This is a genomic window from Clostridium sp. TF11-13AC, from assembly GCF_003481065.1.
In the GTDB taxonomy this organism is placed as follows: Bacteria; Bacillota; Clostridia; order Lachnospirales; family Lachnospiraceae; genus Otoolea; species Otoolea fessa.
Map to the genome: position 1 here is coordinate 122,668 of NZ_QUKJ01000004.1, position 57,671 is coordinate 180,338.

General features: G+C 42.6%; 60 protein-coding genes and 2 pseudogenes (1 of these 62 running past the window's edge). 5 read left to right on the plus strand and 57 right to left on the minus strand.

Going from position 1 to position 57,671, the window contains the following annotated elements:
• Window positions 1-662: 662 nt before the first annotated feature.
• The 6 genes from DXD12_RS10285 to DXD12_RS10310 form a co-directional block, all read right to left on the minus strand.
• The gene (locus tag DXD12_RS10285; protein ID WP_117796101.1) at window positions 663-1,718 is read right to left on the minus strand and encodes an electron transfer flavoprotein subunit alpha/FixB family protein; all 1,056 of its coding nucleotides are present in this window, start codon (window positions 1,716-1,718) and stop codon (window positions 663-665) included.
• A 29-nt stretch (window positions 1,719-1,747) separates the two neighbouring features.
• Window positions 1,748-2,539, minus strand: a complete 792-nt coding sequence (locus DXD12_RS10290) for an electron transfer flavoprotein subunit beta/FixA family protein (RefSeq protein WP_118629344.1) — start codon at window positions 2,537-2,539, stop codon at window positions 1,748-1,750.
• Window positions 2,540-2,610: 71 nt separating this feature from the next.
• Window positions 2,611-3,762 carry an acyl-CoA dehydrogenase gene (locus DXD12_RS10295; RefSeq protein ID WP_118638305.1) on the minus strand — a complete coding sequence of 384 codons (1,152 nt, stop codon included), beginning with the start codon at window positions 3,760-3,762 and terminating at the stop codon, window positions 2,611-2,613.
• Window positions 3,763-3,892: 130 nt separating this feature from the next.
• Window positions 3,893-4,729 (minus strand): 3-hydroxyacyl-CoA dehydrogenase NAD-binding domain-containing protein, encoded by an 837-nt coding sequence (locus DXD12_RS10300; RefSeq protein WP_118638306.1) that lies wholly within the window; start codon window positions 4,727-4,729, stop codon window positions 3,893-3,895.
• A gap of 40 nt (window positions 4,730-4,769) precedes the next feature.
• Window positions 4,770-5,546, minus strand: a complete 777-nt coding sequence (locus tag DXD12_RS10305) for an enoyl-CoA hydratase-related protein (RefSeq protein WP_118638307.1) — start codon at window positions 5,544-5,546, stop codon at window positions 4,770-4,772.
• A 101-nt stretch (window positions 5,547-5,647) separates the two neighbouring features.
• Entirely contained in the window at window positions 5,648-6,829 is a 1,182-nt protein-coding gene (locus DXD12_RS10310) for an acetyl-CoA C-acetyltransferase (RefSeq protein ID WP_107001360.1), read from the minus strand.
• A gap of 505 nt (window positions 6,830-7,334) precedes the next feature.
• On the opposite strand from DXD12_RS10310, the gene DXD12_RS10315 reads away from it, so the two are divergent.
• Window positions 7,335-8,678: a butyryl-CoA:acetate CoA-transferase gene (locus tag DXD12_RS10315; RefSeq protein ID WP_107001359.1), complete on the plus strand. Its 1,344-nt coding sequence runs from the start codon at window positions 7,335-7,337 to the stop codon at window positions 8,676-8,678.
• A 220-nt stretch (window positions 8,679-8,898) separates the two neighbouring features.
• Here the strand turns inward: DXD12_RS10315 and DXD12_RS10320 are convergent, their stop codons facing one another.
• The 6 genes from DXD12_RS10320 to DXD12_RS10345 all read right to left on the minus strand — a co-directional run bounded on the left by DXD12_RS10320 (window position 8,899) and on the right by DXD12_RS10345 (window position 15,614).
• Complete coding sequence (locus DXD12_RS10320) at window positions 8,899-10,578, minus strand: DUF5722 domain-containing protein (protein WP_118638308.1); 1,680 nt, start codon at window positions 10,576-10,578, stop codon at window positions 8,899-8,901.
• A gap of 286 nt (window positions 10,579-10,864) precedes the next feature.
• Window positions 10,865-12,868 (minus strand): heavy metal translocating P-type ATPase, encoded by a 2,004-nt coding sequence (locus DXD12_RS10325; protein WP_118638309.1) that lies wholly within the window; start codon window positions 12,866-12,868, stop codon window positions 10,865-10,867.
• Window positions 12,869-13,036: 168 nt separating this feature from the next.
• A complete protein-coding gene (locus DXD12_RS10330; protein WP_022358590.1) occupies window positions 13,037-13,255 on the minus strand; it encodes a cation transporter in 219 nt (72 codons plus the stop codon).
• A gap of 127 nt (window positions 13,256-13,382) precedes the next feature.
• Window positions 13,383-13,742 (minus strand): metalloregulator ArsR/SmtB family transcription factor, encoded by a 360-nt coding sequence (locus DXD12_RS10335; protein WP_022358591.1) that lies wholly within the window; start codon window positions 13,740-13,742, stop codon window positions 13,383-13,385.
• 487 nt (window positions 13,743-14,229) lie between these two features.
• The gene (locus DXD12_RS10340; protein ID WP_107001356.1) at window positions 14,230-14,427 is read right to left on the minus strand and encodes a tautomerase family protein; all 198 of its coding nucleotides are present in this window, start codon (window positions 14,425-14,427) and stop codon (window positions 14,230-14,232) included.
• A gap of 17 nt (window positions 14,428-14,444) precedes the next feature.
• Complete coding sequence (locus tag DXD12_RS10345) at window positions 14,445-15,614, minus strand: iron-containing alcohol dehydrogenase (protein WP_107001505.1); 1,170 nt, start codon at window positions 15,612-15,614, stop codon at window positions 14,445-14,447.
• Window positions 15,615-16,330: 716 nt separating this feature from the next.
• On the opposite strand from DXD12_RS10345, the gene DXD12_RS10350 reads away from it, so the two are divergent.
• Window positions 16,331-16,597 carry a phosphopantetheine-binding protein gene (locus tag DXD12_RS10350; RefSeq protein ID WP_107001355.1) on the plus strand — a complete coding sequence of 89 codons (267 nt, stop codon included), beginning with the start codon at window positions 16,331-16,333 and terminating at the stop codon, window positions 16,595-16,597.
• Here DXD12_RS10350 and DXD12_RS10355 read toward each other — a convergent pair.
• The 12 genes and pseudogenes from DXD12_RS10355 to DXD12_RS10415 form a co-directional block, all read right to left on the minus strand.
• Window positions 16,594-16,818 (minus strand): annotated as a pseudogene (locus tag DXD12_RS10355) (SAM-dependent methyltransferase); the annotation flags it as partial. The gene DXD12_RS10350 and the pseudogene DXD12_RS10355 sit on opposite strands and share 4 nt — an antisense overlap.
• A 45-nt stretch (window positions 16,819-16,863) precedes the next feature.
• On the minus strand, window positions 16,864-17,331 hold the full coding sequence (locus tag DXD12_RS10360; RefSeq protein WP_107001353.1) for a low molecular weight protein-tyrosine-phosphatase: 468 nt from the start codon (window positions 17,329-17,331) through the stop codon (window positions 16,864-16,866).
• 171 nt (window positions 17,332-17,502) lie between these two features.
• Window positions 17,503-19,185: a hypothetical protein gene (locus DXD12_RS10365; protein WP_118638310.1), complete on the minus strand. Its 1,683-nt coding sequence runs from the start codon at window positions 19,183-19,185 to the stop codon at window positions 17,503-17,505.
• A 30-nt stretch (window positions 19,186-19,215) separates the two neighbouring features.
• A complete protein-coding gene (locus DXD12_RS10370) occupies window positions 19,216-20,295 on the minus strand; it encodes a hypothetical protein (RefSeq protein WP_243099938.1) in 1,080 nt (359 codons plus the stop codon).
• A 136-nt stretch (window positions 20,296-20,431) separates the two neighbouring features.
• Complete coding sequence (locus tag DXD12_RS10375) at window positions 20,432-21,031, minus strand: site-specific integrase (protein WP_243105379.1); 600 nt, start codon at window positions 21,029-21,031, stop codon at window positions 20,432-20,434.
• A gap of 59 nt (window positions 21,032-21,090) precedes the next feature.
• The gene (locus DXD12_RS10380) at window positions 21,091-22,095 is read right to left on the minus strand and encodes a PDDEXK nuclease domain-containing protein (RefSeq protein ID WP_333489841.1); all 1,005 of its coding nucleotides are present in this window, start codon (window positions 22,093-22,095) and stop codon (window positions 21,091-21,093) included.
• 110 nt (window positions 22,096-22,205) lie between these two features.
• Window positions 22,206-22,811 carry a type IV toxin-antitoxin system AbiEi family antitoxin domain-containing protein gene (locus DXD12_RS10385; RefSeq protein WP_118492465.1) on the minus strand — a complete coding sequence of 202 codons (606 nt, stop codon included), beginning with the start codon at window positions 22,809-22,811 and terminating at the stop codon, window positions 22,206-22,208.
• A gap of 262 nt (window positions 22,812-23,073) precedes the next feature.
• Window positions 23,074-23,283, minus strand: a pseudogene (locus DXD12_RS10390) (cell filamentation protein Fic); the annotation flags it as partial.
• Entirely contained in the window at window positions 23,282-24,895 is a 1,614-nt protein-coding gene (locus tag DXD12_RS10395; protein WP_118638312.1) for a recombinase family protein, read from the minus strand. The pseudogene DXD12_RS10390 and the gene DXD12_RS10395, both read right to left, overlap by 2 nt.
• Before the next feature lie 297 nt (window positions 24,896-25,192).
• The gene (locus DXD12_RS10400) at window positions 25,193-26,044 is read right to left on the minus strand and encodes a metallophosphoesterase (RefSeq protein ID WP_118638313.1); all 852 of its coding nucleotides are present in this window, start codon (window positions 26,042-26,044) and stop codon (window positions 25,193-25,195) included.
• Window positions 26,045-26,539: 495 nt separating this feature from the next.
• Window positions 26,540-26,776, minus strand: a complete 237-nt coding sequence (locus DXD12_RS10410) for a helix-turn-helix domain-containing protein (protein ID WP_005335589.1) — start codon at window positions 26,774-26,776, stop codon at window positions 26,540-26,542.
• Between the two features lie 2 nt (window positions 26,777-26,778).
• The gene (locus DXD12_RS10415; RefSeq protein WP_118638314.1) at window positions 26,779-27,195 is read right to left on the minus strand and encodes a sigma-70 family RNA polymerase sigma factor; all 417 of its coding nucleotides are present in this window, start codon (window positions 27,193-27,195) and stop codon (window positions 26,779-26,781) included.
• A 574-nt stretch (window positions 27,196-27,769) separates the two neighbouring features.
• Between DXD12_RS10415 and DXD12_RS10420 the strand changes: the two genes are divergently transcribed.
• Window positions 27,770-28,123 (plus strand): helix-turn-helix domain-containing protein, encoded by a 354-nt coding sequence (locus DXD12_RS10420; RefSeq protein ID WP_118638315.1) that lies wholly within the window; start codon window positions 27,770-27,772, stop codon window positions 28,121-28,123.
• Window positions 28,124-28,167: 44 nt separating this feature from the next.
• Here DXD12_RS10420 and DXD12_RS10425 read toward each other — a convergent pair whose 3' ends face one another.
• From DXD12_RS10425 to DXD12_RS15800, 32 genes are all read right to left on the minus strand, one after another.
• Window positions 28,168-28,404 (minus strand): hypothetical protein, encoded by a 237-nt coding sequence (locus DXD12_RS10425; RefSeq protein WP_118638316.1) that lies wholly within the window; start codon window positions 28,402-28,404, stop codon window positions 28,168-28,170.
• Window positions 28,405-28,425: 21 nt separating this feature from the next.
• Complete coding sequence (locus DXD12_RS10430) at window positions 28,426-30,288, minus strand: ABC transporter ATP-binding protein (protein WP_118638317.1); 1,863 nt, start codon at window positions 30,286-30,288, stop codon at window positions 28,426-28,428.
• Window positions 30,281-32,020, minus strand: a complete 1,740-nt coding sequence (locus DXD12_RS10435; RefSeq protein ID WP_118638318.1) for an ABC transporter ATP-binding protein — start codon at window positions 32,018-32,020, stop codon at window positions 30,281-30,283. The genes DXD12_RS10430 and DXD12_RS10435 overlap by 8 nt, the downstream gene beginning before the upstream one ends.
• 98 nt (window positions 32,021-32,118) lie before the next feature.
• On the minus strand, window positions 32,119-32,538 hold the full coding sequence (locus DXD12_RS10440; protein WP_118638319.1) for a MarR family winged helix-turn-helix transcriptional regulator: 420 nt from the start codon (window positions 32,536-32,538) through the stop codon (window positions 32,119-32,121).
• 136 nt (window positions 32,539-32,674) lie between these two features.
• On the minus strand, window positions 32,675-33,580 hold the full coding sequence (locus tag DXD12_RS10445; RefSeq protein WP_118638320.1) for a conjugal transfer protein: 906 nt from the start codon (window positions 33,578-33,580) through the stop codon (window positions 32,675-32,677).
• 15 nt (window positions 33,581-33,595) lie between these two features.
• On the minus strand, window positions 33,596-34,600 hold the full coding sequence (locus DXD12_RS10450; RefSeq protein WP_118638321.1) for a bifunctional lytic transglycosylase/C40 family peptidase: 1,005 nt from the start codon (window positions 34,598-34,600) through the stop codon (window positions 33,596-33,598).
• Complete coding sequence (locus tag DXD12_RS10455; protein WP_118638322.1) at window positions 34,597-36,711, minus strand: YtxH domain-containing protein; 2,115 nt, start codon at window positions 36,709-36,711, stop codon at window positions 34,597-34,599. The genes DXD12_RS10450 and DXD12_RS10455 overlap by 4 nt, the downstream gene beginning before the upstream one ends.
• 5 nt (window positions 36,712-36,716) lie before the next feature.
• Window positions 36,717-39,167 carry an ATP-binding protein gene (locus DXD12_RS10460; RefSeq protein WP_118638323.1) on the minus strand — a complete coding sequence of 817 codons (2,451 nt, stop codon included), beginning with the start codon at window positions 39,165-39,167 and terminating at the stop codon, window positions 36,717-36,719.
• Window positions 39,154-39,543, minus strand: coding sequence for a conjugal transfer protein (locus DXD12_RS10465; RefSeq protein ID WP_118638324.1), 390 nt, complete (start codon window positions 39,541-39,543; stop codon window positions 39,154-39,156). Before DXD12_RS10465 ends, DXD12_RS10460 begins: the two co-directional genes overlap by 14 nt.
• A gap of 123 nt (window positions 39,544-39,666) precedes the next feature.
• On the minus strand, window positions 39,667-40,164 hold the full coding sequence (locus DXD12_RS10470) for an antirestriction protein ArdA (protein ID WP_331470812.1): 498 nt from the start codon (window positions 40,162-40,164) through the stop codon (window positions 39,667-39,669).
• Between the two features lie 14 nt (window positions 40,165-40,178).
• Window positions 40,179-40,682 carry an antirestriction protein ArdA gene (locus DXD12_RS10475; RefSeq protein ID WP_118638326.1) on the minus strand — a complete coding sequence of 168 codons (504 nt, stop codon included), beginning with the start codon at window positions 40,680-40,682 and terminating at the stop codon, window positions 40,179-40,181.
• Window positions 40,655-40,897, minus strand: coding sequence for a hypothetical protein (locus tag DXD12_RS10480; protein ID WP_118638327.1), 243 nt, complete (start codon window positions 40,895-40,897; stop codon window positions 40,655-40,657). Before DXD12_RS10480 ends, DXD12_RS10475 begins: the two co-directional genes overlap by 28 nt.
• 65 nt (window positions 40,898-40,962) lie before the next feature.
• Window positions 40,963-41,421, minus strand: coding sequence for a hypothetical protein (locus DXD12_RS10485; RefSeq protein WP_118638328.1), 459 nt, complete (start codon window positions 41,419-41,421; stop codon window positions 40,963-40,965).
• Window positions 41,422-41,492: 71 nt separating this feature from the next.
• Window positions 41,493-41,714 (minus strand): hypothetical protein, encoded by a 222-nt coding sequence (locus DXD12_RS10490; protein ID WP_005363222.1) that lies wholly within the window; start codon window positions 41,712-41,714, stop codon window positions 41,493-41,495.
• A complete protein-coding gene (locus DXD12_RS10495) occupies window positions 41,714-41,845 on the minus strand; it encodes a DUF3789 domain-containing protein (RefSeq protein ID WP_118638329.1) in 132 nt (43 codons plus the stop codon). Before DXD12_RS10495 ends, DXD12_RS10490 begins: the two co-directional genes overlap by 1 nt.
• Window positions 41,846-41,849: 4 nt before the next feature.
• The gene (mobT, locus tag DXD12_RS10500; protein WP_243105383.1) at window positions 41,850-43,064 is read right to left on the minus strand and encodes a MobT family relaxase; all 1,215 of its coding nucleotides are present in this window, start codon (window positions 43,062-43,064) and stop codon (window positions 41,850-41,852) included.
• A 173-nt stretch (window positions 43,065-43,237) separates the two neighbouring features.
• Window positions 43,238-44,641, minus strand: coding sequence for an FtsK/SpoIIIE domain-containing protein (locus DXD12_RS10505; protein ID WP_118638331.1), 1,404 nt, complete (start codon window positions 44,639-44,641; stop codon window positions 43,238-43,240).
• 16 nt (window positions 44,642-44,657) lie between these two features.
• Window positions 44,658-45,050: a YdcP family protein gene (locus tag DXD12_RS10510; RefSeq protein ID WP_009203304.1), complete on the minus strand. Its 393-nt coding sequence runs from the start codon at window positions 45,048-45,050 to the stop codon at window positions 44,658-44,660.
• Between the two features lie 15 nt (window positions 45,051-45,065).
• The gene (locus tag DXD12_RS10515) at window positions 45,066-45,380 is read right to left on the minus strand and encodes a YdcP family protein (RefSeq protein WP_117739544.1); all 315 of its coding nucleotides are present in this window, start codon (window positions 45,378-45,380) and stop codon (window positions 45,066-45,068) included.
• 249 nt (window positions 45,381-45,629) lie between these two features.
• Entirely contained in the window at window positions 45,630-49,064 is a 3,435-nt protein-coding gene (locus DXD12_RS10520) for a VaFE repeat-containing surface-anchored protein (protein WP_118638332.1), read from the minus strand.
• A gap of 145 nt (window positions 49,065-49,209) precedes the next feature.
• A complete protein-coding gene (locus DXD12_RS10525) occupies window positions 49,210-49,935 on the minus strand; it encodes a Fic family protein (RefSeq protein ID WP_347561383.1) in 726 nt (241 codons plus the stop codon).
• Window positions 49,936-50,206: 271 nt separating this feature from the next.
• Entirely contained in the window at window positions 50,207-50,494 is a 288-nt protein-coding gene (locus DXD12_RS10530) for an ATP-binding domain-containing protein (protein ID WP_118492469.1), read from the minus strand.
• A gap of 2 nt (window positions 50,495-50,496) precedes the next feature.
• Complete coding sequence (locus DXD12_RS15365) at window positions 50,497-50,661, minus strand: hypothetical protein (RefSeq protein ID WP_182430852.1); 165 nt, start codon at window positions 50,659-50,661, stop codon at window positions 50,497-50,499.
• Window positions 50,661-50,924, minus strand: a complete 264-nt coding sequence (locus tag DXD12_RS10535) for a DNA-directed RNA polymerase subunit alpha C-terminal domain-containing protein (RefSeq protein ID WP_118492471.1) — start codon at window positions 50,922-50,924, stop codon at window positions 50,661-50,663. The genes DXD12_RS15365 and DXD12_RS10535 overlap by 1 nt, the downstream gene beginning before the upstream one ends.
• Window positions 50,925-50,944: 20 nt before the next feature.
• A complete protein-coding gene (locus DXD12_RS10540) occupies window positions 50,945-51,469 on the minus strand; it encodes an O-acetyl-ADP-ribose deacetylase (RefSeq protein ID WP_118492473.1) in 525 nt (174 codons plus the stop codon).
• Complete coding sequence (locus tag DXD12_RS10545; protein WP_118492475.1) at window positions 51,470-51,811, minus strand: arsenate reductase family protein; 342 nt, start codon at window positions 51,809-51,811, stop codon at window positions 51,470-51,472.
• A 1-nt stretch (window position 51,812) separates the two neighbouring features.
• Window positions 51,813-52,031: an aspartate dehydrogenase gene (locus tag DXD12_RS10550; protein WP_118492477.1), complete on the minus strand. Its 219-nt coding sequence runs from the start codon at window positions 52,029-52,031 to the stop codon at window positions 51,813-51,815.
• Entirely contained in the window at window positions 52,018-52,491 is a 474-nt protein-coding gene (locus tag DXD12_RS10555) for a YaiI/YqxD family protein (RefSeq protein ID WP_118492479.1), read from the minus strand. Before DXD12_RS10555 ends, DXD12_RS10550 begins: the two co-directional genes overlap by 14 nt.
• Before the next feature lie 24 nt (window positions 52,492-52,515).
• Window positions 52,516-52,926: a VOC family protein gene (locus DXD12_RS10560; RefSeq protein WP_337376326.1), complete on the minus strand. Its 411-nt coding sequence runs from the start codon at window positions 52,924-52,926 to the stop codon at window positions 52,516-52,518.
• Complete coding sequence (locus tag DXD12_RS10565) at window positions 52,884-53,264, minus strand: DUF4186 domain-containing protein (protein ID WP_118638333.1); 381 nt, start codon at window positions 53,262-53,264, stop codon at window positions 52,884-52,886. The genes DXD12_RS10560 and DXD12_RS10565 overlap by 43 nt, the downstream gene beginning before the upstream one ends.
• Before the next feature lie 157 nt (window positions 53,265-53,421).
• Window positions 53,422-53,592 carry a hypothetical protein gene (locus DXD12_RS10570; protein ID WP_243105380.1) on the minus strand — a complete coding sequence of 57 codons (171 nt, stop codon included), beginning with the start codon at window positions 53,590-53,592 and terminating at the stop codon, window positions 53,422-53,424.
• Window positions 53,593-53,633: 41 nt separating this feature from the next.
• The gene (locus DXD12_RS15800; protein ID WP_279221053.1) at window positions 53,634-53,768 is read right to left on the minus strand and encodes a hypothetical protein; all 135 of its coding nucleotides are present in this window, start codon (window positions 53,766-53,768) and stop codon (window positions 53,634-53,636) included.
• A gap of 110 nt (window positions 53,769-53,878) precedes the next feature.
• Between DXD12_RS15800 and DXD12_RS10575 the strand changes: the two genes are divergently transcribed.
• On the plus strand, window positions 53,879-54,097 hold the full coding sequence (locus DXD12_RS10575) for a LysR substrate-binding domain-containing protein (protein ID WP_279221054.1): 219 nt from the start codon (window positions 53,879-53,881) through the stop codon (window positions 54,095-54,097).
• 27 nt (window positions 54,098-54,124) lie between these two features.
• Here the strand turns inward: DXD12_RS10575 and DXD12_RS10580 are convergent, their stop codons facing one another.
• Window positions 54,125-56,971: a TetM/TetW/TetO/TetS family tetracycline resistance ribosomal protection protein gene (locus DXD12_RS10580; RefSeq protein ID WP_118638335.1), complete on the minus strand. Its 2,847-nt coding sequence runs from the start codon at window positions 56,969-56,971 to the stop codon at window positions 54,125-54,127.
• 355 nt (window positions 56,972-57,326) lie between these two features.
• Between DXD12_RS10580 and DXD12_RS10585 the strand changes: the two genes are divergently transcribed.
• A protein-coding gene (locus tag DXD12_RS10585; protein ID WP_118468501.1) for an MATE family efflux transporter crosses the window boundary here: on the plus strand, window positions 57,327-57,671 show its beginning. It continues 1,026 nt past the right edge of the window; 345 of the gene's 1,371 nt are visible here — the first part of the coding sequence; its start codon is at window positions 57,327-57,329; its stop codon lies beyond the right edge, outside the window.

The window sequence follows — 57,671 nt, forward strand, 5'->3', positions numbered from 1 at the left end:
CCTGTATTTGTTACTGTTCACGCATACGTGCCCAGTAACGGAATTTGCCGTGGCTTCGCATTTAAATACGGCAAATTCCTGCCTCCACCACGTTTTCTTACGGCACTTTCGGTTCCAAAAGTGCCTACCCGTAAACAGTAACCTGTATTTTCTTATATAGCAGATAAATCATATCTATATTCCAGATACTCTATTATACGGGCAATCCACCTTAATCTGTCAAGTGTTTTTGACCAAAATAAAGAATGTGCCTTGGCACATTCTCGCGCCGAGCGCGGTCGCTTGCGACATATTTCTGCTTCGCGCGAGTGCGCATCCTCGCGGAGCGTTTTTTGTTTCATAGGACGCAATTTCCTATGAAACAAAAAAACCCTGCCTCCCAGGTTCATCACCTCGGAAACAGGGTTCTCTTTACTCGCTGGCACGGGACTGCGGAGTACTGGGTGGATTCAAGTCGAACGTTCGTGAGACTTGGCGCGTGATTCTGGTCAGCGAAGCTGACATATTCCTATCAGAATCACTGCGCATCCTCGCGGAGCGTTTATCTCAGTCTTCTCGACTGAGATAAATCCGTCCAGCCGGCGCTGTCTCATATATTTATCAGAGAAAAACATACAAAACTCTACTGCTATATGCTAAGAAGATTTCTCTTCCTATTTTAATTAGTTGTTCTTAGCTGCTGCTTTAGCTTCTTTGATCTTCTCAGTCAGCATCGGAACGATCTTGTTTAAGTCACCTACTACGCCGTAGTCAGCAACATCGAAGATCGGAGCAGACTCATCTTTGTTGATAGCAACGATGATGTCAGACTCTTCCATACCTGCCAGATGCTGAATAGCACCGGAGATACCGATTGCAAAGTATACGTTCGGGCGAACAGTCTTACCTGTCTGACCTACCTGAAGATCCTTCGGCTTCCAGCCAGCATCTACAACTGCACGAGAGCAGCTTACGGTACCGCCGATAGCCTCTGCCAGATCATCCAGAATCTTGAAGTTCTCCGGGCTTCCTACGCCACGACCGCCGGATACAAGGATCTTAGCATCCATGATATCAACGGTGTTGGATACAGCCTTAACAACTTCCAGAATATCAACATATTTGTTGTTCTTTGTGAATCCCGGATTGAACTCAGTAACAACAGCTTTTTTGCCAGCTTCCTTCGGAGCCTTCTGCATAACACCCGGACGAACGGTTGCCATCTGCGGACGGAAATCCGGGCAAGCGATGGTAGCGATGGTGTTGCCGCCGAATGCCGGACGAGTCATAAGCAGCTGATTGTGCTTTGTCTCTCTACCCGGAACCGGATTCATCGGGAAATCACCGATATCAAGTTTTGTACAGTCTGCAGTCAGACCTGTATGGATTCTAGCGCAAACACGCGGACCAAGGTCACGACCGATTGCAGTAGCACCGATCAGGAAGATTTCCGGTTTGAACTCTTCGATAACAGATGCGATTGCATGTGTGTACGGCTCTGTACGGTACTCTTTTAACTCCGGATCGTCTACAACGATAACCTTGTCTGCACCGTACTCTGCTAACTGATCTGCAAGACCCTTAACGTCAGAACCAACTAAAACAGCGGTTACCTCTACTCCTAAATCTTTTGCTAATTCTTTACCTTTGCCAATCAGCTCAAAAGCGATATTGCTGATAACATTATCCACCTGCTGTGCAAAGACAAATACGCCCTTATATGCTTCTAAGTTGTTCATCTTATTCACCACTCTTTTCTATAAAATAATTAGATAATGTGTTTCTCTGCCAGTTTGCCAACGATATAATCTGCGGAAGCTGCCGGATCCAGTTCTACCTTCTCGCCAGCACCCTTTCTTACCTTATCGGAAGCTTTTGCGATCTGTGTCGGTGAACCCTTCAGACCGAGGTTGGAATCCTCAACCTCTTTCAGATCTTTTCTGCCCCAAACGGTAATCTCTTTTGCGTATGCATCGAAGATTCCGCCCGGAGTCATGTAACGCGGCTCGTTTAACTCTGCAAGAGCGGTTAAAAGACACGGAAGCTGTGCTTTTACTACGTGATATCTATCATCATACTGACGCTCAACTACGATGTATTTCTCAGCTTCGTTTACTTCACGGATGTTCTGAGCGTAGCTGATTACCGGAAGTCCAAGATGCTCGGAGATCTGCGGACCTACCTGAGCGGTATCGCCATCGATAGCCTGACGGCCAGTAATGATTAAGTCATAATCCAGGTTGCGAAGTGCGCCTGCGATTGTCTGGGAAGTAGCCCAGGTATCTGCACCACCAAGTACACGGTCAGTTACAAGAACACCATTGTCTGCGCCCATAGCCATAGCCTCGCGAAGAACCTCTTCAGCCTTCGGAAGACCCATAGTAACTACGGTAACTTCTGCACCATACTGATCTTTTAAGCGAAGCGCTGCCTCCAGACCTGCTTTATCATCTGGGTTCATGATTGCCAGCATTGCGCTTCTGTCAAGAGTACCATCCGGGTTAAATTTAACTCCGCCTTTGGTATCCGGAACCTGTTTTACACAAACTACAATTTTCACGGTATTTTCACTCCTTATTTTTTTCTTTTTTCTCTAGGACTGAGATTGTTCTGATTTCTCTGCAGACTGAATTATTTTAACAGATCAGCGGAGATAACCATTCTCTGAACCTCAGATGTACCCTCGTAGATCTCAGTGATCTTAGCATCACGCATCATACGCTCTACGTCGTACTCTCTCGTGTAGCCATAACCACCGTGAAGCTGTACAGCCTTGGTTGTAACTTCCATAGCAACCTCTGCTGCATACAGTTTAGCCATAGCTGCTTCTACAGAATAGGTTTTCTGTGTCTTCTTAGCAACGGCTGCTCTGTAAACAAGGAGCTGAGCTGCTTTAACTTTGGTAGCCATATCTGCCAGCTGGAACTGAGTGTTCTGGAACTGACCGATAGCACGACCAAACTGTTTTCTCTCTTTTACGTAATCAACAGTTCTCTCAAGAGCGCCCTCTGCAAGACCAAGTGCCTGGGAAGCGATACCGATACGTCCGCCATCCAGGGTATGCATAGCGATGTGGAAACCTTTGCCCTTCTGGCCAAGCAGGTTCTCTTTCGGGATACGGCAATCTGTGAAGATCAGCTCGTATGTAGCAGATCCACGGATACCCATCTTCTTCTCTTTGGTACCGAAGGTGAAGCCCGGAGTTCCTTTCTCTACGATAAATGCAGAGATCTCTTTTTTCTTTCTGCCCTTTACTTCAACAACGCCTGTTACAGCGATGATAACGTAAATGTCAGCCTCTTTACCATTGGTAATGAAAACTTTGGAGCCGTTTAATACCCACTCGTCGCCGTCTAATACAGCCTTGGTCTGCTGACCCTGAGCATCTGTACCAGCACCCGGCTCAGTAAGACCGAAAGCACCAAGCTTCTCGCCCTTAGCAAGCGGAACCAGGTATTTCTGTTTCTGCTCTTCAGTACCGAAGGTCTGGATCGGATCGCAGCACAGAGATGTGTGTGCAGATACGATAACGCCGGTAGTACCACAAACTTTGGAAAGCTCCTCAACGCACATAGCGTATGTTAACGGATCACAGCCCTGTCCGCCATACTCCTTCGGAACCGGGATGCCCATGAAGCCAAGCTTCTGCATCTTTTTAACGGTTCCCTCCGGGAAGTGCTCTGTCTCGTCAACTTCCTGTGCCAAAGGTTTTACTTCGTTCTCGGCGAAGTCATGGAATAACTTTCTCGCCATTTCATGCTCTTTACTTAATGTAAAATCCATGTGTCTATTCCTCCATCATTTTCTTATATACGCTTAAGAGGCGGCTTTAAGTGCCGCCCCGCTGCGGTTCTTAAAAATCTGGTACTCTATTATGTTTTCATCTGGTCAAGAAGCCAGACTTATGTACATATTAGTTGTACTTGTAGAAGCCCTCGCCAGACTTACGGCCAAGCTTGCCGCCGCGAACCATCTTTCTAAGAAGCGGCTGCGGACGGTACTTCGGATCACCCGTCTCAGACTGAAGTACTTCCATGATAGCCAGAACAACGTCCAGACCTACCAGGTCGCCCAGTTCAAGCGGTCCCATCGGATGGTTAGCACCCAGCTTCATAGCGGTATCGATACCCTCTACAGAAGCCTCGCCCTCAGCGTAGATACCGATAGCTTCGTTGATCATCGGGATGAGGATACGGTTTACTACGAAACCAGCGCCCTCTTCTACCTGTACCGGGATCTTGCCGATCTCTTCAGAGATCTTCTTAACTTTGTCAACAATCTCTGCCGGAGTGTTTAAGCCTGCGATAACCTCAACCAGCTTCATAACCGGAGCCGGGTTGAAGAAGTGCATACCGATAACCGGGCGGTCAAGACCTGCACCAATCTCTGTAATGGACAGAGAAGATGTATTGGTAGCAAATACGCAGTCTGCCTTGCAGATAGCGCCCAGCTCTTTGAAGGTCTGTTTTTTGATCTCCATGTTCTCGATTGCTGCCTCAACTACGAGATCGCAGTCGCTGCAGATAGTCTTAACGCCGGTATGGATTCTGGCAAGGATCTTGTCTGCATCCTCTTTTGCCATCTTTCCTTTTGCTACTCTCTTCTCAAAGTTCTTGGTAATTTTCAGTTTGCCGTTGGAAGCAAACTCTTCGTTAATATCACACAGGCATACTTCATATCCATCTACCTGGGCAAATGCCTGAGCGATTCCGGAACCCATGGTTCCTGCACCAATAATACCAACTTTCATGACAAATCCTCCTGAAATTATACAACTATAATTTAACTAACTATCTATTGTTAAACTGCTCCACTTTCCGTTTCTCAAGGAATGCTTGCATACCGTTCTTCTGATCTTCTGTCTCGAAGCATCCGCCAAACAGTTTTTCCTCGATCACGATAGCCTGATCCATATCAGTCTGAAGTCCGTCGTTCATCGCCTTCTTGCTGTTTCTGACAGCGATCGGAGCCATCTTTGCGATAGCGCCTGCCAGCTTCTTCGCAGCCGGCATCAGCTCTTCCTGTGTATAAACAGCATTTACAAGTCCGACACGGTATGCCTCGTCCGCTTTGATGTTGCGGGACGCAAATACCATCTCTTTTGCCTTGCCCGGTCCGATGAGACGTGCGAGTCTCTGTGTACCGCCGAAGCCTGGTGTGATACCAAGACCTACTTCAGGCTGTCCGAATAATGCATTGTCCGAGCAGATACGGATATCACAGCTCATGGCAAGCTCATTGCCGCCGCCGAGTGCGAAACCGTTTACTGCCGCGATAACCGGAATCGGGAAGGTTTCGATCTTGCGGAAAATATCGTTGCCGAATTTACCGAAGTGCTCGCCCTGCTCCTTGGTCATCACGCTCATAGCAGCGATGTCAGCACCAGCTACAAAAGATTTCTCTCCTGCGCCGGTCAGGATAATTGCACGAATTTCGGAAAGGTCTACTGCATCAAATGCAGCTTCAATATCCTTCAGCACATCCTCGTTTAACGCGTTCAGTGCCTTCGGACGATTAATAGTTATGACTGCGACGTGTCCGTCTACCTCATAGTCTACAAATCCCACTTCCAGTTCCTCCTAAAAAGCTCTTGAATTGAAATACGTAAAACCAGAAACAGCCGGAGCGCCGGGGATAAGCCCCGACGACTCCGGTTCTGCGTCAGAGATTAGTCTCTCTCAACGATCGTTGCGCAGCCCATGCCGCCACCGATACACAGAGTAGCCAGACCCTTCTTAGCGTCACGTTTCTGCATCTCGTATAACAGAGTTGTCAGGATACGGCAGCCAGATGCTCCTACCGGATGTCCGATAGCGATTGCACCGCCGTTTACGTTCAGGATGTCTTTGTTGAAGCCAAGGTCACGAGCTACAGCGATAGACTGAGCTGCGAATGCCTCGTTTGCCTCGATCAGATCGAAGTCTTCTACCTTCCAGCCTGTCTTCTTCAGAACTTTCTTGGTAGCTGCAACCGGTCCAATACCCATGATGCTCGGATCTACACCGCCCAGAGCGCCTGCTACCCATGTAGCCATCGGTTTGATACCCAGTTCTTTTGCTTTCTCTTCGCTCATAACAACTACAGCTGCTGCACCATCGTTGATGGAGGAAGCGTTACCAGCTGTTACACGTCCGTCTTTCTTGAATGCCGGACGAAGCTTGCCAAGAACCTCTACAGTGGAACCCGGACGCGGACCCTCATCGGTATCTACGATAACAGTCTCTTTTTTCTTCTTAACTTCGATCGGAACGATCTCGTCTTTGAAACGTCCAGCCTCGATAGCTGCGCAAGCCTTCTGCTGGCTAGCTGCTGCAAACTCATCGAGTTCTTCTCTTGTGATACCCCACTGATCGCAGATGTTCTCAGCGGTGATACCCATGTGGTAATCGTTGAATGCATCCCACAGAGCGTCATTTACCATGGTGTCGATCATGGTCGCATTGTTCATACGGTATCCGTAACGAGCCTTCATCAGAGCATACGGAGCTGCGGACATGTTCTCTGCACCACCAGCTACTACGATGTCAGCATCGCCTGCAAGGATCATATCTGCTGCTGCGTTTACAGCATTCAGACCAGAACCGCAAACCACGTTCAGGGTAACTGCCGGAACTTCTACCGGAAGACCAGCTTTCAGAGACATCTGACGTGCTACGTTCTGACCAAGGCCAGCCTGGATAACACATCCCATGTATACGTGATCAACCTGCTCCGGAGCAACGCCTGCTCTCTTCAGAGCCTCCTTGATAACTACGGCACCCATCTCAGCTGCTGGAACAGTACTGAGCTGGCCACCCATAGAACCTACTGCGGTACGGCATGCACTTGCAATTACGACTTTCTTAGACATTGAAAAAATCCTCCTTGAAAATGATCCACCACGTAAATAACACAACTGCAGTAAATAGTAAAATAGTGATAAATATGATAGTGTATTTGTATCTTAACACCCCACGCGGCTCCTGTCAAATAATTATCAATGGATTTATAAAGATTTAAGATTCTCATTTTTCCGCGTACAATCCACTTATTTCTACATCGTTTTGATCTCCTTTAGGCGGAATGCACAATTTTTTTCTTCCGTTTTCTCAATAAAAGTGGTCTTCTCTGGCATTATAACCAACATGGTATTTTGTTTGTGAATTAATAGACAAAGTCATTTCTTTTCTATTTACATACACTTATATCTGTAATTCATAAATATGAATATGTCGTCATTTTCCCCTATTTTGTCCTCCGCCTCTTTCGTTGACAAGGGGTAGTGGAGATGATACACTGATAAACAACGGGGGATGTCCGAATCACGCATTTGTACGGACTTCTTCATATTATTAAAAAGGACAAGGTGAATAAGTATGGATTACAAGAAACTGTATGCAGAAAAGCTGGTTTCCGCTGAAAAAGCTGCTTCCGTCGTTAAATCTGGCGACTGGGTTGACTATGGCTGGACCACCGGCACTCCGGTAGCAGTCGATGCTGCTATCGCAAAACGTCTTCCGGAACTGGAGAATGTAAACTTCCGCGGCGGTATCCTGATGTGGGTACCGGAGATCTTCAAGATCGAAAACCCGGCAGCTCATATGACCTGGAACTCCTGGCACATGAGCGGTATCGAGAGAAAGGCAATCGCACAGGGATTCAGCTTCTATGCTCCGATCCGTTATTCCGAGCTTCCGAGATACTATCGTGAGTCCGCAACCAAACCGGATGTAGCTGTATTCCAGGTCGCTCCGATGGATGAGCACGGTTATTTCAACTTCGGACCAAATGCTTCCCATATGGCAGCCTGCTGCGAGACTTCCAAGGTTGTCATCGTAGAGGTCAATGAAAATATGCCGGTCTGCCTCGGCGGATTTGAGAACGGCGTTCATATCTCCAACGTAGACATGATCGTAGAGGGCAGCAACCCGACCATCGCAGAGATGGGAGGCGCCGCAGCAGCGACTGATGTCGATGAAGCAGTTGCAAAACTGATCGTAGACGAGATCCCGGATGGTGCCTGCTTACAGTTAGGTATCGGCGGTATGCCGAACGCAGTTGGTTCCCTGATTGCGAAATCCGACTTAAAGGATCTGGGTGTTCACACCGAGATGTACGTTGACGCATTCGTTGATATTGCCGCAGCCGGCAAGATCACAGGCGCTCACAAAGCACTGGACAAAGGCCGTCAGGTATACGCATTCGGCGCTGGTACCAAGAAACTGTATGACTACTTAAACAACAACCCGGCCTGCATGAGTGCTCCGGTTGATTACACCAACGACGTCCGCACCATCGCAGCCCTGGACAACTTCATGTCCATCAACAACGCGGTTGACCTCGACCTCTTCGGTCAGGTAAATGCAGAGTCCGCAGGAATCAAGCACATCAGCGGTGCAGGCGGACAGCTTGACTTCGTTCTGGGCGCTTACCTGTCCAAGGGCGGAAAGAGCTTCATCTGCTGCTCCTCCACCTTCAAGAACAAGGCTGGCGAGCTGCAGTCCCGTATTCTCCCGACCTTAAATCAGGGTTCCATCGTAACCGATACACGTGCAAACCTGCACTACCTGGTAACCGAGTACGGTAAAGTAAACTTAAAGGGTCTTGCAACCTGGCAGAAATGCGAGGCTATCATCTCCGTTGCACATCCGCAGTTCCGCGATCAGCTGATTAAGGAAGCTGAGAAGATGCATATCTGGAGACAGAGCAATAAGATCTGATAAGAACTCAAGATCTGATAAAATCGGCAGGATTCGGAGACAAAATCCAGCAAACCATCTATGGTATCTGAGACTCCCGGTTCTCCGATACATCAGATACGTTTATTTTCTAAAAAAAGTGCTTTTCCTCTCAAGAAATTTTCTTCGAGAAGAAAGGCACTTTTTTATTTATACTTTTTTTCTTATAGTTTTTGTTCTACAAGTCTCTGTCTACCATCCGCTACTGTTCCAGAGACTTCCACCGGAAGTTCGGAATCACATCCGACCACTTATTAATTCCGATGATTGATTTTGCAAAATTCGAAGTTTCCAGCGTGTATCTCTTCTGATCAATGTCGTGGAAAACTCTCCAGAGCTTTCGATCCTTTACCGCTACAATCTCATTGCCCTGATTCATATCACAGGACCACAGACCGAAGCTTAAGCCTGCCCTTACCTCTGACGGCGCATCGACCTGACGACTCAGAATGTACGCGTCGATATACGGGTTGCTGTCCACGATATAGTAAGAATATGCAAATGCCGCCGCCTGGATATCCGACACATCGCCGCGCGTCAGACTCTGTGCAGTAAATCCTTCCTCCGTCAGAATGACATGGCGCACCTCGCCAGATGCTGTCTTCATCGAATCCTGATTCAGATAATCGGTCAGTACATGCAGGTTTGCAAAGTTGACAATCGGTGAATCTGCACTCTCGGTTACCAGCCCCGTTGCCGGATCATCCCAGAATTCCGGTTCCGTCATCGGGTACGGATACGGATGGTAGGCAATGCCCCAGTCCATCTGGCCTTCCGTTACTGCCAAGGCGTTAAACGTATCAACAATGCCTTTGCCCGTATAATGCACCTGATCGTTCAGGTTCTCATACGGAGCTCCCCACCAGAAATCAAGTGAAAAATAAACCCGGTCATTCGCACTTGTGCTCTTGATCGCCGTGTAGAACGTGCGGAATGCCTGCTGATACGTGGATACATATGCATTCAAATCTGCCGGTCCCATGTAGTTCCAAATCTGGTTGTTGATCTCATTGCCCAGAATCCAGTTGGAAATCTTCGCATAATTTGAATTATGATTCTTGCCGCTGTAACGATCCGCCAAAAACGCGAAGATCGCACGCGTTGTCTCAAACCCTTCCTGTGTCTTCGTGTTAAACATATAATAATTGGCGCTCGAAGATTTCGCAGTTCCCGCATGAACCAATTCCGGGTGCGCGTCATTCCAGTCATTTAAAACGATCGCCGTCACGGATATATCTTTTCCGATATATGTACTGATCACCTTGTCATAATTTTCAACCACCGACTTATTAAAATGATACGTTTTTCCATCGTACTCATAATCAATGCCACTTCCTAAAAACTGGGAAAATGCGATATTGACTGCCACATGTTTGACGCCCAATGTAAATGCATCGTTGAGCATATTTAACTGGATATTCAAGCCCTTTTTCGTCAGCGGCGTCTTAAACGCATCCTGATTGGATGCAACCACCTCCGGATTTGTGATATAATGTGCCGCGCCAACTGCCGTAAATGCAGTTCCGTCAAACACTGCCGGAACAAACCGGCTATAAAGGCGGTCCTGGGCAGTTCCCTTGTTTAAAGGAATCGAGACGGTCCTCGTCTCCCCTGCGCCTACGCTGCTGACATAATCAGTCCGGCTTCCAATCTCCGACTCATACGGCCGCAATTCAAACAGATAAATCTTTCCGTCCGTCCCCGTTGTATCACCGTTGCTTGAAAGTAAAATATCCACTGTATTCTGCCCCGAACCAATCAGACAGGAGCCGATCGAAGCGGTTATCTGAAACGTCTGCGCCGCCAGTGCTGTGAACGCAGCCGCCACACTCAGGCAGACCGCTGCAGCCAGGACAAGCGCCGTTTTCATCCATTTTTTCATCCTGTTCCTTCCTTTCCGTCTAATATCCTATGGTATTTGATCATACTTCATTCTTCCGTCAGATTCAATTACTATTTTATTAAGGATTATTACAACTATTTTGGAAATTCTGTATGATTCCCAGCATTTTATCTTTCCCAAGCCTTGATTTCTTTCTTATTCCTATTCTTTTACCACTTGCAAATATTGGTTTTATATATAAATCCCTTAGAGCCGCAAATTTAAAAAGCTACAGTTTCCGGAACCATCAAGTATTCCTTCCGCCATAGCTTTTTGATATTAGCGATTATTTAGTTCTTAATGCCCTCATCGCATTTAAAATTGCAATGACGGAAACACCGACGTCCGCAAACACGGCTTCCCACATATTCGCCACTCCAGCCGCGCCCATCAGAAGCACAACCGCCTTAACCGCCAGAGCAAACACGATATTCTGGTGCGCGATTGCCATTGTCTTGCGTCCGATTTTAACCACACCTGCAATCTTCGCCGGGTTATCATCCATCAGGACAATGTCCGCCGCCTCGATCGCCGCGTCACTTCCCATGCTTCCCATTGCAATACCGACATCTGCGCGGGAGAGAACCGGTGCATCGTTAATGCCGTCGCCGACAAATGCCAGCTTCCGCTTTCCGGTCATCTCCGCCAGCATCTCCTCGACCTTCTGCACCTTATCCGCCGGAAGCAGCTCCGTGTACGCCTGATCGATGCCAACCTTCGCAGCCACCGCCTCTCCGACCGCTTTCCGGTCGCCCGTCAGCATAACAGTACGGCGGATTCCAGCCGCCTTCAGTCCACGGATCGCATCCTCCGTCTCCGGCTTGATCGTATCGGCAATCAGGATACTTCCGGCAAATTTTCCGTCCTTTGCCAGATAAATCACAGTGCCGATGCCGTCGCATTCCTGATACGGTATATTTTTACTCTTCATCAGGCGTCCATTACCCGCCAGAACTATGTGACCGTCGATCGTTGTCTCGATACCATGACCGGAAATCTCGTTGGTTTCACCGATGCGGGTTAAGTCGATCAGGGGTTTGCGTACCACTCCCTGCACACCCTCTTTGGACTGCACCTCTTTTATTGTGTCATTGTCAGCATCCAGAACGATTTCTGCTGTTCCCGCATTCGCCTTTTGAGTTTTTGCTTCTGCCAAACTGCCTTTTCTCTCACGATACGCCTCCCGTATCGATTCCGCGATCGGATGCGTCGAATAATTCTCGGCATACGCCGCCAGCTCCAGAAGCTCATCCTCACTGATTCCCGCCGGATGCAGCTCCGTCACTTTAAACTCGCCCTTCGTCAGGGTGCCTGTCTTATCAAATACAACCGTATCCAGCTCCGAAACTGCCTCCAGATAATTGCTTCCCTTGACTAACACACCGATGCGGGATGCAGCACCAATGCCGCCAAAGAAGCTAAGCGGAACCGAAATCACCAGCGCACACGGGCAGGAAATTACCAGGAAAATACAAGCTCTCTGAATCCACTCGCCAAATTCTCCGCCCAGCACAATCGGCGGCACAAATGCCAAAGCAACCGCCGCGATCACGACCACCGGCGTATAATATCTGGCAAACCGGGTGATAAAGTTCTCCACCTTCGCCTTCTTGCTGCTGGCATTCTCCACCAGCTCCAGAATCCGCGCCACCGTCGAATCATCAAATTCTTTCGTCACGCGCACCCGCAGAAGCCCGCTGCCATTGACACATCCGCTGATGATTTCATCCCCGGCTGCCGCACGGCGCGGTACCGATTCACCAGTCAGCGCCGAGGTATCGATCATCGATTCACCCTCTACCACCACGCCATCCAGCGGAATCCGCTCTCCCGGCTGTACCACGATGATGTCATCCACTTCCACATCATCCGGCTCGACCTGCTCTATCTGTCCATCTTTTTCAATATTGGCATATTCCGGGCAGATATTCATGAGATCGCTGATCGACTGGCGCGAACGGTTAACCGCATAACTCTGAAACAGCTCGCCAACCTGATAGAACAGCATAACCGCAACCGCCTCAGAAAACTCGCCCACACCGAACGCCCCGAACGTCGCTACTGTCATGAGGAAATTCTCATCAAACACCTGACCATTTTTAATCCCCCGGAACGCCTTGTATACAATATCCCATCCAATAATCAGATACGGAATTAAAAATACGACTAACTCTGTCCACCGCTGCGGCATTCCGGCAAATACATTCATTTTTTTCGCTGCTGCCGCCGCGATATATACGATTGCCGCCGCAACGATCCGCTTCAGCATCGTTTTCTGCTTCTGATTCATAAAGCCTCCCTTCATTCTGGAAACACATTCCCAGAAAAAAAGATATAGGAAAATGTGCCGGCACAGCTCATTTGCCTATATCTTTTTACTTTGCCCTTCTGTGCATTACACAATCTGATTTTATTCTTTTAAAAAGCAGCTTTTGACCCGATTATGCCTTTTCCAAGTTTACATATTAATAATGCAGTCCGGTTCCACCTTCTTGCACACTTCTACAACCTCTTTCATGATCTCGTCAAAACGTGCGTCATCCGCATCGATCGTCATTTTCTGCATCATAAAGCTGACACTCGCATCATTGACTCCATCCAGCTTCTTGATCGCATCTTCCATCTTTGCTGCACAGTTTGCACAATCCAGATCAGTTAATTTAAATTTCTTCTTCATGATAATCCTCCTCTTTTTATTGAGTTATAAATTTTTAATGTTTGCTTTTCGAGACCTGCAATTTTTTCTTTACAGATAGCACCGCTTTCACATTCATTCAATCCATTATCATCATTCAAGGAACTTGCTATTCTTTAATATGCTCAAAGCCCTGGTTGATAATCCGGTAAACATGGTCGTCTGCCAGCGAATAGAACACCGACTTTCCGTCCCGTCGGCTCTTGACAAGCTGCGACTGCTTGAGAATCCGAAGCTGATGCGAAATCGCCGACTGCGTCATATTAAGCAGCTGTGCAATGTCGCAGACACACATCTCCGACTCAAACAGCACAAACAAAATCCGGATCCGCGTCGAATCACCAAATACCTTAAACAGCTCCGCCAGATCATACAAATCATCGTCATCCGGCAGCATTCCCCGGACCGACTGCACAACCTCATCGTGAACAGCACACTCCTCACAGCACTCTACATCATGAATTGCCATCCGATTTCTCCCTTCATGCTACGCATTTCTGCCCTGCTTCACTGCTTCTTTCGTGAAAGCAGTTTGCAGGATTTTATCAAGATTTCTTTGAAATATTTTTATTTATATGAATCATTGTTCATATGTTCATTATATGAATGTAACTGGGAAATGTCAAGAAATATTTGTGGGAATTTAAAAGGAGTAAATGAAATATTTTCTCAATTATAAAATGCTGCAAAAAAGACTGTTCATACAGACAAAATCCACTAAGTAATGCGCGTAAATGTGCTTCTTTCTGCCCGGTTTACAGATGATACTCTGTAAACCGGCACAGCTCAAATATCTATTCTCTACATCCTATGCTTTTTTGTCTATTTATGAACAGTCCGTTCTTTTTTATTCATTATTATATATCTTTTGCAGTTTATTTTTTCGACACTGCTTGAGCTATATTATCCATCGTCGGATGATCTTTTGCCTCTTTCTGCAACCCCGACTTAGACTTCTAATAGAATCTCTCCTCGCCCGGAATCGCATCCAAATATTCTTGCCATTTCTCAGCCGGTACATCATGAACCGATACCGTCACAACCTTCGGATCCTTCTTTAATTCTTCTGATACCAGCGTTCTGACCTTCTCAGCCAGCGCTGCCTTCTCTTCCCGGCTCCGTCCCGGGTACATAGATATTGCAATGTGTGGCATGATTTTCCTCCTTTGTACTAATAGCACTCTTCCAAAATATCCAAGATTTCCGCGTGCGTCAGCTGCCGATACCCGCCGTCATTGCGGATACATGAATCAGCAATCGTTTTCAGCAGGCTCTGATCTGTGATTCCCAGTTCCCGCAGCGTCCCCGGCAAACCAATCTCATGAATAAACGCCTGTAATGCGTCAATTCCGCCAAATGCCAGTTCTTCCTCATCGCCGCCATCTGGTGACATTCCCCAGACATTTACAGCAAATTTCACAAATTTCTTGATGCCGTCCCGGCAAATTCGACGATAATACGCCGGATGGATCACGCCAAGTCCCATGCCGTGGTTGCAGTCCGTGTAAGCCCCCATCTGATGTTCAATCATATGCGCCTCAAAATCACACTGTTTTCCTAATTTGATAATGCCAATCTCCGCCATCGTGGATGCCCACATCAGGTTGCTGCGCGCCTCATAATTTTCTGGTTCCCGGATCGCCACTGGCAGGTTCGCAATAATACTCCGCATCAGCGCCTCCGAGATCGCATCCGAAAGATTATCCTCATCCGGTGCGCTGAAATATGTCTCCATCACATGGCTGAGCATATCAAAACCGCCCGCTGCCGTCTGGAGTGGAGAAACCGTGTAGGTATATTTCGGGTCCATCATCGCAAACACCGGATTGCAGCGCGGATAATTCCGGCTCGTCTTAATTTTCTGTTCCTCATGGGTGATTACACCCTCGCCGTTGACCTCGCTTCCAGTGCCGACCACGGTCACAATCACGCCCACCGGAACCGGCTCAAAATCAATCTCGCCCTTTTTGATCCAGTATTCCTCCCAGACGTCCTTGTCCGTCGCAGCCGCCATTGAGATCGCCTTGCTGCAGTCCATGACCGAACCGCCGCCCACTGCCAGAATCAGATCTACCTGATTTTCCTGTACGACTTTTTTCCCTTCCATTACCTTGCTGTAGGTCGGATTCGGCATGATGCCAGAAAATTCTATCACCTGTTTTCCAGCCAGCTTTAAGACATCCATCACTTCCTGATAAATGCCATTCGTCTTGATCGAGCCGCCGCCATATGCCAGCATCACCGTTTCCCCATACGGCTTCACCGCCTCCAGCAGGTGCTCTTTCACACAACCTCCGCCAAAATAAATCTTTGTCGCATTTTCAAATGTAAACGCCCGCATCGTTCCCTGTCCTTTCTGAACCCGTTCCGGCAAATGCTTTTGCATCCGCCTGATGTTCTGCCTTCTTCTTTGTAGATATGTTTTTTTGAATCTTTATTTTGATTATTTTTCTCCTTTATCTCAGATTCATCAAATGTTCATCTATAACCCACACTAAATTTGACAAGTTCTCTGTAAGTGTTCATATTATATCACGATTCGCATCTTCGATGCTTACCGCTGCTGACGCAGCTATCGTGATCGCCATTCGCCGTTCGCCATAAATCTGCAAGCAGCTCTCTGGCTCACTTGCGCTCATTATATCATATTACCTTTTTACATTCTATCTTTTTCAGAAATTTCACGCATATATTTTCATTTTTATGAATAAAATTGCACAAACTTATATCTGCGTGTCATTTTTATTCCCCCATCCACTTCCAAAATATTTTCCGAAATTTATGATTTCTTCACATTCCGAACATACTTTTATCACATTTTTTCGATATAGTAATACGCGTAAAGGCAAAAGACCTTTCATAATATACTTTTTCATACCTACGCCGACAGGAGTCCGTTCCTGTCGGCTCCTCCTATTTTAAGGGATATATCTACTCAAGCGGGCAGTTTCATGATAAAATAAACACACAGATAGAATCATCTCACAAACACAGATTCTATATTAAATTTACAATAAAAATAGCTGCATGAATCACATATATTAGGAGGAACTTCTCATGAAACACGAACTGACGCAGGAAGAAATCCTGGTTGAAATAAAAGACATTCTATCAGAATACGTAGAAATCACCCGCCCGCTGACATCGGCTGACCGCCTGATCGACGATCTGGGGCTGGATTCATTTTTGATCGTATACTTTATCACAGAAATCGAAGACTGCTTCGAGATCGATATTCCGGAAACGGATTTTATCGAGCTTGTCACGGTCAAGGATCTCTGCGAACGGATTCAGCTGGAAATAAAAAAGCACTCCACTTATTAATACCAGCGTGTCATCGGCAAGTCATTATCAATTCCTTTTGTAAATAAAATCTGGTGCAGACGTAGATTTTCTACATCCAGGATATAAAATCCATCTGCTGAACCACAAGAAATCATTTCCCAGAGACTTAGAACCATTACGCCCGGGAAAATATATTTTTTAATCCACGAATCGCCCGGATGTTCCTCCAGCACACTGATAAATTGCAACAGAAACAGTCCGTTCCTTCTATCTTAACCTAAAATGAATACTCATCAAACTTTGGGTTATATCTGTCCCTGTTCTTTCAGATATGCCAGAAAACCCACACAGCCCTCCAGAACATCTTCATACGTCGCGTCAAAATCACCCGTATACCACGGATCCGCGATGTCACGGTCTGAACCTGCAAATGTGAGGAATTTATATATTTTCCCCTCTGGATCGCCTTTCAGCATCCGGTTTAAATTTCGGATATTGGCACTGTCCATACCTATGATATAATCAAATTTCTCATAATCCGCCCACGTCACCTGCCGCGCCCGGTGCGGCACCAGAGGAATTCCAACCTTCCTCAGCTTATTCACCGTCCCCCGGTGCGGTGGATTGCCGATTTCTTCGGTGCTTGTGGCGGCGCTGTCGATAAGGAAGTGAGCGGAAAGCCCTTGGGATACGACTTTGTGGGTGAAGACACTTTGGGCTAGGGTGGAACGGCAGATGTTGCCGTGGCAGATGAAGAGCACTCGTATACTCATATAAACTCCTTTCAAAAGGCGCTTTTCTGCTGCCATTTGCAGCATTTTGCGCGGTGTTAATTTTTCTTTATGTATTGGTCATTTCTGTACATAAAATGCAAATCTTAGCAAAATTTTGCAAGATGTGTACAGCAAAAGTAGTAGAAACGGAGTAAAAAGCGGGTGGGGTTACTACTCAATTTTGACAAAAATCTCATATCCTTTTTCCAGTTCAATATCGGTTACTATTCCAACCTCACCATTGTCTACTTGATCTACATCCTTACCATTAAGCTGTATACTTACAATAGAAGTACAAATCCATTTTCCATCTTTTTTTGCATATATCATTTTTCCAACTTCCAATTTAACATTGTTAAGTGTCAATATACCTGCTTTAGGTTTCTTAAAATATTCCTCATAAATCCCCACTCTAATTAAATTCTTTGGAAGTAACGAAATAAGCCCCCATTTATCTAGTGATTCTCTTGTTTCTTTTTTCGTAAATATACCATTTTCTATCAACTTATATTGATTGTAAAGCTGCCATGTAGTAAGAAGACCTCTTTCATCATTTTTAGCATAATCTATTTGATTATCACTAAATGGAGGATTTTGTCTTAATGAAGGCCTTATATACCTTTGATGATTCACAATATAAATTGGCAATATTTCTTTGTCACGATGCTCTTTTTCTCTTCTTCGTCTATGTTTTGCTACCTGTGAACATTCTGCATCTGTAGATGTTCCCCCAATACCTTTAACTTCAATAATAAATAATTTATCATCTTCCAAAATCTGTATATCTTCTCTTAAAATATCTTCATTTCCATCAATTGCTTCTACATTTGCAAAACCAAGCCACTTGAAGTATGTACATACAGCTTGAACTAACTTATCCCCTGTTTCTATCAACAAATCATTCAAAAATTTATACTTCTGGTCAATAGCATTTCTTCTCTCATTCAATGACTTAATTTTCGAATTATATTGTTCTTGAATTAAAGTCCGTTCTTTCTCAAGTTCAAGTATTTCTTTAGGTAAAAAATCTTGTTCTTTTATCCATTCAAACTCTTTTGATTCAGGGAAAAAATCTGGCAATATTTCTGGCAATACAGATGTTACTAACCTTTCAATCAATTCATCCTTCTTTTCACAAAACGGAAGCAACAGTTCATAGCCTGAATTTTCTGAATATCCTATATACGAAACTACCTCTCCATCTTGATTTTTTAACAATGGTAAGAAATTAGGATCTGCAATTGATTTTTGAGAAGTTCTATCCCATTTTGTTGGTAACTCAAAAATTACATTATATCCTTTAACATATTTTGCTATTAAATTTGCAAGATTGCTATTGTCTGATATTATTTTCTTTCCGAATTTTGATGTTGCACTAGCTTGAATAGTTTCATATATATTATGTACTTCTTCACTCGGATAGCTATATTGATTTTGTTTTAACACTTCTATAATATTATATTTTTCCGAATAACTACTTCCCGCAAAAATAATTTTCAGTGCTTTTGTTTTTAACTTGTCTTTCATAATGCTCAAAACAAGAGGACTAGGTCTAAATTCTTTCTGAGGAAAACTCAACTCAAATAAATATGGTATACCATCCGGTTCATCATCCTCTAAACAGTGTCTTGTATCATTCTCATTTTGTAAATCAATTATGACCACACTATATTCATGCAAATTACTTATCATACTATATTCTAGGTCAACATATCTCTTATTCACATATTCTTCGTACTCAACAGTTTTAACCACTCCCAGATCACCAGTTGCAACAATATAATTCTGACTCAACCTTTCTGTTATTTCTCTGTTATTAACTATATATATTTGTGGTTCTTTATACTTTTCCATTTATCTTTCATCTCCAATCATAAGAAAGTATTATTCACATTCGTTTGTCTCTTTATGTTTTAATCTAAGCAAATACAACATTGCATAAGCACGATTATACAAGTATTCGATAAACAGTGAATCATTTAACGCCTCTCTCTTTTCTTTTGCCGCATTCAAATAATCATTGTGTCTTACATCAAAATACTCATTAGACAATTTCATTAATTCTTCCAACTCTTTTTTTACAACAGCATAAACTTTGCCATCCATATTATCACTCACACTCAAAGCCAATGTTTTATACTGCTCATTTCTACTGTCTCCTTGAGTAGATATAAGATATTGCAGTGCATCAATAATAAAATCTAACGCACTTTTCTTTTCCATCAAATCTTTGCTATTAATCATATCTTCCGAAAACTGTATTTTACGCTCAAACATCCTATAATTAATAATTTTATCAATAGGAAATGTTGTTTTATATCCTTGCTTTATTACAATCCCACTTTGTAATCTATATGGTAATTTAAATATTTTAAATCTATCATTTACTTCTATAGTGAATTTGTAATGACATTCTCCGGAGTTAATAATCCAATACTTATATGCAATCTCTATAAATGCCTTTATATCATTAAAATCACCTGTATTATTTTTCAACGAATCTGGATAAACTGTACCTCTATACAAGGTAAATTCATGGTCATAATCCAAATCTAAAAGCCATATTCCTCCATCCCAATTATCCCATCGCAAATATTTACCATCCAACAGTTCCAAACCAGGTAATTCTGTTTCAAACCAATGAATAAACGAATTCCAAAATCTTTTCTCATTTACATTTTCTTCGATGCTTTTACCTTTATATTCGATTCCGCTGTCAGCCAAATACTTTATCAGTATTGCTCTCGTAGTGTTTGCATCTCTTATTTCTGTTCCTGTCCTTATCAATAAACTTCCTTGTAAATTTGGTATATCATTTCCAAAAACATTTACTATTTCAATTAACAAATTAACGATTTCTTCATCTGGTTCTATTGACAAATTATAATTATCAATTGCCATATCAATTTTCTTTATATAATCATTAATCAATTTTTCTTTAACCGAATTAATTTTATTCGACATTCGTTCACCTCTACCCCATATAACATTTTAATTATCATCCAATCCGATATGCTATTTATTATATCGTCATTTTCTTCTCTTTTCCATAACAAAAAACGCCACAGCTATCGCCAGAGCGCCTCCAAACTAACTATCCTTATATTGCTTTAAACATCTTCTGTGACACCGTTTTTTCTCCCTGTGTCCGTTCTAGTTCCTTTCTGGCATTCTGCAGGTCCTCCAGACGCTTCAATTCATCCTCTGCATCCTCAAGGCCTAAATGCGTATAGGTGTTAAGCGTAACTCCTATATCGCTATGCCCCATAAGGTACTGCAGTGTCTTTGGATTCATGCCGGATTTCGCCATATTGCTACAATACGTGTGCCGGCAAACATGCGACGTGATATTCGGCATCTGCACCCGATAGATATCATTGTACCGCTTCACCATGTGGTTAAAGCAATGTTCCCAATGCATTGCCACTAATGGCAGTCCTTTGTCATCCAAAAACTGGAACCCAGTATATCCATCCACCACTTTTTCTACCTTTGGTTTCTCCCAGTCTTCGATGATGGCTTGAAAGCATTTTGCAACATCCTCTGTTACCGGAATTTTTCTTGTTCCAGCGGAAGTTTTTGTTGGCTCAATAACCAACGTCATATCGGATAATCTCTGAAGCTGGTGCTCGATATTTACAATTCGATTTTCTAAATCAACATCTTTAATTGTAAGGCCGCAAAATTCTGAAATACGCATACCTGTATGAAAAAGTATATACACAACTTCATAATACTTACAGTATACATTTCTTATGTTTATTTAATCCGTTTCTGAATATCTTCAACAGATGGCAGCTGCTTTTCCAGATTATCCGGCAAACTACTAGTTATTTTGTATTCGCTTACACCAATCGGCTTTGAAATATCTTTGAGCGAATATTCTGCGACCACATTATTTTTGCTTTTGCACAGAAGCAAACCAATGGACGGATTATCCTGCTCTTTTTTCAAAATGCCGTCCACGGCTGACAGATAAAAGTTTAGCTGACCAGCATATTCCGGCTTGAAATCACCGGTTTTCAATTCGATAACTACATAACAGCGAAGATTCAGGTTATAGAACAACAAATCAATGTAAAAATCATCGCCGCCTACATTCAGGTGATACTGGTTTCCCAGAAATGCAAACCCTGTTCCAAGCTCCAGAAGGAGCTTGGTGACATCCCTAACAAGTGCCTGCTCAATATCCCGTTCGAGCATATCTTCCCGGAAAGGAATAAAATCAAATACATATGGGTCTTTCATTGTCTGCACCGCAAGTTCACTTTGCGGAGACGGTAAGCGGTGATCAAAATTTGTAACTTTATCTGCCAGAACCTGTCTCTGATACAAGTTGCTTTCAATCTGATGGACAAGAACATTTCGAGACCAGCCGTTTTCCGCTGACTTTTTAATATACCATTTACGTTCATCCATATCAGCGACCTTATCCAGAAGAACTATATTGTGACCCCATGGAATTTGTGCAACAACCTGTTGCACAAATTCTCGGTCTGGATAAATCTCTGCGAATTTTGCCATATACTTCAAATTACGAACAGAATATCCTTTGCTTTCTGGAAAAGCAATTCGAATATCTGCTGCAAGGTTATCAATAAACTTGTTTCCCCATGATTTATGTTCATTGATTACGCAACCAATATCATAATAAAGAAGCAGCATATCTGCATTCACATGAACTGCCGCACGATATTGTGCCGCAGTAATTTCACTCTTAATATTTTCAATAATGGAAATATACTCAGCCGTATTCATTAACATACTCATCGTCTCGCTTTCACATAATTCCTATCATTATTTTCTCTATATAAGATGCTCATAAACAATTTTTAAATAATTCAGGTAACCACATGAGCATAGATACAATAATATCAGCCATCCAGCAGCACTGACATCAATTCGTTGACTTTCTTGTACACCCTTAGCTTTTTTGCATATATGGAAAGATTTTGCAGATTCTTCCTCTCATCCTTTGCATAAGCATTCAATGCCTTACTAAATATTTCATGATCAAGCCTTGAACGATATTTGAAGCAATCACAAATCGTACGCTCTCGATCATATATGGAGAGCTTAACCCCGGAAAAATCATCCGCTACTCTCCCCAGTTCATATATTTCTGGTTGAACATAATACGTTTGCAAAGCCAGTGCATCTACATCCAATTTTGTCCGAGACATAGATCTCGGAACAGCAATCGACCATTTCCGAGGTGCAAAGCCACTATAACCATAATGAAAAAGAGCCGATTTCACACAAATAATTGCCTTTGGAATCAATGTTGCAATAAGTTGTTCTTCAGAAGATGTGTCCCAATCGGCAAGTTGATAGTATCCGTGTCGAATGCGTTCAAGGTATCCGGTATTACAAAGATTCACAACATCAACAGCGGGTATGCCAGCTGCAACAAAATCTGATGTTTTTGCAATACCGCCCTTTTCTATAATTACCTGTTTTGAAAGAGTTTCCTTATCCACATATTCACCAACTTTTTATTAAAAACTACACACAATCAATTTGCTTCGGTGCTTATATTTTATTATATCATCCAAATTGAATTAATCGATAATTTCACACACAGTTTTATAATTTCTGTGTATGAAATTTTTAATTCTGGATTTCAGCCTGATGTGGTAAGCTAAAACTGGACACATGAAGCAACGCTACATAATTCTGCAATTATGATCTATATATTCACTTCAAATCGAATGTGTTTTTTACATTTTAAAAGTTACTTCCTTAATACCCAATCCTAAAATAATCCAAATACGCTTTATACTTATCCTGTGCAGTCAGGCAGGTATCTGTCAGATAGCCTTTTTCGTTGTCCCATTCCTTTAGCCCTCGGTAATAGAACATCTTCAGATCGTCCTCAATGATGAAAGGAACGATATTGTATTTCAGGCACTCTTTAAACATGATCAATCTGCCCACACGGCCGTTGCCGTCATGCAATACCACATTGGGACTCACAAAGAAATCTATAATTGATTTCCACTTTTTGAGTACGTTCTTTGCCGGTTCCCTCTGCTTGATACACATATATACTGTCAATCAGTTCAACCAGCATAGAACGGTTTAACTCTGTTACGTTTTCATACTTGCGTATGGTTTCTAAAAATTGGTTTGTATTTTTCGTCTTGTAGTCCTCGGCTTCGATTTTCTCTTTTAATGCCTTACGCCTTTCTTCAAGTTCTCTCTGCTCATTTTCATAAGTTACAGACATTTTCTCAAAACGTCCATCAGAAATCTTTCCTGCTACATTCTGCTCAAACAGCTTCATTATGATACTGTCAATTTCAGCAATACGCTTTTCTGCCAGTTCCAATTCCTGTTTAAACTGCTTGATTTTCTTACCGCCGCCGGATTCACTCAACACCCTCATTTCTTCAATGAACTGGTCGCCTAATGTTTCCATATTCTTGATATGCTTTTGAATGTCGTCCATGACAATCTTCACTAATGTGTCATAGGAAATTGCATGAGTTGTGCAGAGGTTGCTGTTTCTGGCATATGTCCTGCAACGAAATCTCGGCTCTCTCCCGTTTGGATTGGAGAACGCCATATTGCGTCCACAGTCCGGGCATTTTACAAGCCCCACAAACATATTTGGTCGTCCAGTCTTATTTGGTCTTTTCTTTACACTGATGAATTTCTGTACCAGTTCAAAGGTTTCTTCATCAATGATAGCTTCATGGGTGTTTTTTACAACAATCCAATCTTCCTTAGGAACCGCTACCAGTTTTCTGTTCTTGAATGATTTTGTCTGTGTCTTGTGCGATACCATATGACCGAGATACACTTGATTTTCCAAAATCATCTTAACATTTTTTCCAACCCAGTCGGTAGGGAATCGGAACCCTGTGCTTGTTTCCAGCGTGCCATTCTTCATTGCTCTGTAGGCTCTCGGAATCAAAATCTTTTCTTCACACAATGTTCTTGCTATCTGATGAACACTGTTTCCCTGTTTCGACATTTCAAAAATACGCTTGACGATAGGCGCTGTTTCCGGGTCTATCAGTAGTTTACGCTTATTGTTCGGGTCAACCCTATAACCATACGGAGCGAATGAACCGCAGAACCCGCCACTTAAAGCAGTTGTTTTCTTGACGCTTCGGATTTTCTTTGAGGTATCACGTGCATAATACTCATTCATAATAGATTTGAATGGCATCATCTCGTTATCCTCATATCTTGTGTCAACATCATCATTCAGTGCGATAAAGAGAATGTCATTGTTCGGGAAGATTTCTTCCACGTAATACATGAACATGGCATTGTTGCGACCGAACCTTGACATATCCTTTACCATGATTCCACTAGGCTGTGTATCTTCCATAGCGTCCTCAATCATGCGGTTTAAATCCGGTCTGTTGAATGTTGTGCCGGAATAGCCATCATCTACATACTCGTCAATGATTTCAAATCCTTTTTCCTTTGAATAATATCGGAGCATTTGCAACTGGTTTGTGATACTGTTGCTTTCTTTATCAGCGTCACCATCATCTTTGGATAAACGTGCATATAATCTAACTCTTAATCTTGCTTGCTGTTTCGTCATTTTTACTCCTTTCCAACAGCAAACAAACAACTTATATCCTGTTAATATTATACCACACTACTTAATTATTTTCAGCCGCTTATTACACTGTTCTCAATTTAATATCCATTGTTTTCCTGCTCGATTTCCTTTTGAATCAGCCTTTTAATCAAATGCTGCAAATCCACTGTACCGGAGAACACTGACGTTACATAAAAGGTCGTATTTCCTATTTTTATTGTATTGGACTGTACTGTTTTTCCTATAATCTCACCTCATTTCTTCCAACAAAAAAACACCATTTCTGGTGTCTTTCTGCTAATCTACACTGATTACTTTGCGTTCATACTTCTTTTCCTGCAAATCAATCTCCGCATAAACCATGTATTTGTCATTAAGTTCCGTCTGTCCAGTCTGAATACAGGTTGTCTGATGAATCTGGTTTATCCACTTTCCTTTCTCTGTGTCAGGACTTTCATGTATATGTCCGTGCAGAGAAAGAAGTGGCTGTTTTTCTTTCAGAAATTCGTAAATATCAACAGAGCCTATATCCAAATCTTGATAGCGCAACTGTCCTAATCTCAATCCCGCAGGCGGCATGTGCATAACGTAAACCGCTTTTTGTCTATCGTCCGGCAATGGAAGTTTCTTCAGCACATCACACATATGCGGTAATTCTGTTCTGGAATATTCCAGCCAGTTGTAAATCCTGTCATAATCAACAGCATTAGAGATTCCGGCTACAGGACTTAACTGACGCTGCGGAATATAATGTGTTTCTGTAACAACCCTGTCTTTACAACCGAACGGATGGTCTAAAATATAGTTCATGCCGATAAATTCATATCCATTGACAGAAAATTTCCTACCAGCTATATTGCAGACATTTTCAAATCTGTCGCAAAGATTGTCAAACATTTCATCTGCTGCCAGTAAATCATCATTTCCAAGCATGGCAAGGTATGTGATGTCCTGCTTTTTCAGTTCCTCAAAATATTCATCAAGGAATCCATTGATAAAAAACGATTGCTCACTGTGGCGGTCACATTGTTTTGGTAACATATCCCGGCCATTTACAATGACTTTGATTTCCTTTTCAATGGCTACGTCCAGAATCTTTCTGTACTTCTTTTTATCTCCGTGTAAATCTGTAACATACAATATCTTCATATCACTTTCTACCCCTTTTAATACAGCATTTCTTCCTAATCATAGTTAAAAGTATACCATATCAGAGATAGATTATCAGCAGCTTATATCTGACATACAGACTGCAAAATTTTTGCCTTATGCACCTCCTTTACTGTGTGTTTCCGAAGCAGTCAGATGGCTTTGGAAGCTCCACTGGACTTTCACCATTCTCATTCCTATGAGCAGAACCGCACCATGCGAGTGTATCATTATTCAGATATACAGGTCATGGCAGAACGACCATTCCACAAGTCGCTCTCGGATCATTGCATGAATCGCTCGCTTTTTTAGGTCATGGCGTACAATTTCCGCTGGCTCGCTGCATATCAAACGTATCTGACTGCTTTATTCAGTTGTCAAAGAACTACCGACTGTATTTGCCAGTCTATGAAAATCCACTACCTAGATAATGGACTTTCATAGATTGACAAGCGGAGCAGAGGAAAGGGGAAAATGCTCCGCCCGTCTGAATGATTAGATTACGACTATCTCAAAGTTTGCAATCATATCCATGACTGCTGCCTGTATTCTGCCTTTTAATTCAGAATCCACTACCATGTAGACGTTACCGTATTCGTCATACAATTTGCGTAAGCTCAACTTTGATATGTACCCGTCATAGAAATCCAAGATTTCCTGTATTGCAGTTTCATCACCATTCGTAGCCGCCACAATCACAGCAAACGGTATATGTTTTTGGTCTTTGTCCATGCTTATTCCTCCTCCATCATTTTTCGTAATTCTTCCAGAGTGCTTGTCCTATGACGGTAAACAGTAGTGCGTACCACGTTCATAAGCTCTCCGATTTCTGCGTCAGACATATCCATAAAGTATGACAACAAAATGATATTGCGTTTTCTCTCTGGTAAACATTTGAGTGCTTTGCTTAACTGGTCGTCAGATACTTGTACTTCCATGCCAAGAACATTGAACACTGTATAATCGCTGGAATACTTGTCATAAACGCCTGCTTTGTTCAATTCCAAATCTGAAATTTCAGAAAACGGAACTTCATGTTTCAAGCGTCTTGAAATATCACGGTTATACTTCATCGCTGCTCTTTTAATGACTTTCTTTGTAAGGCAATCAAACTGTGCTTGAATAGCCTGCTGGAAAGAAGATGACTTCATGCTGATTCACCTCCTTTCTGCGTGAGAGTAGGTGAGGGCTGTTTTCCCTCACTCCCCCTTTCCGCACAGTAGCTACCCACGCGGCAGCTATTTGTTGCGCTTTCAGAAAAAAAGTTGAAAAAAATTTGAACAGCAAAAAAGCACATGGAAAATACCTGATTCGTATTTCCTGTGCTTTCTCTTTTGTTCCTGCTATATGATGTAAAAAACCACATTCAAAGGCGTATTGCCCCATTCCTGTGATTTGAATTTTTTTGACGATGAACCTGTCAAAAAATGTCGATTATGAAATTCTCCCAATGCGGCCACCTCCAAAAGCCGCAAAAAAAGAAAAATCCTGTATCAGTCACCGATTTTAGGTAAAAAGAAAACGGCGGCTATATTAACCGTCGTTCAGGTACAAATATTTTATGACACGCAAAAATGGTACTGTGAGTGACGGTTTTTTTTATTTACCGCTTTGCAGTACATTTTTTCTTTTACGCATAATAGGAACTGTTAAACCATACTATACGTTTTTCTATACCTGTTAGAAAATCAACAGGAACAGTAAAATATAGTGAGGTGATTACATATGCGTAAAAAGGAAGATAAGTACGATTTTAGAGCCTTTGGTCTTGCAATCAAATCGGCTCGCAAAAAACAAAACTTAACTCGTGAGCAAGTGGGAGCAATGATTGAGATTGACCCACGCTATTTAACAAATATTGAAAACAAAGGGCAGCACCCAAGTTTACAGGTGTTCTATGACCTTGTATCATTACTTAATATTTCCGTTGATGAATTTTTCCTGCCTGCGTCTGATCTGGATAAAAGTACCAGAAGACGACAGTTGGAAAAGCAACTTGACAATCTTTCCGATAAGGATTTAGTTATCATGGAAAGTGTTGCTGATGGAATCATCAAGTCAAAGAAAGTGGAGGAGTAGATTTCCTCCACTTAACTATTTTGTAAAACATTATAAATTCTAATTTAGTTAATTAAAAAGAATTTATATGCTGCACTTACTGTTTTATAGGGCTCTTTTATTTTTAATACTTCTTTTAAATAATGACAAATTTCATTTTTCTCAAGTGTTGTCTTGACTTCAAAATAATGTTTTGCTTTTCCCTGTGAATATAGATAATGACATTCCATGTTATCATCTATATATCCATCAAATGTTTTAATCATAGTTTCCTTTAAAGAACTGACAATATAAAATTTCATATAATTACTCCTTTTATCAATTTATTCACTTATAGAATGACCTGTATAAAGCTGGTAATATCGACCTTTTTCTTCGATTAACTGTTCATGATTTCCACGCTCAATAATTTTTCCGTTTTCCAATACCATAATGCAATCAGCATTTCTAATAGTTGATAAACGATGAGCAATAACAAATGTTGTTCGTCCTGCCATCAATTTATCCATACCGTTTTGCACTAATTCTTCTGTATGAGTATCAATACTTGAAGTAGCTTCATCTAAAACAAGGACAGGAGGATTTGCAACAGCAGCTCTAGCTATTGCCAGTAATTGTCGTTGTCCTTGTGATAAGCTTCCACCATCACCAGATATAATTGTTTGATACCCATCTGGCAACATACGAATAAAGCTGTCAGCATTAGCTAGTTTTGCAGCCTGTATACATTCTTCGTCAGTTGCGTCTAATCGTCCATATCTAATATTATCTATAATAGTACCAGTAAACAAATGAGTATCCTGTAATACAACACCTAAACTTTTCCTTAAATCTCCTTTTTTAATTTTTCTAATATTAATGTTATCATATCGAATTTTCCCATCTTGAATATCATAAAAACGATTGATAAGATTTGTAATGGTTGTTTTACCTGCACCTGTACTTCCTACAAATGCAATTTTCTGTCCTTTCTTCGCAAATAGGTTAATATCATGAAGGACTAATTTTTCATCACTATATCCAAAATCAACATTTTCAAAGAAAATTTCTCCGTTAAGTTCTTGATAAGTTGTGGTATCATCTGCTTTATGATAATGTTTCCATGCCCATTTTCCTGTACGTTTTGTACTTTCTATTAAGTTTCCTGTAGAATCACATTCTATATTAACTAAACTTATATATCCATTATCACTTTCTGATTCTTCGTCAAGAAGTGCATAAATACGATTGATACCAGCAGTTGCCATAATAATGCTGTTTAATTGTTGGCTTACTTGTCCAAATGGCTGATTAAAGTTTTTATTGAGCGTTAAGAATGATACCAGCATTCCAACGCTTAAACCACCATATCCATTTAATATAAGGATAGAGCCTATAACAGCACATATAACATAGCTTACATTTCCAATTTGCATAATGATAGGCATAAGAATATTTCCATAAATATTTGCTTTTTGTGAACTTTCTTTCAATTCTTCATTAACACTTCTAAAACGTGCTAAACTTCTTTTTTCGTAACAAAAAACTTTAACAACTTTTTGACCACTTATCATTTCTTCAATAAAACCATTGAGTTTTCCTAAATTATTTTGCTGCTGATTAAAATACTTGCTACTTAATGCAGCCGCATTTTTGGCAACGACCAGCATAATAGCAACCATGACCAGAGTAATAATCGTAAGCGGAATATTTAATGTTATCATTGCAACAAAAATACTTACGATTGTTATGATACTGTTAAATAATTGAGGAACGCTTTGACTTAAAAACTGGCGAAGAGTATCCGTATCATTTGTGTAAATCGACATAATATCTCCATGTGAATGACTATCAAAATACTGTATTGGCAGTGATTGCATATGGTTAAATAATTTAATTCTTATTATTTTCATAGTTCCCTGACTAACATTTACCATGATTCGATTATAGATATAAGAACAAAGAATACCTAAGATATAGATTATGGCTATTTTAAACAATGCTGAAGCTAATGGTACAAAATCCGGATAATTGCTTTCCGTTAGAGGTACAATATAATCATCAATTAACGTCTGCAAAAACAACGTACCTTTAACTGACGCAAGAGCTGAACCAATGATTGCTAAAATAACAACCAACATTTCTATTTTATATTCTTTCCATACTAATCTTAAAAGACGAGATACTCCATTTTGTTTATTATTCATCAAAATCGCCTCCTCCTTTTGTTTGACTTTCGTACATGGAACGATATATTTCATTACATTTTAAAAGTTCATCCTGGTTTCCAAAACCATTGATTTTACCATCTTCCATAACGATAATTTTATCGGCATTCTGTATACTTGACACTCGTTGTGCAATAATAAATTTTGTTGTTTCTGGTATATCTTTTGCAAATGCTTCTCTGATTTTTGCGTCTGTTGCAGTGTCTACAGCACTTGTAGAATCATCCAATATAAGAATTTTTGGCTTTTTCAAAAGGGCTCTTGCAATACACAATCGTTGTTTTTGTCCGCCGGATAAATTTGCTCCACTTTGTTCAACATAAGTATCATACTTTTTAGGAAATCGTTGGATAAATTCATCAGCCTGTGCTAGTTTGCAAGCTTGCATACATTCTTCCAAAGAAGCATGCTCATTTCCCCATCTTAAATTTTCTAAAATTGTTCCCGAAAAAAGCTGGTTCTTTTGTAATACCACTGCAACTTCATTTCTAAGAATATCTAAATCGTATTCTCTTACATCTTTATCACCGACTTTTACATAGCCATCTGTAACATCATATAATCGACAAATAAGATTAACTAAACTTGATTTGGAACTTCCTGTACTTCCTACAATTCCGATCACTTCGCCTTGCTTTATATCAATGTTAATGTCAGAAAGAACTTTTTCGCCATTTCCATCTTTCTTATATGAAAAGCTTACATGATTAAATTGAACATTGCCATTTTCTACTACCATAGCAGGAGAGTCTGGATTTTTTAAATCTGGTTTTTCATCAAGGACTTCCGCAATACGTTTAGCACTTGCAAAACTCATACTCACCATTACAAATATCATGGATATTAGCATTAGTGAAATAAGTATGTTAGTAACATAACTGAAAAGGCTTGTTAGCTCACCTGTTGTCAAACTTCCACTGACAATCATTTTAGCACCTACCCATGAGATAGCGATAATACAACCATACATGGCTGTCATCATAGCCGGATTGTTTAATGCTAATCGTGATTCAGCTTTAACGTAAAGCTTATATATAAGAGAAGCGGCTTTATTAAATTTTTCTTTTTCATAATCTTCTCTAACATAAGATTTAACAACTCGAATTGCTGTGACATTTTCTTGAACACTTGCATTCAAATCATCATATTTTTGAAAAACACAACTAAATATAGGAATTGTTTTCCATAGTATGAAAACAATAACGGCGGTCAAGAATACAATAGCAATGCAGAAAATTCCACCCATTTTCGCACTAATATATAACGCCATGATAAGAGCGCTGATTAAACTGATAGGGGCTCTTACACACATTCTAATAATCATTTGATAAGCATTTTGAAGATTAGTAACATCAGTTGTTAGTCTTGTTATCAATCCAGCAGTGCTGTATTTATCAATATTTGAAAATGCAAATGTTTGTATATTTTCATACATTCCATCTCTTATATTACTTGCAACACCAGCAGAAGCGATAGCAGCATATCTACCTGCCAATACTCCACAAGCAAGACCTAAAACTGCTGTCATAATCATACATAAACCATAAAAATAAACATTGTTTATATTTCCAGATTCAATGCCATTATCAATAACTGCTGCCATAAGCATTGGAATAATGAGTTCTAAGATAACCTCTAACACCGTAAAGACAGCGGCTAAAACAGACGCTTTTCTATACTGTTTTATTTGTTTCAATAAAGTCTTTAACACGACAATCCCTCCTTTAACTTTTAGTAATACTTTCTATTAGTGATAGGCATATGCGTTAAATATTTGCCAACAAATAGTATGTTGGCATAGTTAACACATTATTTTTGACTGTAAAATGCTTCTATTTTATCGACGATTTTTAGCAAACATAAAGAATCATTTTCACCAAGATAAGATAATAATTTACTAAATTCATTTAATGCCTCTTTTTCTGTTTCAGTAAAAACTTCTTTTCCTTTTTCTGTTATATAAACCATAACTTTTCTACGGTCAAAAGAATCATGAACACGTTTTATATATTCTTTACGTTCTAAACTGTTCAACGTATTTGCCACTCTTGCAGTAGATAAGTTGAAACGCTCGCTTAATTCTTTTGGATTTGTCTCACTTTTTTCATACGTTAAAAAACCAAGCATTGCCATTTCGCCTTGTGATATTTTCTGCATTTTTTTAATAGGCTCACGTTGCATTAAACCAACAAGCATAAATAACTGTTTTGCCATTTCTTTATTGTTCAAAAGAATCACCTCCAATTTTATCTATCACTATTAGTTGCTATTATATTTAGTTTTTTTTGCTTTGTCAATAGCTAATAGTAATTTCTCAAAAAAACGTGTACTCCCTATTTATAGGAAATACACGCTTTTCTTCATGTTATTTTACAATCTTCCAGTTACTATCTTTTTCCAGCGTCAAATCAAACTGTGAAATTTGTGTTGCCTTTGTCCTCTGGTCGAGATATTTCACTGATACCGATACTTTCACTTGTTCACCATCTTTTATGAAGATTGGATTTACCAACTCCGAGAACACATAATCACAGTTTACAGGTTCAAGTACATTTTCCGATACATAGTAGGCAAGCTCCTTTTCTGTTGCGGTAGGGTACAGCTTAAAGAATGTTTCCAAGAACTCTGTCACTTCCTCCGTAGTGGCAGCGTCCACCGTTCCGTCCGATTCCTTGACTTTTGGTTCATAGACGGATTTTGTTGGTATGCTGCTGATGGTCGGATTCTGTGTGATAACCAGATTTCCGTCACCATCTACATGAACCACTACCATGTAAGCGGAAGTGTAACCGATAGAAGTTTCTCCCTCCGTTACCGTTTGATCTACCGAGTAGACAACGGTAAAGTCGTCCGCTCCAGCCGCTTCAATCTCCCAAATCTTAACGTCCGTCACCGTAGAGCTTGTAGGTATATCCTGTCGTACTATATCGACATTCAAATCCTGTAAGCTCTTTGTAAGGTACTGGTTGATGGCTGCGGTTCTTTTATCAATGGATTCCTGTGTGTTGCTCCAAGAATAGTAGGACTTCGCAAATGCCTTGACAAAATTCTCTATCTTGTTGGTATCAATGATACGTTGCTCAATGACTTCTTTCTCATGTACCGTGTGCATATCAATGGCGGTAAAATTCTTATACACCCCAAAACTGATACTGGCAATCAGCACCAGCCATAAGGCAATCACGGTTTTCTTATGCGTACCTACTTTTATCACAGGCACTTTCTTTTCTTTTTTAGGTTTTGATTCCTTATCCTTTTTCTTAAATAGCATAGCACCATTCCTTTCTTATTTGGTTTTCATCCGTCCGGCACCAATCAAATGCTTTTGCCAGTACGAGCTTGTTAAATCTGTATATCCGATAGGGTCGCCAGCGTGATACATTCTGTTGTTTCCTGCATAGATTCCTACATGAGTGACGTATGTTCCAGCGTTATAGGTTGAGTGGAAGAACACCAAGTCACCAGCTTTTGCCTGTGACAGCGGTATGTGCTGTGTAGCGTCATACTGTGCCTGTGCGGTACGAGGTAAGCTGATACCAGCCTTGTCATAGCACCATTGAACCAATCCCGAACAGTCAAAAGAAGTGTTGGGATTGCTGCCGCCATAGACATATTTCCAGCCTTGATACTTCAACGCTTCATTGAAGATTGCCTGTGCGGTTGCGTCACTGAAACTAGGCACAGCCAAATACTGACTGACTAATTTTACATAGAACATATTCCCGTACTTGTAACGCCAGCCGCCATTTTCTTTTATGGAAATCTCATTTTTATAGGTGACTTTGACACCGCCGGATTTATCCTTTGCGAAGCTGACCGCCAGCTCAAAGGTGTACTTTTTCCCATGACTGGAAACGTAATCAATGAAGCCGCCGCCATAGTTATAGGACTGTACCACTGTGTTGATGTCACAGCCTTTCGCTTCTGCGGATTTCAAAAGCTCCGAGAAGTATTTACACCCCTGTTTGATGGAATCCTCCACGGATAGGGAGTTAAGCGGTAATCCTAAAGATTCACTGGCTTGCATAACGTCTGTCGTGCCAGTGCCGCCGGATTCCACCTGCATAATCGCAAGCAGATAGTTCACATAGTCAGAGATTCCGTATTCCTTTGCATACTTTTCTACTGTAGGCTGATGTTTCAAGACTTCTTGTGACAGGTTCAGTCCAGAAAAATCAAGATTGGAAGAACCGCTTTCTTCATCATCTGCGGTCACGATAAACAAAAACAGGAGCAGACAGATAATCACCGTGAAAATCCCACCGAACACAGCAAAATGCCTTAACTTCATTTCTTGCCGCCTTTCTTACTGGTAGATTTCTTCATTGATGATTGATTTGTGGTCTTTTTCTGGACGGTTTTTGTCTGTGATTTTCTCTGTACTGTCTGTCGTGAACCATCTGTAGCAGCTCCCGAATGTTTATCTGCCGAACGGGATTCTCTGATAACCTGTGTTCTCACATTCTCCTGTGATTTTGTTACAGGCTCTTTGCTCTTATTTGACTGCGGCTGCTCCTTTGTCACCGTGACAGGACGCTCCTTGACGTTCTGCTCCTGCTTTGAAGCTGCCGCCTGTGAATCCGATTTTACAGGAACAGGCGTTGTCGCTGGTCGCTCATGCACCGGGGCAGCTCTCTTTGTCGCTGATCCGCTGTCTTGTCGCTCCTTATCCTTTGATTCCTGCTTGTCCTGTGACTTATCCACAATCGGACGCTGCGGATTCTGTTTCTCTGACTGCGGCTGTTTCGATACTGATTTTTTATCCACGATTCCACGTTTTGAGGTAGATTGTGATTCTTGTGTCTGACTGGTAGAACTGCTATGTACTTCTGATTTTGATGAATCTTTCTTCTGGTTCATATTATCCGGCAAAGCTGGCGGTTTACTGCTACCTCCACCAGAAGAAGCAGAAGTATTGTGATTTGCTCTCGTATGCGTGTTACCTGCCTGTTTGGTACTGTCTGCTTTTTTCGTAGAGCTGGAAGAAGAAGCAGCCGCACCAGCTACACTGCCAGCAGCACCAGCCGCAACGGTTCTTCCGATTTTACGCTCCAAGCGTCTTGCTCTGCGATTGAGAAACATATACGGGTGACGCATGATTCGTCTGCTGACTTGCTGTGTATCGGAAGATTGCAGACTGAACATTGCCATCAAGTCACCCAATTTAAAGTAGATTCCGGCAAAGGTAACTATCTGTAGAAACGCCACCATAAAAAACGGATAGCCGGAGGAAATGGAGTAAAACATAGTCGAGATACTAAAAGCTGTGGTGATAATCAGCGTGATTCCGGCTCTCATCATAATGGTGTTGAACAGCTTTGTAAGAGCCTTTTTTGCCATACCCTCATAAGTCGGTATCATGGAGAGGATAAAACTAATCGGCAGGAACATAGCGTAAATGATGAATAGTACCTGCGAGAAAATCATCATGCCGGTAAGCAGAAAGACAAATGCCGAGATACCGATATTGAAGATAAATAAAAATACCACCATACCTAAACGTGTCATGGTCTTTGTGACACTCAGATAGTCATTGTCCTTATCTTCGATTTCATCAATCACAACGTCCTCTCTGTCGTCCGTGTCTGGACTTTCCGATAACAGGCTTTCCACACGGTCAGAGCCGAGTGTTTCTATATCCGATTCCCCATATTGGAGTAACAGCCACGGTTGTTTCACCTGTATGGAAAACAGGCTGTCACGAATCAAATCCACGCTGTCTTTTCCTTTGCTGTTGGAATCGGGCAGCACGATTTTTGTTCCGAGCGATAATGCCGAGCTGCTTATATCTGAGGAAAAGTCATTGATTTTGCTGATATAGTTTGGAGCGTAGGCAATAAAGGACGCTGACAGGATAAATACCACAAGGAAATTGATAATCGCATGAATGGCTTTTGTGGTTTCTCTTTTTAACAGTCCTGTGTAGGCGACATAGATTCCCATTACCAGAATGAGGATAAGCAGGAATCCCACATAGAACCCCTCGCTGGAAAAGCCGCTGGAAGTCACACCAGCAAGCGTCTGAATATTCTTTCCGATAGAGCTTGCAGTATCAGAGATAAAGTCCAGCTTGTAGGCTTCCTGTACCACATAGCCTGTCGCATTGGAGATATAAAGGCTCACCGTCCAGACAAAATTTGTGATAGCATACAAGCCATACTGAATACTTTTCCCGATACCGTCCAGCCAGTTCCACGGTAGCCAATCCCAACTTGAATCCACATAGAAATCAAGCTGATAGTTTTCCAGCGGATATTGAGAGTAGGCGTTGCTGTCGCTCACCGTATTATCCACCAGCCCAGCCGCATAAGCCACTGTGCCTGTGATGGATAAAATCACCAGCACGCCGAGAATCACCGCAAGAGTAATGAGCAGCCAGCGAATTATCTTTTTCTTACGCATAGGCTTCACCTCGTTTCTTCTGTCTGTACTGGCGGTCTGGTATCAAAGGCATGGAACAGGTCAGAGAATACAGGGTGAATCTGGATAACGCCCACACGCCCGTATAAATCTTGAAACAGGCATTGCCCGTTTTCCAAGTCACGCAATCGCTTCTGGTTTCCCTCGTCCTCCTTATCCACACCAAAAAATTCAAGGGTATTCTTGATTTCCTTTATGTCTGTACTACGAAAGGCAAACTTTAAGCCGATATTGTTCTTCATCTTTTCATCGTCCACATCACCAGAGTTTTGCGTGACGAAGTAAACAGCAGCGTTCATAGAACGTCCGGCACGAATCAGCTTGTTAGAGAGTGCTTTCCCCTGTGCCACCTGTAGGAACGTCCACGCTTCGTCCAAGTCCACCATCTTGAAAACACTCCTGTCGGAATGGATAAAATCAAGGGCAAAGGTACTAATGACAATCAGCATAGCCACGGACAATAATTCCATTGTGGTGTATTCTTCAAACTTCGTGTCCTTATCCGGCAGTACAAGGTCTGCCACCTGTATGATGTTGAGCTGCCTGTCTAAACTGATGGATTGTTCCACATCACCGTCTGAAAATAAAAGGTGTGCAAAGTCATAGTCAGTCATGCTCTCGATATGGTCTGCAATATTTTCTGCCACAGGAGAACCGTCTTTCCTCAATTCATCAATGACACGCAACAAGCCACGCTGCTTGCTCTGGGTAACAGAACGGATTGCACGCCTTAATACAGGGAACTTCTCACCGTCACGGGAAGAAATACCCGTAAGGAATGTCAAAATATCAATCGCCAGACTTTCAGCGTCCTTTGTTCGCTTCATAATCACATACGGGTCGAGAAGTCCTCTGTTTTTGTCCTCACTGGTGAGATTAACTATCTTGATTTCCTGTGCTATATCGGGTAGCGTTTCCTGCCAGTTGCCACGCTCTGATTTTGGGTCTACAATAACCGCTTTTCCTCCAAACAGCACCGCATAATAGATGATAAGGTTGTTACAGAATGATTTTCCACCACCAAGCGAGCCGAGAAAAGCAGCCGCAAGAGCATTTGTCACTGAACCTTTAACGCCCTGTGCTGCAAGGCTAGGCTTTAAGTACACATTTTTTCCTGTGTCGAGGTTGTAACCGATATAGATACCGTCCGTTTCTCCAAGCTGCTGCGTCGCACCGAACCCAAGTCCGGCGAGAAAGTCAGAAGTCACATACTGGATATAGTCATTGATGTAACGCTTGCTGGACGGGATAAACTCACCATGAAGCCCAAGCATATCCCCGAACGGACGCACTAACTTAACGTTCAAATCGTCATAGAAGTCTTTGACTTCATCACAGCGTCTTTTCAACTCGTCCAGAGAATCCGCAGCCACACGGATAACGTAGGATAATTTATACATGGATTCCTTTGACTGGTCTAAGTTTGTTTCCAATTCATTCACCGAATCCAGAGCGTCCATGACGTTACTTCCCGTTTCGTTGTTGGATTCCCACGCATGATTATCTAAGTCTTTCAGCTCTTTCTTTTTATTTCTAACAGTCGTCAGAGCCTTTTTATTGGTGACGATTTCCACATTCATAGAAGTGGAAACAGGGAACGTGAACTGCTGCTGTTGATAGTAGAAGATTTCCGAAGATGGAAAATCCAGCTCACCCACGATATTGTTAATCGTGAAGTAGGCAACAAAAGTTGTCTGATCTTCACGCTCAATCTTTAGGTATCGTTGGTTTTCCTCTATCATGCAGCGTGTCGGACGGATAAGGTCATATCGCTTTACCAGCGTTTCACGTTTTAACTTCTTGACTGGCAACTCATAGGAATAGTCACTGTAGGCAATGCCAGTATTCCCGTAGATATGTTCCAAGAGATAGCCGAAGTCGTTCTTATCCAGTCTGCGGAACTGAAAGCGGCGTGAGATTTTGCTTTCCAAGAACTTTTCCATCTTTAGAAAACGGTTGATTTCATCATTGCTCATGGAAACGAAGTCACCCATGAGTTTGTGATTGACTTCATAGATAAAATCCGTAAAGGTCATAGCCGCTGATTTTCGCATGGCTTTCAGATTGATTTCTTCCTCATTGACTAATAACTTGAAGCCAAGAAAAAAGCGGTAGTCAATCTGATTTTCACCAATCATTTCAACCAACGCTTCTGTCTGTTCGTCTACCTTTTTACAGGCAATCTCTTTTAACCTGCCCGTGATTCTTTTTTTGGAACGCTCCTGTACCGCACGTAAGCTGTCCTCCGTGGCAATCTGTAGGGCATGGATTTTCCCGTCACGGTTCTGGGCGATAAGCTGACGGAAGTTGTCATGCACCATGTACTTTTCTTCTGGTGACAGGAACGAATAATTGTAAGGTGTCAGCTCATAGTAGGCGAAGCACTCACCGTCATGGTTGAACACCAGATTGTTTTCGATATATTTAATCGGGAACATACATCACACTCCTAACTGTCGTAATAACGGGATTGAATTTCTCATTTTTCAATTTGATGGCTTTTCCAGCATAGGTCACTTTTGGTCGGAGAAAAAAGCTCGCACAGGATTTTAGGAATCCAAAAGGCTTCTTTCCGTCAAAGGTCTTTTGCGACACGAACCAAGTGAACGCTATAGGGATTCCAAAGTATTTGAGGAACGCACCATCAATCATGTTAAAGGGCGGAAGTTCCCCAAAGAGAATCACCACGAACAGCGACACCACAAACCAAGCCATCTGGCTGAACGTGACAGGGAACGGGAGCTGAAAGTCGTTGATTGCGTAAATGACTTTCTCCACGCTCCATATGCTTGTATAGCTTTTGATTTTCTTCAATTTTCACAGCTCCTTTCTTTGAAGATTTTTCTTTACATGGAAACAGCAGCCTGTGTTTCAAGGCTGCTGTATAAAAATAACCAGTGTCATTTCACTGGCAGATAGTAAAATATTCAGTTGTTGTCAATATGGAAATTCAAACACGCCATGATTGGTGACGACAAAACGCCCCTCTATATCAAGGTCACGCCCGTATGCTTCATAGTCTATGTAATTACGGATTCTGTCTGGTATCTCACCCAGACTTTGACATTCATCTATGAAGTAATAGGCAACGTCTGTCATATCGTCACAATCGGGATAGTGGATAATCTCGTCTGCGTGTTCGCACAATTCCTCTATGCTGCTGAAACAGCAGAGAAGTTCCGATAACTCGTCCTGTATGTCCGCTGGTAAGTCCTCCACCATTGCACAAAGGCGGTTGACTTCCTCAATCGAGGTGTACTCGTCAATCTCAAAGGGCAGCTCATAATCATGGATAGCGTATTCTTCGTACCTGTCATTCAAGCCGATACGTTCTGCCATCTCGTCATAATCAACGGGCGGCGTGAACCAGTCGCCTACAAGCTCACCCTCATTGTATTTCCCAAGATTGGCAATATAGATTCGCATTTCTTCGATACCACATCACCCCTTTACTGGTAGCGGAACACGCCGCTTGTGGTGAATAAGTATCTGTCGTCCAGTTCCAGCTCACTTCCATAGGAATGATAATCTATGTGCTTTTGCAGTTCGTGAGGAATCTCACCAAATACGTTTTCCTCACAGATAAGGTATTCTGCCAGAGCTGCACCGTCACCTACATCATAGTAGCGTATCTCGTCTTTGTGGTCGATAAATTCCTCGAAGCTGGAAAACCATTTCTGCTGAATGGCTTTCATTTCATTGCCGATAGGCGTACCCTCCAATTCAAGCACCATGCGGCAGTTGGCGTTGATTTCCCAGAGCGGCGTATCGCTGTGTAAGTCAAAGGGCAGCTCATAGTCGGCAATCTCAATCTGTTCTTCATGTTCCACGCCGAGTTTTTCCTTGACTTCCTCAAAATCCACAGGGCAGTTGAACCAGTCGCCAGAGTAACCATCGTCCTCGTCATGGTAAGGTTTTGTATTATTTAACAGGTAAACCCGCATTTCCTGCATGGTCTGTCACTTCCTTTCATTTCCAGTATTCCCATTATAACAGCATAATCTACACCGAACACATAATGAGAAAACTTTTCTAACTGTTCTTTAGGATATTTAAGCGGTAGCTGTCGTTTGATTTCTTCCCATACCTCACGCTTGCGGTAAGGCAGGTCGGAAACATCATTGCAGCCGATACATTCTTTCATATCCTCAAAAATATCTGTTTTCATGTTGTCCTCCAATCTTTGATTTTGGCAAACAAAAACAGCAACTATTTAGCTGCTGTTCGTATGTTCTACTTATAATTATCTAGTCGTTTCAATGCTTTTTGTGATACAATGATGATTTCTTTCCCCTCAATATAAGTAATGTAATTATTATATTGATTTTGGCGTTTTGGATTTTTTTCTACATCAATCTTTCCCCACTTAAACTCAATTTTTTCAATGGATAGCGGAAATGTAATCGGAAAAGAAAAACCTCCTGTACGTTCATAGATTTGTATTACAGTAGGGTCATGTTTTAATTTATTATTTGCATATCTTAATCCGCTAAAAAAAGAAATATCGTTCTTATCCAACTTTTTTTCATAGGTCTTTTCTAACCACTCATAATAATCTAATAGCCAATGTAAAAATGTACCAACTCTGTAATTGACTTCTTTTTTCAATTCATCATTGTTTAAATCAGTTTCAGCAAGTTTAATTACTGATTGCATTTCTTCAAAACTTTTCTTTATAGCATATTGGAGCATAAGGTTATCCCTCCCAGATTTAGATTGACTTTTCTCTAGTATATCAAAACTCTAGGAGGGATAACAATATATTACGCTCCGATAATCTTATTGAATAGCTGCAACAGTACGTCTTTCACGCCAGCAGCATTGAATACCAAGCCGACAGCGATTAAGGCAATCACCAAGAATCCAATCAGTTTGGAAAATTCACGCTTGAATCCGAGATACACGCCGATAACCGCAATCGCCATAAGTACCAAGCTCTGTGCGTTAGATAAAAACCAGTTGTATAAGTTCTGTCCGAAATTCATTATTTTTTGCTCCTTTCCATCATTTCAATTTCTTTGTCTGCGGTTGCTCCTGCCTGCATAAGACACATGGTAATTACACCGAATCCTGCCCCAAGTGAGAACAGGAATAAATCAAATAAGATATGCTTCATGTTGTCATTCCTCCGTTTCTGTAATCATTTCCTCTGTGGAAGTTGTCTGCTGTTCAATCAGCTTTTTATGACGCTCGGTGAGCTTCGCATGGTCTAAAATGTCTTTAAGATAAGTTGTGCCATTGGCACTGTCAATCTTCTGTAAGACTTTCCAAGTGGGAGCTACCTGTCTGCTTATCCAGTTCAGCGTCCGAGTGAGCGTATAAGGCTCTGGTTTGGTCGTCAATTTCAAACGCCCACGATCAGAGCCGATAAAGTACGCCCATTTCTCATTGGTCTTCCATTCGCTGCGTCTTTTCTCCACCTCCTTGTCAGCGAACCGCATATAACGGTTGATAATGTCAAAAGCGGTACGCTCTGCGTCATGGTAAGTCAGCAGGTCACGCACTGCATAATAGGCTCGCTCATTTTTCAGCCGGATTTCAAAACGGTTCTTGATTTTCGTATCTTCAATCGGAATATCGTATTTCACATACTGCTCATAGTCCTTTTCATAGATACAGAAATAAACCTCTGATTTGAGCGAACCGATATAAAGCGTATTTCCCATTCCGTATCTGTCCTGTTCATTGCTTCTCACCAGCTCACCGCTGCGGTAGCTCTTGAAGCTGCGGAATACGGAAATACATTCTTCACGGTTGCATTTCTCTGTCAGCTCTGGAATATCCAAGATTCCTGCCATATCGTTGATGGCAAGGTCAAGACGTTTCATCACACCTCCTTCCATCAGAGCGTCCATGAGAAAGTCATACCAGCTCCTATGCTGTGCCAGCAGATAACTTTCCATCTGCCGACAGCCTTTGCCTTTCAGCTCCAGCAGTGTGCCTTTCTCTTTATCGGGTGATGTCAGCACGAACACATCACCAAGCACATAATGTTCCGCATAGGAGTAGAATCCGTAGTCCTCATGTATCATTACATCCAGCTTTAATTGCAGAATATCTTCAACAACGTGCCGAACGTCCTGTGTGGGGAATCGGATTCTGACGTAATCCAAGACCATTTCCAACGGATTCTCTGGATTCAGCTTTTCCAGAGCGTCCGTGAATTTCCCCTTGATTTCTTCTGTCAAGGCTACTTTTCCAGATTCAATCCTGCTGACATACTCACGACTGATACCAGCCATGACTGCAAGACGATTCTGGGAAACGCCGTACTGCGTCCGTTTTTCCTTAAAATCGTTTATCCAATCGGTATCATTCAGTTTCAATCCCTCCAATCGAAAAAGAAATGTGACAGTTACCGATTTTGTCACACTCCTTTGAATGTTTGAAAAGTCCTCTGTTTTCAAGGACTTTTTGATATGTAATTGACTGTTTCCAGATAATTTGTGCCCCCCTGTTAGATAACGGGGGCAGATGGTTGGGGCGGCTTACGCCACCCCAACACAGGCTAGTCCGTACCTGCGTCTTTCGCTCCGCACGCCGCCTGTCCGTCCTGCCTGTTTTGTGACAATCTTCCTATCTCTTTTAAAAAGTCATGTCCTTTGGGTACAAGGGGAGTGTAAAACTCGGATATGACACTGTTTCCCGTATCAACATAGCCACGCCCCTTAATCTGCTTCAAGAAAAAGTCCTTGTCTACTTCACCGAACATCATACTGTATCCAAGCTCCGACATACGCCCAAGAGCCACACGGAAATTGAACTGGTCACGGATTCCATCACCGAGATACTTTGCGTCTGGACGCTGACAGGCGAGAATGAGAAAATATCCTGCCTGTCGTCCGAGCATGACTATCTGTTTCAGCTTGTTAAGGACAGCAGCATTTTCCTTTGTGGTGAGCATTTCCATGAACGCCACATATTCATCAAAGATAAGGAAGTGGGGCGATAGTCCTAAATAGGCATAGTTTTCACCTGTCCTGTAATTCTCCATGAGCTTCATTGCTTCACTTCTTGCCATCATACCGTCATAGAACCTGTCAATACAGGCGGTTATATCGTCTTTCTTGTACCAGACTTCCGACATGACAACGGACAAATCCGCAAGGTCGGCGTTCTTTGGGTCTAAAATATACATGACCGCATTGCTGCGGAGCAGAGCTTCAATGATAGTAAGGATAAAGTAGGTTTTACCACCACCAGTGCCGCCAGCAATTAGCATATGTGGGAGCTTGTCATACTCCCACCAGACATTTTTCATCAGACGCAAGCTGCCATGTTCAGCCTGTACCTCATCGATAGTGATTCTGTTCGCAATCGTATCATAGAGCAGCACATATTCCACATAGCTGTCTTTCAGCTCTTTGGAAACCAGCTCACAGTACAAGCCTGTTTCCAGTTTCTTTTCCAAGTGTAAAAGCTGCTCTTGATATTTCCCCAATGTGATTTCTGTACGGATATATAAAAGTCCATGCTCCATACGGTAATACAGTTTTGGAAAATAGGTGATTTTCTCTTTTTTAGTAGTAGCTGGCAGGTCCTTGAAGAATCCGCTATCCTGTGTGGATTCCGATTCATACCAGCCATTTTCCAACAGCATACGAGCCAGCTTTTGACGGTGAAAGAGCTGTTTCACTCTGTCATACTGGAATCTGCGATAGAAAAGGGTAGCCAGTACACAGACCAAAGCTGCCAAAACGATAGTCATTATCCTATATGGTGTGACCGTCAGATGGACACTGCTATTTTGAAAAAGCGAGATTACTTTCCAGTCCGTAGTGATGATTGTTTTTAGGTTCAGCAGCATAACCACAGTAAGGAACAGCAGGAGCAGTGAACCAGCCGAGAAACGAAAAACCAGTGATTTGTCACTGGCTCTGATTCGATTCCCACGTTTATTGAATCGTAGCATAGGCTAAATCCTTTCTTTATTTTTTATGCTGTGGCTGCTGCGGATTGTTGGGAGCATGGTTATTTCCGGCTGGCTGACCGTTTTTATTCTTCAAGACAATATCATCTGCCTTGATATACCAGTCAACGTCTGCACCTTGAAATGTAGCGGTTGCCACCGTATCAGCTACAGGATTGATGATTTCCACCTCTGTATTGTAGTCAAATTCCTTTAACGGAACAGAAGCCGGAATACTCACCTGTATCATGCGTCCTTGCTCCTTACACTTCAAATCGTAGGTACGTTCCTTGATTTCTTCAGAAACCGTACCGTCCTCATTCTGGATATGTACCTCTCGTCTTAATGCGGAGAATTTCAATACTCCGAAAGTCTTTTCCTTGTCAATGATGATTCCGTTTGCTAATCTCATAATGTTTCTACCTCCTTATGCTTTCACCATATCGTCAGCCGATAAGATATAGTTTGTGAATCCTCTTGTACCGATTTTGTAACCCTCTGCGGTGATTTTGGGATTGATAAGTTTTACTTTTTCCTCTGATTCAAAATTCTTCTCACCAGCAGAAGCAGGTAGCACCACGATAATATCATCTGCCCTCTGTACGTCCGAATAAAGGTTGAAACTGCGGGAAACAACCGTCATACGTCCGTTAATCCTACGCTGTTCCACCTTATTCTCACCTGCAAACTCTAAGTTCCCGAATGTCTTTTCTATGTTTGGGATAACGTGTTTTAATTCCATAAATTGTTTACCTCTTTTCTTTTTGATTTTGATTGATTTGTTATATAGTGTCATTCTGCTATCGGGATAATATCTGTCTGCCTGTGAATTATCAAGGGCAAGCGTTGTGCTGAAAGCACCCTTGACAATCCCCATTCAGAAAGATAAATCGTAATCAAGCAGAAGTTAGATATAATGTCAGCCACAGACTGACGTTTCCATCATAGGCGGTGAACGGGTTGTTGCTTTCATAAGCTGTTACCTCCCGTATCAGTCAGATTTCTTTACTCTGCGGAATCTCTTATATTCGGCAAAGATAAGACCAGCAGCAGAAATTCCCATCATAGCGAATAATGCGACAAATGGCGTATTATCACCTGTTTTTGGTGAATCGCTTGTCTTTGTTGGTGTGCTAGGTTCTTCTGGTGTCGTAGGGGATTCTGGCTTCTCTTTGATAGTTACCGTCTGCCCCTCGTCCTTGATGTCCTTATGTTCAGCTACTTTGATAGGATTGTCTGGATTGGTTACGTCATATAATTCTTCAAAGGTCACAAGCTCTTTGCCGCCAAGCTCCGAAGCATTGAATATAAATTCAATCTGAACCTCCATTTTAGAATCCTCGGCAGTAAAGGTAAGGTCATTTTCTACACGCTTGCCATTCACTAGAAGTTCTGCATTTTCAGACTTCACCATTTCCCAACCTTTAAGAGTGTATTTCACGCCTTTTTCCAAGCCGTCTAAAGTGACCGTATCAACGATAGTTACTTTGTCGTCTGCTTCAATCGTCTTTTCACCTGTTGCCTTATCGGTAGCGGTTGTGTGCATAGTGATGATACGTTCCGTAATCGTCACTGTTTGCCCTTCGTCCTCAATGTCCTTGTGTTTTGCCACCTTTGTAGGCTCGTCTGGATTGGATAAATCGTATAATTCCTCGAATGTTACTAGGTCTTTTCCTGCAAGCTCACTGGCATTGAATGTAAAGGCAATCTGGACTTCCATGCTAGAATCTTTTGCAGTAAATGTATAGTCACTTTCTACAGGTTTACCGTCAATCAAAAGCTGTGCGTTTTCAGACTTCACCATCTGCCAGCCTTTGAGTTGATAAGTTGTACCTTTTTCCAAACCATCTAAAGTGACCGTATCAATGACAGTTACCTCTTTACCAGCAACAATCATCTTTTTACCTGTGGCTTTGTCGACAGCGTTGGTATGAATTTCAATCACTCGTTCTTCGATAGTCACGGTCTGCCCCTCATCCTCAATGTCCTTGTGTTCTGCCACTTTGATAGGCTCGTCTGGATTGGATAAGTTGTACAATTCCTCGAATGTCACAAGGTCTTTTCCTCCAAGAGCAGAAGCATTGAACGTATAGGAAACCTCAACTTCCATTTCTGATTTTTTCGCAGTGAATGTGTAATTACTTTCCACAGGTTTACCGTCAATCAAAAGCTGTGCGTTTTCAGATTTCACCATTTGCCAGCCTTTCAACTGATATTTTGTGCCTTTTGTCAAACCATCTAAAGTCACAGTATCAACGATAGTCACGTTCTTTCCAGCAACGATTGATTTTTCACCTGTCACCTTATCTGTGGCAGTCGTATGGATAGTGATTTCTGGCTCGTATTCATCTGTAAGCGTACCTAAATCCACGACTACTTTATTTCTTGACACCACTACATCAAATGCCGGAATTAGCGTCATTCCCTTGTTGGAATCGCAGCGTAATTCTTCGATTGTGTAAGTATCATAGAGCAATGCACCTTTGCTGTCGTCTGGTGTGGAAGTACCGAACCAGATACCGTCCTCACTGGTCTTTCCGGCGTTGGTATTCTGCTTATGAGATACCCAATCAGAGGAAGTGGAAAACTGACCGTTTGCGTCTGTCACAATGATATGGCTCTCACCAGTCGTCTTGCTTGTGATCCTAAAGGGAACATTCGCAAGTCGCTTGTGAGTGCCAGCACCGATTTTTACACCCTCAATATCTCCACGCTTAATCTGGTTGTAGATGGAATGTGCTTCATCTGTTAAATCCACGATTTTTCCATCTTCTGTGATTTCAAATTCAATCGGTTTTGCACCGTCCGTCAAATATCCCTCTGGGGCGTTGCTTTCCTCAATACGGTATTTTCCGTATGGTAATGTATCGGCGGCAGTTGTAGCGATACCGTCAACGCCAGTATGGATTGTTTTGACAACTTCATTCTTGTTGTATAACTTGCCATCTACCAAGACAGCGTTATCATTTAAGGAAATGATTTCAAAGGCAGTATCTTTCAAAGTCGCACCGCCTTGTGCTTTTGTATCTTTGGTTTCAAGGTCACGTTTCTGGATTTTGACACCGCCACGGATAACCTTGTCTAATACGGAATACTGGTTGCTGCCGCTTAACGCTGCAAGCTCACCATCTTCTGTAATCTGTGCCACATAGACACCTTTTATCTGTTCAGAACTTCCGGCAGCCTGCATATAAGCACCCTCCAATAAGTAACCGTTTGGAGCTGTCTTTTCTTCTACAGTGATAGTACCAAGCGGCAAGCAGATAGTACCATTCTGTGTATAGAAGCTGTCACCCAATACCTTGTAGGAATCGGCTAATCTTGTGATGTAATGGACTTCATTGTTGCTGTCTTTTTCAGCGATTGTCTTTGTCGTCCATGTGCGTGTTGGTTCTGATGGAAGATTGTCTTTTGTATAGTAACCGTCATAATACTTCCAGACGAACTCCGCACCCTCTAAAGAAGCGTTACCCTGTGGCGTAGCTTTGGAAATTTCCATATCAATCTTGAAAAGCTCAACCAAAGTGTCAGTGACTTTTGGTTTGTCGCTGACTTTTAAAGTCGTAGTTTCATTAACCTTGACCGTCATAGTATAGACGTTCTTATCTAACTGGAATCCCTTTGGAGCTTTCGTTTCTTTCACATAGTATGTCGCAGCTCTTAATTCCACAGTGTCCGTATTACCATTGGCATTTGTCGTAAGTGTGGCAACAGATTTCGTGCAGCCTTTATCAGAATAGACACCATAAGTCGCACCAGAGAGAGAATAGCAGTCATTCCCGTTTGTGACTGTGGTATTACTGGAAGATTTCTGAATCTTGCCATTGCCGACAGCCAGCTCTGCGAAGAACTGTCCTAAATTCTGCCCCTCACCAGTGTAGATATAACCGTAACAGTCATAGCGTCCTTTATTTTCTCTTACAAAGGCTTTCGCTCCGGCGAATACTTCATCTTGCACGGATTTTGAGATTTCATCATAGGAAGCTCGTACATTGTCACAGCTCCACCCAAGATGGACGCTCAATCTCTGCCAGACTACAAGCTGTCTTAAAAGGTAGGCGTGCTGGCTGCTCAATCCTGTATGGCTTTTCGTATACTGTTTGACGTATTCAAGAGATAAAGCAACGTCCTCTATCTGGTAGGCAGTCATGCGTGTACTTGCGTCACTTCTGGTCTTATATCCATTCTTAAAGCCTGTGTTGATGTCGATACAATAAGCGTCCTCGCCCTCAACGGTCATATGCCCCTCATTAAATGTAGAGCCGATAGAACCATCATTCATTACTTTCTCAACAATGCCGACACGTTCCTCCGATTCTGTCCAGTATTGTGTTTCCGCAGCATGGACAGCAGTTGTGGGTAGAGCAGTAAAGACGGTTGCGAGAGTAAGAACACCTGTAAGCAATCGTTTCAATATCTTATTCATTTTTTGATTCTCCTTTCATTTGGGTAAAAAAATAGACGCTCATTTCTGAACGTCTGGAAATAAAAAAGGAATACCGTTTTTCAAGTATTCCTAATTCTATATGTTATTTAACTGTATTTATGTGATATGAAGTTGTTTGCTGCTGTTATGCCGCTATTTGTTGTTGGTATCTCAATGGTACATTTCCATCCTGGAACGGATGGATCCGCTCAAACTTCACATGGAAGTCCAGAATATCTTCAAAGGTCTTTTCTTCCTTAGCGCTATATTCCGTCAGCAAGGCCTTCATTTTATCGGCAACTTCTTCCGGAAGGGCTGTATCCCTGCCGCCGACTTCATTCGGGAGTTTCTTATACTCGCCAACAGCAAACCAATCTTTTCTGGAATCACTGGTGCCGTTCTTCAAAACCAAGTGAAGTTCTTTGATGAACTTCTCCGTCAGAGCTGCTTTTGCATGATCAATAAGCATGTCAATGCAGCGGAAGTGATTTGCTGTTTCGATCACGTCATCCACATTTAGCACTTCTTTTTCTACGCCAATGGTGTTGGTTTCAAAGATATATCTGGTTTGATCGTGCGTCAGGCGGCTTCCTTCCATATGGTTGGAATTGTATGTCAAATCAATCTGTGTTTTATGGTAGATTCCACCGGAATATTTACTTACCTTCTGCTCTTTCAGAATATCCAACAGAGTAATTGGTCCTTCTTTTCTTTTGTTGATACGCTCCGGTTTTTCTGCGTTTTTCGGAATGTTCCATGTCTTGCCGGTAAGAAACGCACCGTTCACACGCCCCTGGGCGCAGTAATTTCTAACACTGCGCTCTGACACATCCCACTTTTTCGCTATTTCAGCAACTGAAAGATATCGCATCTATGATCCTCCGCCATAAAATCTATCCTCAAAACTACGTTAATCTATTACATATTATATCACATCATCGGCAAAAATATCAACATTTTCCGAGTTTGGCTGTTGGATTTTTGCCGCCACAGGATACTTAGGTTTTCGACGATATTCCGTAAAATACACTGATTTACATAAAAGCATGATTAGGATTGCGTCAACTAATGCTTTGCGTGTACACCTATAAGAAAAAGATCTCCCAATACCATGCGTACTTGGTATTGAGAGACCTTTTTTCCTAATCACTGATGCATTCGGTACAGTTAACTATAGTTGCTACATTCTTCATTTTTAAGCCAGACTTCCCCAATATATTATTTATATTCTTTGCAAATTGGCCTGCACTCCAATCACCATTGACATATACCAAAATTAGCTTGGTTTTAGCTCTTGTGGCTGCAACATAATGGTTATAAACATCTTCTTCACTTGACAGTTTATAGTCAGACACAAACAAAACTACTTGTTCAAACTCCAGTCCTTTCGAAGAGTGAAAGGTAATCGCAATTCGTTTCAATTCATCCATATTTACTGCAGATTGTCATCTTCACTATTTCCATCTACAGCCAATTCACACTTTATATCCTTTATAATTATTGAAACATTCCTCATATTTTTTGAAGAAAAAGAAATCTCCTGATCACTCCAACTTCTAATGCTATTTTTAATTTCAAATACAACCTTTGAAATCACTAAATCATCTCCTCGCCAATTTGATGTGAAATATAACCAATAGAAAATTTAAATTCTCTCACACTATGAAGCTTTATGCCTTGCTCTTCACAAATCTGATATAATTCCTGTAGTGCCGCCTGCCCCATATTACGAAACTTTATAAAATGTTCCTTTGGATATTCTCTCAATACTTCCAATGACTCAAATCCATTTCTTCTGAGAATATTCCGTAACCTGCTCGACATTTCAATATCATCATAATTTATTTTTTCAGCGTACATAAAAGCTCCCTTTTGTCATTTTATTTGTCATATAACTTATCAACCTCTGCTTCATATACTGATTCAGTATAAGTATCAAACAGCACCCATTCCACCAAATCAAAGCTGTCCGGATTATCCTGCAAGAACCCGTTTACTGTATGTACTGCAATCTTTGCTGCCAACTCAACCGGAAAACTATATACTCCCGTTGATATAGAAGGAAATGCAATAGACCTGATTCCATTATCCATTGCCAGCTTCATGGAATTAAAATAGCAGTTAGCAAGAAGTTCCTCTTCTCTATTCCTTCCACCATTCCATATCGTTCCTACAGTATGTATCACATAATCACATGGCAGATTATAGGCTTTTGTTATCTTTGCTTCTCCAGTCTCACATCCGTGAAGTGTCCTGCACTCCGCCAGAAGCTCCGGTCCTGCTGCTCTATGAATCGCACCATCTACACCGCCTCCACCAAGAAGAGAGTTGTTTGCTGCATTCACGATTGCCTGCACCTCTGTTACTTTTGTTATGTCTCCCATTAAAGTCTTAATTAAGTACATTTAGTTCCATCCTTTCCAGATATCCGGCTGATAACCAAGTGTTGATTGCTTTCCGTTTCTTACTACTGGTGTTTTAATTACCTGTGGATTCTCAAGCACCTTGTCGAGCTTATCTTCATCTGCGATATACTTAATAAGAGCAAGTAAATCCTTGTCCTTGCCATCCCAATTAACCATATTTTCTAATCCACCATTTGCCTGAGCTACTGAATTAAATTCTCCTTTGCTCATACCTTTTTCTTTCATATCAATGAACTGATACTTTATGCCCCGCTCCTTGAAAAAACGCTCCGCCTTCTTAGTATCATTGCATTTCTTTGTTCCAAATATCTGTATATTCATATCAGTATTCCTTCTCTATCTCTCCATTTATTCCATACATTTTCTTGAATGCATCAAGGTCTGCCTGGTTCTTAATCAGCATAATCTCTTCTATCTTACCTGTATGAATGTCCTTAAAGCCTGCAACCTGCTCGCCATTACATATGCTCGCTTTGATTACTGGTTTCTTATTTTCTTTATCATATGTCTTTGTAACTATCTTTTTCTTAAATAGTCCCACTCTGAGTACCTTCTTTTGACTTTGCCATCAGTATAAGTTTTTCAAAGGACTGTGCAAAGCGTACATCATCTTCTTCTGTACGCTTTCTCGGTCCTTTCATATGATTCTTATGAGAGCTACGCCTTGCCTTCTTGTTAAGATGTCGCTCCATAAGCATCTGATCTATGTTCTCATTCGTGTACCACTTGCCTGATTGGTGAATAGCATATGCACCTTTTCCAAGAGCCATAGCAGCGACACCATAATCCTGAGATACTACTACATCCCCTTTATGGCAAATACTAATCAGCTTATAATCTACAGCATCTGCTCCTGCACCTACTACAATCACCTCGCTGTAATCAGAATACAAAATATGATTCGTATCACACAGCAATGTGGTGGAAATATTGTATTTTCCTGCTATTGTCTCAACAATGTCCACTACCGGACACGCATCTGCATCTACAAATATCTGCATATTTTTCCTCAAATCCACATCATATCAGTTGTGATTAACTGGTGTTCGTACTTCTATAAGATTTCCTGATGGATCATAAAATCTTACAAGCTTCTGTCCACCTTCAAGTTCCATTAATTCCGTAACATAACTTACAACATACTTGCCAGACTCCAGTTTTTCAATAATACCTTCTATATCATTATCTTCAAAATAAAGTTCTGTCATATTGTTATGTGGAGTTGTAGGTATTTCTGTACTGTCATACCATACATCTACATCCTGTAATACAAGCCCCTCAGACATTATTACATTACCTTCCAGCCTTGTAATCACACGCAATCCAAACAGTTCTTCATAAAAATCAATTGATTCGTCAATATTATCAACAATGATCAATACATTTTTCAAACTCATATTTTTTGTTCCTGCCTCTCCATTTCTCGTTGAATCCATGTCATAATTACATCTACAAGGTAATCCTGCTGCACCTGACTCAATTCCTTGCCTGGCTGCATTTTATGCCACTTTCGTATGCACTCCCTACAACATGTTGCCGTTGCGCGCTGAGCAATAAATACTGGGTGACCTTTCATCGGTGTTTGTTTACCATCATTCGCTATATATGCGGGAGCTTCTCTCTTTGCAATAAATTCCTTTACATGTTGCCGGATTGTATCCAACCCTTTTTCATGTATGTAATCAATATCTTTCTGTTTCAGATGAAAACTGCTTCGGAACTTTGAATTATCCAGTCGCTCAAATAACTGCCTGTACCATTCATCCTTAGTCATTAAAACTTCACTACTTCCGGCTCATGTACTTATTCCAGAATATTATACCATAAAAAATGGCGAAGTGCTTATCGTAACACTTCGCCGAAAGCCTAACCGGTTTGAGCAAAAAAGCTTGGTTAGGTCTGCTTTACTATTTTATGCAGTTCTGCTACATTTATACGATTAAATGTGCTTTCCAATCCGTTGAAAGATTCATTGCTGGAGATACAACTTCTACTCTGTCATCAAACATAGAAACTCTGATGTGTGAATCCACATCCCATACCCTATGGATAAGAGCATTCGCAATTGCTTCTCTGAAGACTGCTTCTGGTATCTTCTCCATCTTCTTTCTGTCAGCCCCCTGTATTACTTCATGCGGATTATTTAGTTGTATGATACAAGCTTGACTGTGGTTTTCTTTTCCCTGCGAGCAAAATGAACCAGCAGTCCGCCCATAATCAGCAAGCATCCGAGCAGTTTGGAAGTTGTCATCTGCTCATGGAGAACCAATGCGTCCACACTCCCATCGTCCCTAGCTGGACGATTCCAAGTAAAAGCGGATCATATTTCTTTGAAAAATATCCAGTTGTGATAATTGCAGCCGCGTAAACCAGCGCTGCCAGCAGAAGATACAGACCGCATGGACGATGGTCGCCGCAGGAATGGGCGTTACCCTGATCAACCGCATTTTATCCCGACAATGGGATGGACCGGTTGTGACACTGCCGCTCGACGCTTCCCCGTCCTTTGAGATCGGCATCGCCGCCCCCGCACGGGAAATGCAGTCGCCTGCGGCAGCAGAACTGATGAAATTTATGCAGAAGGATCTGATTCATGCCTTCGAGTAATCTATACGAAAATCCGCTTTTTATACATTACTCGTCCTTCTTCACCTGCCGCAGCACCTCCTCCGGCACCGAATCCAGCAGATAATTTTTATGTCCGCTATGCGGTCGGTTGGTATGCTCACGTGTCTGATTCTTCACACGGTCTACCTCTTCCTCAAAATCCCGCGCCGAATACAGCCCGCAGCCCTGCCCACGGATGATGATCTGTTCCAGACGGTCGGAGGTCGCTACCATCACCGTATATTTCCGCCCATTTTCATGGGCAAATTTCTCGATGTACTGGTCAGCTGTCTCCGCCTCTTTCGTAAAGACTACATGAATGTTGTGGTAATCCGTCACCTCCGTCCGGTGTCCCTGCACCCGGTAGGCGTCGAACACCGCTATCACCTCGATACCGCGGCTTCCCTGATAATCGCAGAGAATATCCAGCAGCTTACCACGGGCGCTATCAATGTTGATCTTCGCCAGCTCATTTAACTCATCCCAGGAGAAAATAATGTTGTAGCCATCTACCAGCAAGTATTCCCGTACCGCCGATGCCATTTTCCCTTTGGAGCCGCCGGTTCTGCTGCCCGCTCCGCCACTTTCCGGCGCTTTGCCTGCATGTTCCAATTTTCCTGCATTTCCAGCCACAGAACTTCCCGATTTTCCTTCACTTCCAGATGCCAAAGTTTCAGCTGTCCCGACTTTCGAATCGCTCTTCTGTCTCACCGCTTCCTGCCTCCGCGCCGTCTCTCCGTACACTCCGGCACCATAGGTTTCCGCCGGGCGTTTGCTCTTTCCGCCCCACCGGCGTTTTCCGCCGTCTTCCTTTTTATTTGCATGGTAGGTGCGAGCGAGAATCGCATCGACCTCGTCCGTTCCGATCCACATTTCTTCCGAAGCGCCGCCGCCCTGTCCATCCGAGGAGCGCGCACCCAGCTCAGGGATCGCATCCATCCGCCGTTTTCCATTGGAATCGCCCAGGCAGCTTTCCAGATGCATGTAATCTTTGACCTCATCCCAGTTGACGACAAATCCCGCTCCGTGCGTACAGAAAACAGATCCGCTCGGGTTTGCCAAATCCGCATCCGGATCATACCCGGCTGCCGCAATGATTTCTTCTTCATTGTGGCACGGTCCGTAGCCATCGAGCGTGCAGATCATCTGTCCCAATCCGCCCGTGTACGCCGTCACCTCCGTCTGATATCCATCGAGTGCCGATACCGGGGCACGTCCGGTTAATATTGCCTGCCCGTCCTCCAGCGCCGGTCCCTCAAAAACGGCAAACCGCCGCTCCAGGTCGGTCATCGCACGTCCTACCATCTTGTCCGGTATCGTCAAATGAAAAGCATAAAACGGTTCCAACAACACCGAATGCGCCTGCATCAACCCCTGACGAACCGCCCGATACACGGACTGTCGGAAATCGCCGCCTTCTGTATGTTTCACATGGGCACGTCCCGATTTCAGCGTAATTTTCATATCCGTGATCGGCGCCCCGATCAGAACGCCCCGGTGTATCTTTTCTTCCAGATGCGTCAGCACCAGCCGCTGCCAGTTTTTACTTAAAATATCTTCGCTGCAATCGGTATCAAACACCAGCCCGCTGCCCGGCTCTCCCGGTTCCAGAAGCAGATGTACCTCCGCATAATGGCGCAGCGGCTCAAAATGCCCGACGCCCTCGACCGTATCGGTGATCGTTTCTTTATATACAATGCTGCGCCCGCCAAACCGGACATTTACCCCAAAACGCTCTGCAATCAGGCTTTTCAGAATCTCCATCTGGATCTCGCCCATGATCTGGGCGTGAATCTCTTTCTTTTCTTCCTCCCAGACAATATGAAGCTCCGGCTCTTCTTCCTCTAATTGAAGCAGTTTCGGCAGCATCGCCGCCGCATCCACATCCTCCGGAAGTTCGACGCGATACGTCAAAACCGGCTCCAGCACCGGTTCCGCGCCCATTTCACAGACTCCAAGCCCCTCGCCCGGTTTCGTGTGCAAAAGTCCCGTTGCCGCACAAATCATACCCGCCGGTGCCTCGCTCACCGCCTCATACTTATCGCCTGAATACAGGCGGAGCTGATTTACCTTTTCCTCGCCGATCCGGTCTTTGACATGCAGCACGCCGCCCGTGATCTTCATATAAGTCAGGCGTTCGCCCTGGCTGTCGCGCACAATTTTAAATATTTTCGCCCCAAATTCGTCTGGATATGCCGGTTCCAGCGTATACTCTTCCAGACCGCGCATAAATTCTTCCACACCCGTATTTTTGAGCGCCGAACCGAAATAGCACGGAAACAGATCCCGGCTGGCAATCCGGCTGCGGATCGCATCTTTAGACACCTGTCCCGTCTCCAGAAATTCCTCCAATTCCGCTTCGCCGCTGACTGCTGCCTCTTCATAGAAACTTTCCGTCCCGTCCGCACCAAAATCAACGAAGTTGCCGCCCAGCGACTCTTTTAGGTCGCGCAGGACCTCCTGTTCCCGTCCCGGCGCCAGATCCATTTTATTGATAAAAAGGAACGCCGGAATCTGGTAGCGCGCCAGCAGCCGCCACAGCGTCCTTGTATGCCCCTGCACGCCGTCTGAACCGCTGATGACCAGCACCGCATAGTCCAGCACCTGAAGCACCCGCTCCATTTCCGCTGAAAAATCCACATGTCCCGGCGTGTCCAAGAGCGTCACATCCATATCATCCCATGCAAGCCGCGCCTGCTTGGAAAAAATCGTGATTCCGCGCTTTTTCTCCAATTCATATGTGTCCAGGAACGCATCGCCCTTGTCCACCCGCCCCAGATGGCGGATCATGCCGCCCGCATAGAGCATCGCCTCTGATAATGTTGTCTTCCCCGCATCTACGTGCGCCAGGATTCCCACCGCCAGTCTCTTCATGTATGTTACCCTCATTTCCGTTCTATATGAAAAAGAATGTGCCTTGGCACATTCTCGCGCCGAGCGCGGTCGCTTGCGACATGTTTCTGCTTCGCGCGAGTGCGCATCCTCGCGAAGCGTTTTTTGTTTCATAGGACGTAATTTCCTATGAAATAAAAATCACTCTACCCGTTATGATACCATGTATGTCACTGATTGTAAAATACCGCGTGCTGACCAGCCCGCTTCTATATCACAAAAAAAGTGTCTCTATTTTATTTTTTTTCGTGACTTTTCGGATTGCCAATTTTATGTATTTCTTATAAAATCTACTCTCAGAGTTTTATAATCGTTTTTTAGAAAGGATGGTTTTTCCATGAGCCGCTCTTCGCAACGCTCTACCATAAAAGATATGACAAACGGGAGCCCGGCAAAGCTGATTCTGGGCTTTGCGGTTCCGATGCTGATGGGACTTCTGTTCCAGCAGTTTTACAGCATGGTCGATACGATCATTGTTGGAAAATTTCTCGGTGTCGATGCACTGGCTTCGGTCGGTTCCACCTCCGCCATCAACTTTATGATTAACGGTTTCGTCATCGGCGTCTGCACCGGGTTTTCCATTCCGGTTGCACAGCGGTTCGGCGCACAGGATTACAAGGACATGCGCCGTTTCGTCGCTAATGCCGGATGGATCGCCTCCTGTTTTGCCGTGGTCATGACC

Bases quoted from the DNA above. Each gene is read 5' to 3' on its own strand.
- DXD12_RS10285 (WP_117796101.1), bottom strand. From the start codon at position 1,718: ATGAACAACTTAGAAGCATATAAGGGCGTATTTGTCTTTGCACAGCAG.
- DXD12_RS10295 (WP_118638305.1), bottom strand. From the start codon at position 3,762: ATGGATTTTACATTAAGTAAAGAGCATGAAATGGCGAGAAAGTTATTC.
- DXD12_RS10300 (WP_118638306.1), bottom strand. From the start codon at position 4,729: ATGAAAGTTGGTATTATTGGTGCAGGAACCATGGGTTCCGGAATCGCT.
- DXD12_RS10310 (WP_107001360.1), bottom strand. From the start codon at position 6,829: ATGTCTAAGAAAGTCGTAATTGCAAGTGCATGCCGTACCGCAGTAGGT.
- DXD12_RS10315 (WP_107001359.1), top strand. From the start codon at position 7,335: ATGGATTACAAGAAACTGTATGCAGAAAAGCTGGTTTCCGCTGAAAAA.
- DXD12_RS10320 (WP_118638308.1), bottom strand. From the start codon at position 10,578: ATGAAAAAATGGATGAAAACGGCGCTTGTCCTGGCTGCAGCGGTCTGC.
- DXD12_RS10325 (WP_118638309.1), bottom strand. From the start codon at position 12,868: ATGAATCAGAAGCAGAAAACGATGCTGAAGCGGATCGTTGCGGCGGCA.
- DXD12_RS10330 (WP_022358590.1), bottom strand. From the start codon at position 13,255: ATGAAGAAGAAATTTAAATTAACTGATCTGGATTGTGCAAACTGTGCA.
- DXD12_RS10335 (WP_022358591.1), bottom strand. From the start codon at position 13,742: ATGGCAATTCATGATGTAGAGTGCTGTGAGGAGTGTGCTGTTCACGAT.
- DXD12_RS10340 (WP_107001356.1), bottom strand. From the start codon at position 14,427: ATGCCACACATTGCAATATCTATGTACCCGGGACGGAGCCGGGAAGAG.
- DXD12_RS10345 (WP_107001505.1), bottom strand. From the start codon at position 15,614: ATGCGGGCGTTTACATTTGAAAATGCGACAAAGATTTATTTTGGCGGA.
- DXD12_RS10350 (WP_107001355.1), top strand. From the start codon at position 16,331: ATGAAACACGAACTGACGCAGGAAGAAATCCTGGTTGAAATAAAAGAC.
- DXD12_RS10360 (WP_107001353.1), bottom strand. From the start codon at position 17,331: ATGAGTATACGAGTGCTCTTCATCTGCCACGGCAACATCTGCCGTTCC.
- DXD12_RS10365 (WP_118638310.1), bottom strand. From the start codon at position 19,185: ATGGAAAAGTATAAAGAACCACAAATATATATAGTTAATAACAGAGAA.
- DXD12_RS10370 (WP_243099938.1), bottom strand. From the start codon at position 20,295: ATGTCGAATAAAATTAATTCGGTTAAAGAAAAATTGATTAATGATTAT.
- DXD12_RS10375 (WP_243105379.1), bottom strand. From the start codon at position 21,031: ATGCGTATTTCAGAATTTTGCGGCCTTACAATTAAAGATGTTGATTTA.
- DXD12_RS10380 (WP_333489841.1), bottom strand. From the start codon at position 22,095: ATGTTAATGAATACGGCTGAGTATATTTCCATTATTGAAAATATTAAG.
- DXD12_RS10395 (WP_118638312.1), bottom strand. From the start codon at position 24,895: ATGACGAAACAGCAAGCAAGATTAAGAGTTAGATTATATGCACGTTTA.
- DXD12_RS10400 (WP_118638313.1), bottom strand. From the start codon at position 26,044: ATGAAGATATTGTATGTTACAGATTTACACGGAGATAAAAAGAAGTAC.
- DXD12_RS10410 (WP_005335589.1), bottom strand. From the start codon at position 26,776: ATGGACAAAGACCAAAAACATATACCGTTTGCTGTGATTGTGGCGGCT.
- DXD12_RS10415 (WP_118638314.1), bottom strand. From the start codon at position 27,195: ATGAAGTCATCTTCTTTCCAGCAGGCTATTCAAGCACAGTTTGATTGC.
- DXD12_RS10420 (WP_118638315.1), top strand. From the start codon at position 27,770: ATGCGTAAAAAGGAAGATAAGTACGATTTTAGAGCCTTTGGTCTTGCA.
- DXD12_RS10425 (WP_118638316.1), bottom strand. From the start codon at position 28,404: ATGAAATTTTATATTGTCAGTTCTTTAAAGGAAACTATGATTAAAACA.
- DXD12_RS10430 (WP_118638317.1), bottom strand. From the start codon at position 30,288: ATGAATAATAAACAAAATGGAGTATCTCGTCTTTTAAGATTAGTATGG.
- DXD12_RS10445 (WP_118638320.1), bottom strand. From the start codon at position 33,580: ATGCTATTTAAGAAAAAGGATAAGGAATCAAAACCTAAAAAAGAAAAG.
- DXD12_RS10450 (WP_118638321.1), bottom strand. From the start codon at position 34,600: ATGAAGTTAAGGCATTTTGCTGTGTTCGGTGGGATTTTCACGGTGATT.
- DXD12_RS10455 (WP_118638322.1), bottom strand. From the start codon at position 36,711: ATGCGTAAGAAAAAGATAATTCGCTGGCTGCTCATTACTCTTGCGGTG.
- DXD12_RS10460 (WP_118638323.1), bottom strand. From the start codon at position 39,167: ATGTTCCCGATTAAATATATCGAAAACAATCTGGTGTTCAACCATGAC.
- DXD12_RS10475 (WP_118638326.1), bottom strand. From the start codon at position 40,682: ATGCAGGAAATGCGGGTTTACCTGTTAAATAATACAAAACCTTACCAT.
- DXD12_RS10480 (WP_118638327.1), bottom strand. From the start codon at position 40,897: ATGAAAACAGATATTTTTGAGGATATGAAAGAATGTATCGGCTGCAAT.
- DXD12_RS10485 (WP_118638328.1), bottom strand. From the start codon at position 41,421: ATGCTCCAATATGCTATAAAGAAAAGTTTTGAAGAAATGCAATCAGTA.
- DXD12_RS10490 (WP_005363222.1), bottom strand. From the start codon at position 41,714: ATGAATTTCGGACAGAACTTATACAACTGGTTTTTATCTAACGCACAG.
- DXD12_RS10495 (WP_118638329.1), bottom strand. From the start codon at position 41,845: ATGAAGCATATCTTATTTGATTTATTCCTGTTCTCACTTGGGGCAGGA.
- DXD12_RS10505 (WP_118638331.1), bottom strand. From the start codon at position 44,641: ATGCTACGATTCAATAAACGTGGGAATCGAATCAGAGCCAGTGACAAA.
- DXD12_RS10510 (WP_009203304.1), bottom strand. From the start codon at position 45,050: ATGAGATTAGCAAACGGAATCATCATTGACAAGGAAAAGACTTTCGGA.
- DXD12_RS10515 (WP_117739544.1), bottom strand. From the start codon at position 45,380: ATGGAATTAAAACACGTTATCCCAAACATAGAAAAGACATTCGGGAAC.
- DXD12_RS10520 (WP_118638332.1), bottom strand. From the start codon at position 49,064: ATGAATAAGATATTGAAACGATTGCTTACAGGTGTTCTTACTCTCGCA.
- DXD12_RS10525 (WP_347561383.1), bottom strand. From the start codon at position 49,935: ATGCGATATCTTTCAGTTGCTGAAATAGCGAAAAAGTGGGATGTGTCA.
- DXD12_RS10530 (WP_118492469.1), bottom strand. From the start codon at position 50,494: ATGGATGAATTGAAACGAATTGCGATTACCTTTCACTCTTCGAAAGGA.
- DXD12_RS10535 (WP_118492471.1), bottom strand. From the start codon at position 50,924: ATGTACGCTGAAAAAATAAATTATGATGATATTGAAATGTCGAGCAGG.
- DXD12_RS10540 (WP_118492473.1), bottom strand. From the start codon at position 51,469: ATGTACTTAATTAAGACTTTAATGGGAGACATAACAAAAGTAACAGAG.
- DXD12_RS10545 (WP_118492475.1), bottom strand. From the start codon at position 51,811: ATGAATATACAGATATTTGGAACAAAGAAATGCAATGATACTAAGAAG.
- DXD12_RS10555 (WP_118492479.1), bottom strand. From the start codon at position 52,491: ATGCAGATATTTGTAGATGCAGATGCGTGTCCGGTAGTGGACATTGTT.
- DXD12_RS10560 (WP_337376326.1), bottom strand. From the start codon at position 52,926: ATGGATTCAACGAGAAATGGAGAGGCAGGAACAAAAAATATGAGTTTG.
- DXD12_RS10565 (WP_118638333.1), bottom strand. From the start codon at position 53,264: ATGACTAAGGATGAATGGTACAGGCAGTTATTTGAGCGACTGGATAAT.
- DXD12_RS10570 (WP_243105380.1), bottom strand. From the start codon at position 53,592: ATGGAGAAGATACCAGAAGCAGTCTTCAGAGAAGCAATTGCGAATGCT.
- DXD12_RS10580 (WP_118638335.1), bottom strand. From the start codon at position 56,971: ATGAAGAGACTGGCGGTGGGAATCCTGGCGCACGTAGATGCGGGGAAG.